Annotated in this window: 55 protein-coding genes and 1 pseudogene (1 of these 56 only partly in view); 6 read left to right on the forward strand and 50 right to left on the reverse strand. The window is 61.5% G+C overall.

Annotated features, from left to right (window positions below; translation table 11 throughout):
• From EJ067_RS10025 to ccoN, 7 genes are all read right to left on the reverse strand, one after another.
• Window positions 1-333 carry the 5' end (the start) of a cation-translocating P-type ATPase gene (locus tag EJ067_RS10025; protein WP_126078920.1) on the reverse strand. 1,953 nt of this gene lie to the left of the window's left edge, so only the first 333 of its 2,286 coding nucleotides appear in the window; it begins with the start codon at window positions 331-333; its stop codon lies beyond the left edge, outside the window.
• Window positions 330-827: a FixH family protein gene (locus EJ067_RS10030; protein ID WP_126078921.1), complete on the reverse strand. Its 498-nt coding sequence runs from the start codon at window positions 825-827 to the stop codon at window positions 330-332. Before EJ067_RS10030 ends, EJ067_RS10025 begins: the two co-directional genes overlap by 4 nt.
• The gene (gene ccoG, locus EJ067_RS10035; protein ID WP_126078922.1) at window positions 824-2,386 is read right to left on the reverse strand and encodes a cytochrome c oxidase accessory protein CcoG; all 1,563 of its coding nucleotides are present in this window, start codon (window positions 2,384-2,386) and stop codon (window positions 824-826) included. The genes EJ067_RS10030 and ccoG overlap by 4 nt, the downstream gene beginning before the upstream one ends.
• A 206-nt stretch (window positions 2,387-2,592) precedes the next feature.
• Window positions 2,593-3,456 (reverse strand): cytochrome-c oxidase, cbb3-type subunit III, encoded by an 864-nt coding sequence (gene ccoP, locus EJ067_RS10040; protein WP_126078923.1) that lies wholly within the window; start codon window positions 3,454-3,456, stop codon window positions 2,593-2,595.
• Window positions 3,453-3,608 (reverse strand): cbb3-type cytochrome c oxidase subunit 3, encoded by a 156-nt coding sequence (locus EJ067_RS10045; protein WP_095811725.1) that lies wholly within the window; start codon window positions 3,606-3,608, stop codon window positions 3,453-3,455. The genes ccoP and EJ067_RS10045 overlap by 4 nt, the downstream gene beginning before the upstream one ends.
• Window positions 3,609-3,618: 10 nt before the next feature.
• A complete protein-coding gene (gene ccoO / locus EJ067_RS10050; protein WP_095811635.1) occupies window positions 3,619-4,350 on the reverse strand; it encodes a cytochrome-c oxidase, cbb3-type subunit II in 732 nt (243 codons plus the stop codon).
• Window positions 4,351-4,361: 11 nt separating this feature from the next.
• Window positions 4,362-5,969, reverse strand: coding sequence for a cytochrome-c oxidase, cbb3-type subunit I (gene ccoN, locus EJ067_RS10055; RefSeq protein WP_126078924.1), 1,608 nt, complete (start codon window positions 5,967-5,969; stop codon window positions 4,362-4,364).
• A 304-nt stretch (window positions 5,970-6,273) separates the two neighbouring features.
• Here ccoN and EJ067_RS10060 point away from each other — a divergent pair, with 304 nt between their 5' ends.
• On the forward strand, window positions 6,274-6,630 hold the full coding sequence (locus tag EJ067_RS10060) for a hemerythrin domain-containing protein (RefSeq protein ID WP_348639545.1): 357 nt from the start codon (window positions 6,274-6,276) through the stop codon (window positions 6,628-6,630).
• Here the strand turns inward: EJ067_RS10060 and EJ067_RS10065 are convergent.
• From EJ067_RS10065 to hemN, 15 genes are all read right to left on the reverse strand, one after another.
• Window positions 6,627-7,385 (reverse strand): Crp/Fnr family transcriptional regulator, encoded by a 759-nt coding sequence (locus tag EJ067_RS10065; protein ID WP_095811632.1) that lies wholly within the window; start codon window positions 7,383-7,385, stop codon window positions 6,627-6,629. The genes EJ067_RS10060 and EJ067_RS10065 overlap by 4 nt on opposite strands.
• Window positions 7,386-7,771: 386 nt before the next feature.
• Complete coding sequence (locus EJ067_RS10070) at window positions 7,772-8,044, reverse strand: DUF2274 domain-containing protein (protein WP_095811631.1); 273 nt, start codon at window positions 8,042-8,044, stop codon at window positions 7,772-7,774.
• Window positions 8,045-8,057: 13 nt separating this feature from the next.
• Window positions 8,058-9,275 (reverse strand): TrbI/VirB10 family protein, encoded by a 1,218-nt coding sequence (locus tag EJ067_RS10075; RefSeq protein ID WP_126078925.1) that lies wholly within the window; start codon window positions 9,273-9,275, stop codon window positions 8,058-8,060.
• Window positions 9,276-9,286: 11 nt separating this feature from the next.
• Window positions 9,287-10,315: a P-type conjugative transfer protein TrbG gene (trbG, locus tag EJ067_RS10080; RefSeq protein ID WP_126078926.1), complete on the reverse strand. Its 1,029-nt coding sequence runs from the start codon at window positions 10,313-10,315 to the stop codon at window positions 9,287-9,289.
• Window positions 10,305-11,036 carry a conjugal transfer protein TrbF gene (trbF, locus tag EJ067_RS10085; RefSeq protein ID WP_126078927.1) on the reverse strand — a complete coding sequence of 244 codons (732 nt, stop codon included), beginning with the start codon at window positions 11,034-11,036 and terminating at the stop codon, window positions 10,305-10,307. The genes trbG and trbF overlap by 11 nt, the downstream gene beginning before the upstream one ends.
• Window positions 11,037-12,359 (reverse strand): P-type conjugative transfer protein TrbL, encoded by a 1,323-nt coding sequence (gene trbL, locus EJ067_RS10090; RefSeq protein ID WP_126078928.1) that lies wholly within the window; start codon window positions 12,357-12,359, stop codon window positions 11,037-11,039. It lies immediately after the preceding gene.
• A gap of 26 nt (window positions 12,360-12,385) precedes the next feature.
• Complete coding sequence (trbJ, locus tag EJ067_RS10095; protein WP_095811626.1) at window positions 12,386-13,117, reverse strand: P-type conjugative transfer protein TrbJ; 732 nt, start codon at window positions 13,115-13,117, stop codon at window positions 12,386-12,388.
• Entirely contained in the window at window positions 13,114-15,567 is a 2,454-nt protein-coding gene (trbE, locus tag EJ067_RS10100) for a conjugal transfer protein TrbE (protein WP_126078929.1), read from the reverse strand. Before trbE ends, trbJ begins: the two co-directional genes overlap by 4 nt.
• Window positions 15,561-15,833 (reverse strand): VirB3 family type IV secretion system protein, encoded by a 273-nt coding sequence (locus EJ067_RS10105; RefSeq protein ID WP_126078930.1) that lies wholly within the window; start codon window positions 15,831-15,833, stop codon window positions 15,561-15,563. Before EJ067_RS10105 ends, trbE begins: the two co-directional genes overlap by 7 nt.
• The gene (locus EJ067_RS10110; RefSeq protein ID WP_095776539.1) at window positions 15,833-16,141 is read right to left on the reverse strand and encodes a TrbC/VirB2 family protein; all 309 of its coding nucleotides are present in this window, start codon (window positions 16,139-16,141) and stop codon (window positions 15,833-15,835) included. The genes EJ067_RS10105 and EJ067_RS10110 overlap by 1 nt, the downstream gene beginning before the upstream one ends.
• Before the next feature lie 11 nt (window positions 16,142-16,152).
• Window positions 16,153-17,121 carry a P-type conjugative transfer ATPase TrbB gene (gene trbB / locus EJ067_RS10115; RefSeq protein ID WP_126078931.1) on the reverse strand — a complete coding sequence of 323 codons (969 nt, stop codon included), beginning with the start codon at window positions 17,119-17,121 and terminating at the stop codon, window positions 16,153-16,155.
• Window positions 17,118-17,531: a CopG family transcriptional regulator gene (locus EJ067_RS10120; RefSeq protein WP_126078932.1), complete on the reverse strand. Its 414-nt coding sequence runs from the start codon at window positions 17,529-17,531 to the stop codon at window positions 17,118-17,120. Before EJ067_RS10120 ends, trbB begins: the two co-directional genes overlap by 4 nt.
• A gap of 116 nt (window positions 17,532-17,647) precedes the next feature.
• On the reverse strand, window positions 17,648-19,678 hold the full coding sequence (locus EJ067_RS10125) for a conjugal transfer protein TraG (RefSeq protein ID WP_126078933.1): 2,031 nt from the start codon (window positions 19,676-19,678) through the stop codon (window positions 17,648-17,650).
• A 564-nt stretch (window positions 19,679-20,242) separates the two neighbouring features.
• The gene (locus EJ067_RS10135; RefSeq protein WP_126078934.1) at window positions 20,243-20,632 is read right to left on the reverse strand and encodes a hypothetical protein; all 390 of its coding nucleotides are present in this window, start codon (window positions 20,630-20,632) and stop codon (window positions 20,243-20,245) included.
• Between the two features lie 404 nt (window positions 20,633-21,036).
• The gene (gene hemN, locus EJ067_RS10140; protein ID WP_126078935.1) at window positions 21,037-22,380 is read right to left on the reverse strand and encodes an oxygen-independent coproporphyrinogen III oxidase; all 1,344 of its coding nucleotides are present in this window, start codon (window positions 22,378-22,380) and stop codon (window positions 21,037-21,039) included.
• A gap of 354 nt (window positions 22,381-22,734) precedes the next feature.
• Here hemN and EJ067_RS34530 point away from each other — a divergent pair, with 354 nt between their 5' ends.
• On the forward strand, window positions 22,735-22,899 hold the full coding sequence (locus tag EJ067_RS34530) for a hypothetical protein (protein ID WP_189343226.1): 165 nt from the start codon (window positions 22,735-22,737) through the stop codon (window positions 22,897-22,899).
• 111 nt (window positions 22,900-23,010) lie between these two features.
• Here the strand turns inward: EJ067_RS34530 and glmS are convergent, their stop codons facing one another.
• A complete protein-coding gene (gene glmS, locus EJ067_RS10145) occupies window positions 23,011-24,834 on the reverse strand; it encodes a glutamine--fructose-6-phosphate transaminase (isomerizing) (protein ID WP_126085768.1) in 1,824 nt (607 codons plus the stop codon).
• A gap of 742 nt (window positions 24,835-25,576) precedes the next feature.
• On the opposite strand from glmS, the gene EJ067_RS10150 reads away from it, so the two are divergent.
• Together EJ067_RS10150 and EJ067_RS10155 are read left to right on the forward strand one after the other, a co-directional pair.
• Complete coding sequence (locus tag EJ067_RS10150; RefSeq protein ID WP_126078936.1) at window positions 25,577-26,215, forward strand: LysE family translocator; 639 nt, start codon at window positions 25,577-25,579, stop codon at window positions 26,213-26,215.
• 18 nt (window positions 26,216-26,233) lie between these two features.
• Window positions 26,234-27,148 (forward strand): dihydrodipicolinate synthase family protein, encoded by a 915-nt coding sequence (locus EJ067_RS10155; RefSeq protein ID WP_126083515.1) that lies wholly within the window; start codon window positions 26,234-26,236, stop codon window positions 27,146-27,148.
• A gap of 108 nt (window positions 27,149-27,256) precedes the next feature.
• Here EJ067_RS10155 and fni read toward each other — a convergent pair whose 3' ends face one another.
• The 17 genes and pseudogenes from fni to EJ067_RS10240 form a co-directional block, all read right to left on the reverse strand.
• The gene (gene fni / locus EJ067_RS10160; protein ID WP_126089573.1) at window positions 27,257-28,303 is read right to left on the reverse strand and encodes a type 2 isopentenyl-diphosphate Delta-isomerase; all 1,047 of its coding nucleotides are present in this window, start codon (window positions 28,301-28,303) and stop codon (window positions 27,257-27,259) included.
• A gap of 138 nt (window positions 28,304-28,441) precedes the next feature.
• Window positions 28,442-29,311, reverse strand: a pseudogene (locus EJ067_RS10165) (hypothetical protein); the annotation flags it as partial.
• A complete protein-coding gene (locus EJ067_RS10170; protein WP_126078937.1) occupies window positions 29,308-30,858 on the reverse strand; it encodes a hypothetical protein in 1,551 nt (516 codons plus the stop codon). The pseudogene EJ067_RS10165 and the gene EJ067_RS10170, both read right to left, overlap by 4 nt.
• A gap of 304 nt (window positions 30,859-31,162) precedes the next feature.
• Entirely contained in the window at window positions 31,163-32,170 is a 1,008-nt protein-coding gene (locus tag EJ067_RS10175; protein WP_189343227.1) for a polyprenyl synthetase family protein, read from the reverse strand.
• A gap of 133 nt (window positions 32,171-32,303) precedes the next feature.
• On the reverse strand, window positions 32,304-33,647 hold the full coding sequence (locus EJ067_RS10180) for a cytochrome P450 (RefSeq protein ID WP_126078938.1): 1,344 nt from the start codon (window positions 33,645-33,647) through the stop codon (window positions 32,304-32,306).
• Window positions 33,647-34,492: an SDR family oxidoreductase gene (locus tag EJ067_RS10185; RefSeq protein ID WP_126078939.1), complete on the reverse strand. Its 846-nt coding sequence runs from the start codon at window positions 34,490-34,492 to the stop codon at window positions 33,647-33,649. The genes EJ067_RS10180 and EJ067_RS10185 overlap by 1 nt, the downstream gene beginning before the upstream one ends.
• Window positions 34,479-34,787 carry a ferredoxin gene (locus EJ067_RS10190; protein WP_095776552.1) on the reverse strand — a complete coding sequence of 103 codons (309 nt, stop codon included), beginning with the start codon at window positions 34,785-34,787 and terminating at the stop codon, window positions 34,479-34,481. The genes EJ067_RS10185 and EJ067_RS10190 overlap by 14 nt, the downstream gene beginning before the upstream one ends.
• 1 nt (window position 34,788) lies before the next feature.
• Window positions 34,789-36,078, reverse strand: coding sequence for a cytochrome P450 (locus EJ067_RS10195; protein WP_126078940.1), 1,290 nt, complete (start codon window positions 36,076-36,078; stop codon window positions 34,789-34,791).
• A gap of 87 nt (window positions 36,079-36,165) precedes the next feature.
• The gene (locus tag EJ067_RS10200; RefSeq protein ID WP_126078941.1) at window positions 36,166-37,368 is read right to left on the reverse strand and encodes a cytochrome P450; all 1,203 of its coding nucleotides are present in this window, start codon (window positions 37,366-37,368) and stop codon (window positions 36,166-36,168) included.
• A 971-nt stretch (window positions 37,369-38,339) separates the two neighbouring features.
• Window positions 38,340-39,179 (reverse strand): intradiol ring-cleavage dioxygenase, encoded by an 840-nt coding sequence (locus tag EJ067_RS10205; RefSeq protein ID WP_126078942.1) that lies wholly within the window; start codon window positions 39,177-39,179, stop codon window positions 38,340-38,342.
• 44 nt (window positions 39,180-39,223) lie between these two features.
• Window positions 39,224-40,003, reverse strand: a complete 780-nt coding sequence (locus EJ067_RS10210; protein ID WP_126078943.1) for an ATP-binding cassette domain-containing protein — start codon at window positions 40,001-40,003, stop codon at window positions 39,224-39,226.
• Window positions 40,003-41,142, reverse strand: coding sequence for an ABC transporter permease (locus EJ067_RS10215; protein WP_095811609.1), 1,140 nt, complete (start codon window positions 41,140-41,142; stop codon window positions 40,003-40,005). The genes EJ067_RS10210 and EJ067_RS10215 overlap by 1 nt, the downstream gene beginning before the upstream one ends.
• Before the next feature lie 67 nt (window positions 41,143-41,209).
• Window positions 41,210-42,160 carry a sugar ABC transporter substrate-binding protein gene (locus EJ067_RS10220; RefSeq protein WP_126078944.1) on the reverse strand — a complete coding sequence of 317 codons (951 nt, stop codon included), beginning with the start codon at window positions 42,158-42,160 and terminating at the stop codon, window positions 41,210-41,212.
• A gap of 324 nt (window positions 42,161-42,484) precedes the next feature.
• A complete protein-coding gene (locus EJ067_RS10225; RefSeq protein ID WP_095811607.1) occupies window positions 42,485-43,555 on the reverse strand; it encodes a zinc-binding dehydrogenase in 1,071 nt (356 codons plus the stop codon).
• A gap of 90 nt (window positions 43,556-43,645) precedes the next feature.
• Window positions 43,646-44,446, reverse strand: a complete 801-nt coding sequence (locus tag EJ067_RS10230) for an SDR family oxidoreductase (protein WP_095811606.1) — start codon at window positions 44,444-44,446, stop codon at window positions 43,646-43,648.
• A 23-nt stretch (window positions 44,447-44,469) separates the two neighbouring features.
• On the reverse strand, window positions 44,470-45,252 hold the full coding sequence (locus tag EJ067_RS10235) for an SDR family oxidoreductase (protein WP_126078945.1): 783 nt from the start codon (window positions 45,250-45,252) through the stop codon (window positions 44,470-44,472).
• Window positions 45,253-45,306: 54 nt separating this feature from the next.
• Window positions 45,307-45,717, reverse strand: a complete 411-nt coding sequence (locus EJ067_RS10240) for a Dabb family protein (protein ID WP_095811604.1) — start codon at window positions 45,715-45,717, stop codon at window positions 45,307-45,309.
• Window positions 45,718-45,825: 108 nt separating this feature from the next.
• On the opposite strand from EJ067_RS10240, the gene EJ067_RS10245 reads away from it, so the two are divergent.
• On the forward strand, window positions 45,826-46,740 hold the full coding sequence (locus tag EJ067_RS10245; RefSeq protein ID WP_095811603.1) for a LysR family transcriptional regulator: 915 nt from the start codon (window positions 45,826-45,828) through the stop codon (window positions 46,738-46,740).
• 52 nt (window positions 46,741-46,792) lie between these two features.
• Here EJ067_RS10245 and pcaF read toward each other — a convergent pair whose 3' ends face one another.
• The 10 genes from pcaF to EJ067_RS10295 form a co-directional block, all read right to left on the reverse strand.
• Window positions 46,793-47,992, reverse strand: a complete 1,200-nt coding sequence (gene pcaF / locus EJ067_RS10250; RefSeq protein WP_126078946.1) for a 3-oxoadipyl-CoA thiolase — start codon at window positions 47,990-47,992, stop codon at window positions 46,793-46,795.
• Window position 47,993: 1 nt separating this feature from the next.
• On the reverse strand, window positions 47,994-48,662 hold the full coding sequence (locus tag EJ067_RS10255) for a 3-oxoacid CoA-transferase subunit B (RefSeq protein WP_095811602.1): 669 nt from the start codon (window positions 48,660-48,662) through the stop codon (window positions 47,994-47,996).
• On the reverse strand, window positions 48,659-49,393 hold the full coding sequence (locus EJ067_RS10260; protein WP_095811601.1) for a 3-oxoacid CoA-transferase subunit A: 735 nt from the start codon (window positions 49,391-49,393) through the stop codon (window positions 48,659-48,661). The genes EJ067_RS10255 and EJ067_RS10260 overlap by 4 nt, the downstream gene beginning before the upstream one ends.
• A gap of 61 nt (window positions 49,394-49,454) precedes the next feature.
• Window positions 49,455-50,513 carry a maleylacetate reductase gene (locus EJ067_RS10265; RefSeq protein ID WP_095811720.1) on the reverse strand — a complete coding sequence of 353 codons (1,059 nt, stop codon included), beginning with the start codon at window positions 50,511-50,513 and terminating at the stop codon, window positions 49,455-49,457.
• A gap of 16 nt (window positions 50,514-50,529) precedes the next feature.
• On the reverse strand, window positions 50,530-50,817 hold the full coding sequence (locus tag EJ067_RS10270) for a YciI family protein (protein ID WP_095811600.1): 288 nt from the start codon (window positions 50,815-50,817) through the stop codon (window positions 50,530-50,532).
• Between the two features lie 27 nt (window positions 50,818-50,844).
• Window positions 50,845-51,567: an SDR family oxidoreductase gene (locus EJ067_RS10275; protein ID WP_126078947.1), complete on the reverse strand. Its 723-nt coding sequence runs from the start codon at window positions 51,565-51,567 to the stop codon at window positions 50,845-50,847.
• Between the two features lie 33 nt (window positions 51,568-51,600).
• Window positions 51,601-52,605, reverse strand: coding sequence for an ABC transporter permease (locus tag EJ067_RS10280; protein WP_095811598.1), 1,005 nt, complete (start codon window positions 52,603-52,605; stop codon window positions 51,601-51,603).
• The gene (locus EJ067_RS10285; protein ID WP_126085769.1) at window positions 52,602-53,330 is read right to left on the reverse strand and encodes an ATP-binding cassette domain-containing protein; all 729 of its coding nucleotides are present in this window, start codon (window positions 53,328-53,330) and stop codon (window positions 52,602-52,604) included. The genes EJ067_RS10280 and EJ067_RS10285 overlap by 4 nt, the downstream gene beginning before the upstream one ends.
• Window positions 53,330-54,154, reverse strand: a complete 825-nt coding sequence (locus tag EJ067_RS10290) for an ATP-binding cassette domain-containing protein (RefSeq protein WP_126085770.1) — start codon at window positions 54,152-54,154, stop codon at window positions 53,330-53,332. The genes EJ067_RS10285 and EJ067_RS10290 overlap by 1 nt, the downstream gene beginning before the upstream one ends.
• A gap of 2 nt (window positions 54,155-54,156) precedes the next feature.
• Complete coding sequence (locus EJ067_RS10295; RefSeq protein WP_126085771.1) at window positions 54,157-55,170, reverse strand: sugar ABC transporter substrate-binding protein; 1,014 nt, start codon at window positions 55,168-55,170, stop codon at window positions 54,157-54,159.
• Window positions 55,171-55,470: 300 nt separating this feature from the next.
• Here EJ067_RS10295 and EJ067_RS10300 point away from each other — a divergent pair, with 300 nt between their 5' ends.
• Window positions 55,471-56,331 (forward strand): sugar phosphate isomerase/epimerase, encoded by an 861-nt coding sequence (locus EJ067_RS10300; RefSeq protein ID WP_210201421.1) that lies wholly within the window; start codon window positions 55,471-55,473, stop codon window positions 56,329-56,331.
• Window positions 56,332-56,645 lie beyond the last annotated feature (314 nt).

Consider the following 56,645-nt stretch of genomic DNA (forward strand, 5'->3'; position numbering starts at 1 on the left):
GCCGCCGACCTCGGGGTCGAACAGATGCACCTGATAGCCTAGCCGTCCAAGCGCGCGGACGAACGGTGGCACCTCGTCACCACGCCACCTGACCGAGACCCGTTTCGTCGACAGGTTGACGCGGGCGCTCTCGACGCGATCGAGATTTCCCAACGCCTTCTCGATCGTCTGGATGCAGGCTGCGCAATGAACCGTCGGAACCGAAAGGTCGGTCTGGCGAAGACCATCGCCAACAAAGCGGCTCGCCAACCTGATCTCCTGGCCAGACGGCAGGACCGATGTGGTACCGGTCAAATCCAGCGCCAGTTCCGCGCCGGGTGCACAGCAGCTCATTGCAGCGCTCCTTGCGAAATCATGATCCGGCGAATGTCGCGATAGAGCTCGGCGAGACCGGCGTCGGCATCGACTTCGACGATCCAGACGCCATCCTTGGGCACGTCCCGTGCTGCAAACTCCTGAGCCGAAGCAAGGGCAAGAGTGATGCACTTGTCCTCGGCCTCATAAGCGGGATGACGAAACAGTATCTTCACGCCATGCAAGGTCACCGGCTTGCCGGTGGCATCACTCAAGCTGTAGCGGACCTCACTCCGAGCGATCGTCAGGTTGCCGGTCCAGCCGAGTGCCGCCTGCGCGCGCCCTTCCTTGGCCTTTTTGTTGAATTGCTGACTGGCCACATAGGTGTTCTCGACGACAAGGCCGGTCCAGCTTTTGCTGGCGAGCGTCGCCATGGTCAGGTTGACGGCGATGACCACGCCGAAAAAGCCGAGAATGGTGAGCAGCATGTGCCTGCCGGTGAACTCGCGCGTCTTTTGCGTATTGGTGCTCATCTGGCGATCTCCGGTGCGTTGAAGGTGGCCGTGTATTCGTCCGATTCGAAGTTCGCCTTGTCCTCGACCCGGAACTTGAAGGTTTGTGCAGGATGCCGCACCTCACCCGCTGGCTGGCGCACGAAAACTTTCAGCATCTTCAGCCGGTCGGGTTCGACCGCGATGCCGAAGAAGCGGTCTGGCGGCAGATCACTGCCGACGACGCTCATTTCGGCTCCCTGCAAGCCCTGCATCGCGACAATTATTGTCCTTGGCTCGGGGATCATGTTGAGCAGTTTGACGGTATAGCCGTTGCGGATCGAACCGTCGGACAGCGTGACGAACTGTGGATTGCGGTCATGCAGCACGTTCAGTTCGAGCCGATCGCGCGTCAGCAGCGAATAGAGCAGGCCCAGCCCGATCAGCGACCACAGGCCCATGTAGACGTAAGTGCGCGGCCGAAAGATCTTGCGAATGTGAAAATACACCACCTGATCGCAGAAGGTGCCGACAGCAGTCCTGACCAGCGACGGATTGATCGAACTGGAGCCGCCTGACGTCGCCAGCGTCATGTTGGCGTTGTAATCGAAGAGCGTCGCGTAGGAGATCAGCCCACGCTCCTTGCCGAGCTTGTCCATGACGCGGTCGCAGGCGTCGATACACAACGCGCAGGTAATGCATTCGAGCTGCTGGCCTTCGCGAATGTCGATCCCCATCGGGCACACCGCGACACAGGCGTTGCAATCGATGCAGTCGCCGACCCGCTGCCCCGCCGCGTGGGCCTTCTTGGCGTGCCTCGAACGAGGTTCGCCGCGCCAGTCATTGTAGGTTACTGTGAGCGAATTCTCGTCGAGCATGACAGCCTGGATGCGCGGCCACGGGCACATGTAGGTGCAGACTTGCTCGCGCATCAGCCCGCCGAACGTGTAGGTGGTCGTTGTCAGCACCGCTATGGTGACGTAGGCGACCGGTGCGGTGGTGCCGGTGAATACCTCGCTGATCAGCGTTGGCGCGTCGGCGAAATAGAGGATCCAAGCGCCGCCGGTGGCTGCCGCTATGACCAGCCAGATGGCGTGCTTCGCTAGGCGCAGTACCAGTTTGCGCACCGTCCATGGGCCGGCGTCGAGCTTTATGCGGGCGTTGCGATCGCCTTCGATTGCCCGCTCCACCACCACGAACAGATCGACCCATACAGTCTGCGGGCAGATATAGCCGCACCATGCGCGGCCGACGGTGGACGTGATCAGGAAGAGGCCGATGCCGGCCATCACCAGAAGGCCGGCGACATAGTAGAATTCCTGCGGCCATATCTCGACGAAGAAGAAGTAGAAGCGGCGGTTGGCAAGATCTATCAGCACGGCCTGATCAGGAGCGAACGGACCTCGATTCCAGCGCAGCCAGGGTGTCAGATAGTAGATGCCCAGCGTGATGGCCATCACCAGCCACTTGAAGCGGCGGAAGCTACCCGAGGCGCGCTTGGGGAAGATTTTCTTGCGCGGTGCATAGAGCGGCTGTCGTGTTGTCTTGGCGGAGTTAACCACCTTTGCCTCGAGCCGCTCCATCTGCGTTTTATCCGGCACCTGTATCTCCACTTGCCCGCGACCTATGACATCGTTGTGCGACGGACTTGTCTGCGTCGACAGGCGTCCGGTCTGCAGCGAGCCCTTCGCCGAATGGGGCCGCGCCACCTTGCAGGGTCAATCGCCCCATGCCGGAATGGTGTCGAGGCCCGGCAAAGCCGGGCCTCGTCGCTTGGCGGGGGAGGGCTGAGAATAGGCTTCCGTTCCTATTCTCCGCCGCCAAGCGAATGAACATAAACCGCAAGTTCCTTAACCTTGGTCTCGCCGAGACGCCCGATCCACGCCGGCATGACGCCGTGCTTCGGCGCACGGACCTGGACGGCGACGGCTGTCTCGCCGGACCCGTAGAGCCAGATCGCGTCCGTCAGGTCGGGTGCGCCGAGTTCCTTGTTGCCTTTCGCATTGTCGCCGTGACAGGCGACGCAGTTTTCGGCGAAGATCCTGGCGCCGGGTTCAATAAGGCTTGCATCGCGGACCTTGCCGGACAGGCTGGCAACGTAGGCGCTCACCTGTGCGATCTGATCGGCGGTGATGACGTCGCCGAAGGCCGGCATTTCCGACAGGCGCGTGTCCGGATCTGACGCGAAGCGGATGCCATGCGCGATCGTTTGCTGGATCTGCTCGGTCGTGCCGCCCCACAGCCAGTCATCGTCGTTCAGGTTTGGAAAACCTTTCGACCCTTCGGCGCCGGAGCCATGGCACTGCGTGCAGTTGACCTTGAATGCGGCGCCGCCGGCCGCGACCGCGAATTCGCGCAAGGCATAGTCCGAGGTAATTTCAGCGACGCTTTTCGACTCCACCGCCGCGGCGTATTTGCCTTTCGCCGCTTCCGCCGCCGCCAGTTCATTCTTGACATCGTTGCGGCTGGAATACCCAAGCACACCCTTGGTCGCAGAATACAGCATGGGCCAAGCCGGATACGCCATTGTATAAGCCACCGCCCAACCGACAGTGATGTAGAAGGTTATCACCCACCATCGGGGCAATGGGTGGTTGAGCTCCCTTATCCCGTCCCATTCATGACCGGTCGTTGAGATGCCCGAGACTTCGTCGATGTGCTCATCGCTCATGATCGGTCGCCCTTGAGTGGAATCTGGGCGGCTCGCTCGGCCTGTGTTTTGCCGCCTGGACGCAAGGCAAAGGCAATGCTGCCGACGAAGAAGAGCGCCATGGCAAGCAGACCCCAGCTGTCGGCGAATTCCCGCATCAAATCATAGCTCATCGCGTCCCCCTCAGCGGTAGCCGGCTGCATCGTCATAGGTCTTGAAATCGACCAGTGTTCCCAGCATTTGCAGATACGCGACGAGGGCATCCATCTCGGTCACCTGCTGCGGGTTACCGTCCAGGTCGCCGACCTTGGCTTTCGGATAGCGTTTCTCGAGGCCGGAGCTGTCGGCATTCGGGTCGGCCTGCGCCATCAGGTCGACATTGGCATTGGCGATCATGTCATCGGAGTAGGGGACGCCGACGCGCCGGTTGGCGATGAGATGCGTCGAGAAGTCCTTCACCTCTATCGGTTTGTCTTTCAGAAAGGCATAGTTGGGCATGATCGACTCCGGCACGACGGAGCGCGGGTCGCTGAGATGCTGGACATGCCAGCTGTTGGAGTAGCGGTCGCCGACGCGCGCGAGATCGGGTCCCGTCCGCTTGGACCCCCACTGGAACGGGTGGTCGTACATGGACTCTGCCGCCAGGCTGTAGTGGCCATAACGCTCGACTTCATCGCGGAATGGCCGGATCATCTGGCTATGGCAGAGATAGCAGCCCTCGCGCACGTAGATGTTGCGTCCGGCGAGTTCGAGCGGCGAGTAGGGCCGCATGCCATCGACCTTCTCGATTGTGTTGTCGAGATAGAAGAGCGGCGCTATCTCGACGATGCCGCCGACAGTCACCACGAGCAGCGAGCCAACGAGGAGAAGCGTGGCGTTCTTCTCGATGATCGCGTGTTTGTCGATCAAGCCCATTGTCTGGCTCCCTATTCGGCAGGCCGGAGGGCGGGCTCGGAACCCGGCAATGGCTGTTCTTCGCGCTGGTATCCGAGGATGGTCATGGTGATGTTCCAGGCCATGATCAGGGCACCGGAGAGGTACATCGCACCGCCGATGGCACGCATGACGTAGTAGGGATGCATGGCCGCGACGGTTTCGGCGAAGGAGTAGACGAGGAACCCCTGCTCGTCGTATTCGCGCCACATGAGGCCCTGCATTATGCCGGAAACCCACATCACCGCCGCGTAGACGACGATACCCAGCGTTGCCAGCCAGAAATGCCAGGTGACGAGCCGCAGCGAATAGAGTCGGTCACGGTTCCACAGTTTCGGCACCATGTAGTAGATCGCGCCGAACGAGATCATGCCGACCCAGCCGAGCGCGCCGGAGTGGACGTGCCCGATGGTCCAGTCCGTGTAGTGCGACAGCGAATTGACCGTCTTGATCGACATAATCGGACCCTCGAAGGTCGACATGCCGTAGAAGGCGACTGCCATCACCATCATGCGGATGATCGGATCAGTGCGCAGCTTGTCCCAGGCGCCCGACAGCGTCATCAGGCCGTTGATCATGCCGCCCCATGATGGCATCCACAGCATGATCGAGAACACCATCCCGAGCGTCTGCGCCCAGTCGGGTAAGGCGGTGTAATGCAGGTGGTGCGGGCCGGCCCAGATGTAGAGAAAAATGATCGCCCAGAAGTGGATGATCGACAGCCGGTAGGAATAGACCGGCCGGCTCGCCTGCTTGGGCACGAAATAATACATCATGCCGAGGAAGCCGGCCGTCAGGAAGAAGCCGACCGCATTGTGGCCATACCACCATTGCGTCAAGGCGTCCTGGACGCCGGAGAAGGCGGAGTAGCTCTTCGAGCCGAGGAAAGAGGCCGGCATCGACAGGTTGTTGACCACATGCAGCATCGCGATGGTCACGATGAAGGATAGATAGAACCAGTTGGCGACGTAGATATGCGGTTCCTTGCGCTTCAGGATGGTGCCGAGGAACACGATGAGATAGGCGACCCAGACGATGGTCAGCAAGAGGTCCACATACCATTCGGGTTCGGCATATTCCCGGCCCTCGGTGATGCCGAGCAGGTAGCCGGTCGCGGCCATGACGATAAACAGCTGGTAACCCCAGAACACAGACCAGGCCAGATTGCCGCCAAACAGCCGGGCGCGGCAGGTGCGCTGGACAACATACAGCGATGTGCAAAGCAGTGCGTTGCCGCCGAAGGCGAAGACGACTCCCGATGTGTGCAGCGGGCGCAAACGGCCGAAATTGAACCAGGGTGGGATGTTAAGGTCGGGGAAGGCGAGTTGAAGCGCGATAATGACGCCGACCAGCATGCCGACGATACCCCAAAACACCGTTGCGATGGCCCCATAGCGGAGCGGACCATCCATGTAGGCGGAGCGGTTCGGCGCCGCGGGCTTGAAATCCCAATTACGCAGCAAGATCGCGGTGAAGCCAGTCAGTGCGAAGAACAAAACCCACATGTGCTGGCGGAAGGGCCCTTCTACGCCGAAGCCGGCAGCCACCAGGGCCGCAAAGGCAAACAGGCTTAAAAGGATGATCTCCGTGCCGAATTTCATGACATGTCCCCGACCAGGATTCCAATGCGCGACGCTAAATCCGCGATGCATTAATTCCCTAGTTGCCGCCTGCTCGCCCTGATCCATGTCAGAGCCGCACGATTTTGCTTCGGGCAGCATCGAGTTCGGTGAATCAGAAGGTGGCGATTTGAACAAGGAGACGCAGCACGGGCCACCCCACTCATGGACAAGTGCAGCTTCCTCGCGTCGGGCCGGCACAGAGGCGATTCCGGGCGAGGTCATGAAGCGTGCCCATCGGGAGTAGCTGAATCTCTGCGACTCGCTGGAAAGCATTGCCGATGCACTGCCGAACGTCGACCGCCTCAAATGTCTTGGAACGGCCAAGAAAATCGTTCCGCTGCTCCGTGACATTCATGGGCTTCAGGAGACGGTGATTTTCCCTGCGTATGAGGCGCAGTTGACGCCGGCCGAGGCCAAACTTGCCTCCACCAGCCGGTTGCGCGTCGAGCACCTTGAGGATCAATGCTTCGCTAGCGAGGTGGCCGAAACGCTCCTAGCGATAGGTCATGGTAATCCGATAGAGAGTCCGGAAGCTGTCGGGTTCATGCTACGAGGCTTCTTCGAAGGCTTGCGGCGACACATCGCTTTCGAACGCGAGCACGTCCTGCCGCGGATCGCAATAAGCGACGTAGGCGCTTAGGTCTCAAAGGCCGGTTGCCGCGAGCCTCGGCCGCCGCAGCGCTGCTCCAGCCGGCTCATGCTGTCCACCGTTACATGGCGGTTGTTCTTGATCCGGATCACGCCGTCAGCCCGCAATCGCGTAAGCTGGCGGCTCACGGTCTCGTTCGTCAGTCCAAGGAAATCAGAGATGTCGGCACGTGTCAGGGGCAGGTCGAAGCATGAGGACCTAGCCGCCGGGTCGATACTGGAATCCATATTCTGGGCGATCATGAGGAGAAAGCTCGCCACCTTCTCAGGTGCGGTCTTGCGCCCGAGCGTCACCATCCATTCAAGTGCCTCGTCGAGTTCGTTCAGCGTCTGCTTGAGCAAGCGAAGCTGGAGTTCCGGTGATTCCTTCATTATCCGTTCAACGGCCGCCTTCGGAAACGAGCACAGCGAGACGGAGGTTGCCGCTTGCACATTGATCGTGCTTTTCACCTTGAAGGGCCGGCCCAGAAAATCCGGTGCGAACCGAAGACCGACAATCTGCTGGCGGCCGTCCGAAAGGCACTTCGTCAGCTTCACAACGCCTGAAAGCATGTTTGAATAGCTGTCGACAGCCGCGGCGTCGGCGATCAGTTCGACCCCCGGCTCGATTTTGTGCCGAGACGAAGTCTTGGCGAGCCCAACCAAATGGTTTCGATCGAGCGCACCACAGATCCCGCGATGCCGTGCGGCGCAAGACAGGCAAAGAACGGGAATGCCGGAACTGTGAATGTCCTGCTGTACTGTCATTACGCTCGCGCCATCGATCCCAAGTTCGGCAGGATAGCAAGCGATGGCAGAGAAATCCTTGCGGCAGTTTGTCCGTCCTGGAGGCTGACCGAAATCAGGGCTTTGACTCTTCGACCGAGTCCAGACTTCCGGGGAGGCAAAAACCACGGACCACCAAATGAGACCGGAATTAGCTGCCAGGCTTGGCGAGACATATGGCGCCACTTATGATCCTGTGACGAGCCGTGTATTTCCCAATAGGGGGTCGCATGGCAGAGGAGGCCCGCCGGAACCCGCAGGCAGGGCTCCAGTTTGTGTCCGCCCGGGAGCTTGGATTGTTCGGGCCATTCTTTCACTGAATGTCAGCGACGCACCCCTGATTGCGGCGTCCGCTACTCAGCCTTCGATTACTCGGAACCTGAACCTGACACGCGTCGCGATTTCTCTGACATGCCGGCGGCAGGCAAGCTTTCCTTTCTGGCCCTGGCAAACGCGCGATCGCCTTCCAAGAAGCCGGCCAGCATGAACGGAATGAGCTCAGCTACTGTCTCGGACTCATTGTAGGTCTGACGGTACAGCGCCGCGTAGTCCTTCAGTGCTTGGCTGAGGCCCGCGCTGACGGTAATGGTGATCTTGGAAGGCGTCCGGTCCGGAAGCTTTCCTAATTTCAGGTTCGCCATGAGCGGCTCCTATTCAATTTGTGTATGGTCGTAGCACGATGTCCTTGTGCACGATGACGCGCAGCGGCCAACCAGGACGGACGATAATGGTGGGTTGAATATTGAGGTTTTTTTCGGTGATGCGCTGGCCAGCTTGACTGACGTTCTGCTGAGTGGATTCGCGGATTGCCTTGAGCAGATCGCTTTCGTTGTCCCCAAAGCTCAACTCGGTGCCGACCCCCAACACCGTGGCTAGAGCAACTCCCTTGATCAGCTGCCAGGTGTGGAAATCCACCTGGTCCTCCAGCCCTGCATAGCCGGCAGTATCTGTCGCTGGCAGATTGTCGATTTCAATCGACGACCCGTCGGGCATCACGATGCGCTGCCAGACTAGCAACGCGCGCTTCTGTCCAAAAGCGACGACACTGTCATAGGTGCCGATGAGCCGCGAGCCCTGCGGGATGAGCAAGGTGTTGCCGGTGACTGTGTCGTCCACATTCTCGGTGACCTGTGCAACCACGAGGCCAGGCAGGTCGGAATTGATCCCGGTGATGAGGCTTGCGGCGATCACGCTGCCGGCCATCAGCTGGTGGGGCGAAGCCGGAGTCTGCAGCGCGTGCGGATTATAGATCCCATTTGTGCTCTGCTGGCTGACGAAGTCGAGCTTGCGCTGCTGATTGTTCTGATCACCCTCAGCCGGTGCAACGGAAGCCCTTGCGTCTTTCATATCGGGTTGCGCAAGTGGTGCTTCAAACGGCGGCCGCGCTCCCTGCGCATTGTCGGCGACCTTCGTGTCCCCGGGCCGGATCTCGATCCGGAACATCACTTGCGACTCACGTGCCTCGATCGCCTGCTGGGCAAGCCGCTGCTCCTCGGCGGAGGCCGCCTGCCCCGGGGCGGTGCCAAGCTGTCGCTGGCGTTCAAGAATGGGGCGGCCGAGATCGCCGGGCAGAGGTGGCCCAAGCACGGGAGGCTTCGGCTTCATTACGGAATAATCCTTGGGGAGCGTTTCAAGTCCCTCTGCGGTTGGCTTACGCTCGGTGTTGTAGAGGTCTTCCGCCCGCTCTTTGATACGCAACGCCGTCCCCTGAAGCGCTATCATCGTGACGCCCAGAATTGCGCCAGACCCAAGTGCAGCGATGGCGACGATCACGCCGCGCCTGAACCGCACCGCGCGGCGAGGAGAAGCCCGCAACTGCAGCTGCTCGGGATCGAGTTTCGGCGGTGCATCTGGTCGGAAACTGTCGGTCATGAGTGCTCCCCTCACCTGCTGGACCGCGCAAAGAGCGGTATTCGCCGCGGCGGTTGCCGGCCGTCGACCCTGATGATGCGGACCACTTGCTGCTGCTTGCTGCCCAGGCGCAGTTCGGCCGCGGCGAACAGACGGTCAACGATGTAGTAGTTGCCGCGCATGCGGTAGTTGACGAGCTGGTTGCTGCCGTCGGCTCCGACGATGAAGAGTGGCGGCGCCTCGCCCTGATCGATGCGACGCGGGAATTCGATGTAAACCTTGTTGCCGTCGTCGAAGGCACGCGTCGGCCGCCAAGGCGGCGTGTCACCGCTGATCGAGTAGCGGAAGCGAATGTTTTCGAGCGCCACATTTGAAGCTGCCGGCATGGCGGCGTCGGCCTGCGTATTCCGCTGGCGTAACGCGATGATCTGGTCTTCGCTGTAGGTCCAGGAGATCGCCGCCATGGCAGTCTTCTCGGTACTTTGAAGCTGCAAATGGTATGTGCGCCGTTCCGTGGTGATCACCAGATTGGTGCTAAGCGCCGGGGCGAACGGTTTGACCAGCACATGGGTGCGCTGATTGTCACCGGTGCCGCTGACGGTGTCGCCGATGACCCAGCGCACCGTGTCGCCGGCCGACACGGCTGTTAGCTTCTCGCCCGGTTGTAGGGCGATATCGGTGACACGCCCCGGCGCGGCATAGAGCTGATAGAGCGCGCCATCTGTGAAGGGATAGACCTGAACCGCATTGACATAGCCATACTTGGTGGGTTGCTGCGTTGCCGCCTGGTTGGCGTCGGCGACGCGTTCTTCGGGAGAGCGTTTGTCGTCGACAATCTTGCCAGGGTCAGGCTGCAACTGGCCTGGCAGCGGCAGGGGCTTTGGTACCTCGACGATCTTGACCGGCTTCTCCGGCGGTTTCTCGACCGCAGCCGGTTTGAAGTCGGCAGTGTCATAGGAAATCTGAGGCGGCGGCACCGGCTTCGACGCGCAGGCGGAGAGGACGACTGCTGACGCGGACAGGATCAGTGCTGCACGGAACGATGGTGCTCTATTTGTCATCGGCGGGCTCCTTCGGGGAAACGGGTGTCGGCGCGACGCTGTCGAGTTCGCGCGACCAGTCGATTGCGTTGATGAAGACGCCGAGCGGGTTGTTGCGCAGCTGGTCCGTATTGCTTGGCGGGCGGATCACGACGGTGAGGATCGCAGTCCAGCGCGTCGTGCTGGCGAGACTGCCGCGCTCAAAAACCTGCTCGGTCCATTTGACCTGGAACGAGCTGTCGGAAGCCCGGACCACGCTGGTCACCTGCACCGACACGCTGCGCATGCCGATCTGACCGAAGGGATCGTCCGCCTTGGCATACTCATTGAGGAAGCGTGCGGCGCGGTCGGTGGCAAAATCGTAAGCTGCCAGCCAGTTCTGGCGCACCAGCACCGGATCGGTGGAAACGGAACGGATATTCTGGATAAAGCGGCCAAGATGCCACGCGATCTGCGCGTCGGTGGGCTCGTAGTCCCGGATTGCCCGCGCAACGGCACGCGCCTCGCCGAAGCGGTCGACCTCGACGATGTAAGGCACAACGCGACTTTGCATCGACTGCCAAACGAGGCCGCCGGAGAGCCCAGTCGCCATGGCCAGACAGCCAAGAGCCATCAGGCGCCAGTTCCGGGCCTGCACCCGCGATGAGCCGATGCGCTCATCCCAGAGCTGGCCGGCCTTCTGATACGGCGTGACCGGCTCGGGCGTCTTGCCGTAACGTTGAACGGGTCGCTTGAAGAGCATCTAGTCGTCCTTGTCGTTGAGAGAGGGATTGGCGCTGCCTCCAGGCCTGTCACCGTCACGGACGGCTTGCACGGCGGCGTGGCGATGAGCACGAGCAGTCTGTTCAGAACGCAAGCGCTTTGCCCAATTGGGCGCGGTGCCAGCGGCCGTACTGGACGGGCCCCCGGTCATCGACGGGGTCGGCGCGCCGCCGGTGGCGGTCCATGCGGCTTCGCGTCCGGCATCAGCGCTGCGCCGGAAGCTTCCGCCAGCAGATCGTGCCGCTCGCATCGCGGTACCGCTGGCGGCACCCGCCACGCCCTGCATTCCAGCAGCCACGCCGGACAGGCCGGTCTCGGGCGAGGTTGCTCGTCCCAACTGCCACGCCGAGGAAACCGCCGAGCCCATGGTCGTACCGGCTCGGATGGCGGTAAGCCCGCCGCCAGTTGCCATGCGCGCGCCGGCGAATGCCGCACCTCCGGCCACCAGCGACGCACCGGCTGCCGCCGCGGTAGTCCCAAGTGCTGCGCCCGCGCCAAGTTGTGGCGCGCCGGAGACAAGACCCGAGGCGATCCCAGGCCCGAAAATGCCGAGCCCAAGCAGCGCCAGCGCGCCCAGCACCTGTGACATGGCCGCCGCCAGGTCGGGCTCCTTGCCCTGGAGCGCCGAAGCGAACTCGCCGAAGAGCGTGGAGCCGATACCGACAATGACGGCGAGCACCATCACCTTGATGCCCGACGAGATCACGTTGCCGAGCACGCGTTCAGCGAGAAACGACGAGCGGTTCCACAGCGCGAAGGGCACGAGAACGAAGCCTGCCAACGTCGTGAGTTTGAATTCCAGGATGGTGATGAAGAGCTGGATGGAGAGAATGAAAAAGGCGATGATGACCAGGAACCAGGCCAAGAGCAGCACGAAGATGGTGAGGGCGTTGCCAAAAATTTCGGGGAAGCCAAGAAGCTGGCTCGCCTGATCGAGAAGCGGCCACGCGCCCTCGAAGCCCGTCGCGGCAATGCGGCCTGGATGCAGCAGATTGTCGGCCGATAGATTGCCGGAAGAAGCATTGATGCCGAGACCGGCAAAAGACCGATAGATGATGTCGGCAAGGGTTTTGAAATTGTTCAGGATGAAGGCGAAGACGCCGACATAGAGCACCTTGCGGAGGAGGCGGCCGAGAATGTTGGGCTCGCCCCCGAATGCCCAGGCGAGGCCTGCCAGGGTGACGTCGATGCCAATTAGAATCGTAGTGAGGAAGGCGACGTCGACCGAAAGCAGACCGAACCCGCTATCGATATAGCGGATAAAAGTCTCCATGAAGCGATCGATGACGCCAAGGTCGTTCATGCCGCCGCCTTCCTCATGTTGAAGTGCTAGTGATCAGTTGCCGGATAGGCCGTGCCGGTGCCCAGGAAGCGCTTCGTCGTCTGGCGGGCTGCTTCCTCGGACTGCGCCTTGCGCGCGGCATCCTCGGCCTCGGCCCGGAACTGCGTCGCGAGCAGCGTCTGGATCTGCATCTGCTGCTTGGTCGAAAGCGCGATCAGCTGATTGGTGGCCTGGCTTGCCTCAAGCGCACCGGCCGCGCCTTGGCTGCGGCGGACGAGATCGGCAAGCAGGTCGCCGTCGCCGCGGACATTCTCGACGATCTGCGACTGCACACCCATGGTCTGGCGGAATGCCTGCATGGCGCTCTGCCAACGCTCACGTGCGGCGGTGGCCGCATCGCTCACTTTGATGGTGGCATCGTAGCTTTCCGGATACTGCTCTCGCCACTGGTCCTGGAGCTTGCCGAGATCAAAGCTCAGGCCGCTCGCCTGGTCCATCAAACCGTCGATCCGTTGGAGCGAACCGGTAAGTTGGCCGACCGAGGAAAAATCCAGCCTCTGAAGGTTGCGCGCCATGTTCTGCAGCATGGTGGCCTGGTTTTGCAGCGACTGGATCTGGTTGTTGATCTGCTCCAATGCGCGCGCCGCCGAGAGTACGTTCTGCGTATAGTTGGAGGGATCGAACACGATCAGGGCGTAAGCCGGCTGGACATAGTCAGCCATCGGCTTGGCGATCAGGGAAAGAGTGATCAGGCTGGATAGAAAGCGGCGTCGCATCATGACGATTGCTCCATGTCAGATTGAGGGAATTGCCGGAGAAGCTCGGCGGCCCAATCGAGGCCGCGTGCACCGAGGAATCGGGAGGCAAAGCTGTCCTGCCCGTGCTTGGACAGCACGCTATCGATGAGCGTCTGCGTGGCCGGATCGGACGCGCCGCAAAGCGCAAGCGTGATGGGACCGAGGCCAAGCTCGAAGAGGCGATTACCGCGGCGCGATTGCAAATAGTAGTGACGCTTTGGCGTAGCGCGGGCGACCAGTTCGATCTGCCGTTCGTTCAGACCAAAGCGTTCGTAGGCTGCCCTCGCCTGCGGTTCCACGGCACGATCGTTGGGGAGAAAGATCCGTTGTGGGCAGCTCTCGATGATTGCCGGCGCGATTGAAGAACCAGCGATATCGGCAAGCGACTGCGTGGCGAAGATGACCGACACGTTTTTTTTGCGCAGCACCTTCAGCCATTCGCGGATCCGCGCGGCGAAGAACGGATTGTCGAGATAGACCCACGCCTCGTCGAGCATGAGCAGTGTCGGCCGTCCGTCGAACCGCTCCTCAAGACGATGAAAGAGATAGGTGAGCACCGGCGTCGTGACGGCGCCCTGGCTGTGCATCAGTTGCTCGGTCTCGAAACACTGCACATCCGACAAGGCCAACAGATCGTCATCAGCATCGAGCAGCCGGCCGAAGGGACCGTCGAGTGTGTAAGGCATCAGCGCGGACTTTAGCGCGTTTGACTGAAGCAGGACCGATAAGCCCGTCAGTGTGCGTTCTTGCGCTGGCGCAGTGGCAAGGCTGCTGAGAGCCGACCAGACCGCCTCCTTCACTTCGGGCGTGAGAGTTACGTTCTCATGAGCAATGAGGCCGGCGATCCATTCGGCGGCCCAGCTGCGCGTGGCATGGTCGCCGATATTGCGAAGCGGCTGGAAGGCAAGAGAACCGTCCGCCCCCAATGCGTGGTGTTCTCCACCCATGGCGAGCGTTGCGGCACGAGCGGAATTGCCTTTGTCGAAGACATAGACCTGCGCGCCGGCATAGCGTCGGAACTGCAGAGCTACCAGCGCAAGCAGCACCGACTTGCCGGCGCCGGTCGGACCGACGATCAGCATGTGACCGACATCGTCGACATGGGTGGAAAGCCGGAACGGAGTTGACCCGCTCGTCTCGGCGAAGAGAAGCGGCGGGGCGTCGGTCTGGGTGACTTTCGCGACATGCTCGTTCGTCGCCGGGCCGGCCCACACCGACGACAGCGGCATGAGGTGGGCAAGGTTCAGGGTGTGAACGAGCGGCTGGCGAATATTGGCGTAGACATGACCGGGCAACGAGCCGAGCCAGGCCTCGACCGCATTGACGCTTTCGCGGATGGTGGTGAAGCCGAGTCCATTGATGACGCGCTCGACGGCGCGAAGTTTTTCCGCGGCGGCTTGGCGGTCCTCGTCCCACACCGTCACGGTAGTGGTGAGATAGCCGAAGCCGACGTGATCGCCACCCAACGCCTGAAGGGCTTCGTCGGCATCGTGCGCCTTGTTGTCAGCATCGCTGTCGACCAGCGGGACCGGCTCGTTGGTTACAACCTCGCGCAGGATGGCCGAGATTGACTTGCGCTTGGCAAACCACTGCCGCCGCAACCGTGTCAGCGTCTTCGTGGCGGCAGTCTTGTCGAGCGGAATGAACCGCGTCACCCAGCGATAGGCAAAATCCTGATTATTGAGGGCGTCGAGGATCCCGGGCCGGGTGAGGTTCGGGAAGCCGAGGATGGTGAGGGTACGCAGATGCTGATCGCCCAGCATCGGTTCCAGGCCGCCGGTAAGCGGCACGTCGACGAGGAAGCCGTCGAGATACATCGGCGTTTCCGGCACTGTGACCGGGTGGCGGCGGGTCGCGATTGTGCCGTGCAGGTAGGTTAGCGTCTCGGCATCCTCGAGCCCGCGCACTTCGGGCATGAAGCCGGAGAGAAGGTCCAGCACACGCGCGGTTTCATCACGGAACCGCGTCATCTCCTGGCGCCAGTCTCGTTCGCCTTCGGAATGATGCGAGTCGACGAGCGCGCTTTCCGCCCGCGCTTGGCTGTCGGGCGATGGCATGAACAGCAAGGTCAGGTGATAGCGGCTTTCGAAATGCGCCACCTTGCCCTCAAAGGCCGCGCGGCGTTCTTCGTCGACCAACCATGAGGCAGGGTCGGGAAAACGCGATTGAGGATAGCCCAACGCTTCGACGCGTTCGGCCTCGAAGAACAATGCCCAGCCGGAACCAAGTCGCCTCAACGCATTGTTTGCCCGCGCGCAAATGCCAACAAGTTCGGCTTCCGTCGCGCTTTCGAGATCGGGGCCGCGGAACCGCAGCGTCCGCTGAAAGCTGCCGTCCTTGTTGAGCACGATGCCCGGCGCGACGAGTGCGACCCAGGGCAGATGGTCGGCAAGCCGGTCGGCCTTCCCGCGATATTCCGAAAGGTTCAGCATGCCAGCCACCCCCTCAGACGAAGGTGCCGGACAAGCACGCTGGCAAAGTCCGGATCGCGGCGGGCGGCAAAGACCGCCAGCGTGTGGCCGGCAGTCCAGAGCACCAGCCCCGCTATCCATTGCTGAAGGCCGAGCCCGATGGCTGCGGCAACTGTGCCGTTGAGGATCGCTACCGCTCGCGGCGCCCCGCCCAGCAGGATCGGTTCGGTCAAAGCGCGGTGAACCGGCACCTCGAAGCCTTCGATATGCTGTTCTCCGGTGGCCATCAGACGAGTGCCCCGCCGCCGAAGGAGAAGAAGGAGAGGAAGAAACTCGATGCCGCGAATGCGATCGACAGCCCGAAGACGATCTGGATAAGCCGGCGAAAACCGCCTGCCGTGTCACCAAAGGCGAGCGTCAGGCCGGTGGTGATGATGATGATCACCGCGACGATCTTGGCGACCGGGCCCTGCACAGATTCCAAAATTTGCTGCAGCGGTTGTTCCCAGGGCATGCCGGAACCAGCCGCGTATGCCGGGGCGGTGACTAGAAGCGCGAGCGCGGTGGACGAAAGAAAGCGGAGCTTCTTGAGCATGAAGTGACCTTTCAAAGCTGCTGGAGTTGAGGAGGCGTGAGCTGGGTGACGGCGTAATCGCCGCTGCCGTCGAGACCGGTGACCTCAGCAATCGCGTCGACGCGGCGCGATGATCCGCGCCCGGCGATGAAGACGATCAGATCGATCGCATCGGCGATGAGGCGTCGAGGAACGGTGACGACGGCCTCCTGAGCGAGTTGCTCAATACGGTAAAGAGCGGAGCGCGCCGAATTGGCGTGAACCGTGGCGATGCCGCCGGGGTGGCCCGTGTTCCATGCCTTGAGCATATCGAGCGCTTCCGCGCCCCTCACTTCGCCGACAATGATGCGGTCGGGTCTGAGCCGGAGCGTGGAGCGCACGAGATCGGCAAGCGTCACAGAACCACGCCTCGTTCTCAAGGCAACGCAGTCCTTTGCTGCGCATTGCAGCTCGCGCGTATCCTCGATCAGGATCACCCGCTCGTCGCAGTCGGCGACTTCGGTGAGCAGCGCATTGGCAAGGGTCGTCTTGCCCGAGGACGTGCCGCCTGCGACCAGGATATTGCGCCGCTCGCGCACTGCCTTCCTCAGCGCATCGGCCTGCAGCGGCGATATGATGCGGTCGGCGACATAGTTGGCCAGCGTGTAGAGTTTTGCCGCTGGTTTGCGAATGGCGAAGCACGGCGCCAGCACCACAGGCGGCAGCAGTCCTTCGAATCGTTCGCCCGACGGCAGTTCCGCACTGACGATCGGGTTGTCGGCATGGGCCTCGGCGCGCATATGGGACGCGACCAGGCGGATAATGCGCTCCGCCTCCGAAGGATGCATGTGCACGCCGGTATCGACCCGGCCTTCGCCCAACCGGTCGAGCCGCAGCGCGCCGTCGGGATTGACCATCACCTCGATAACCAATGAATCGGAGAGCGCCTCGGTGATCGCAGGGCCCATGGCGGTGCGCAGCATCGCGCGGCGACGATGGTCGGCCTCCGGATGAGAGCTCATCGTTCCCCTCCCCTGCCGTTCTCCTTGCCGAGCGACCGTTTCCCGGAAGCAATCTGGCGACCGACCTGCTCGACGAATTTGTCGAAACGGTCCTGGGCAATGGCTTGCGTCGCCTTGTCTGGGACAGGCGTGTGCGCGTGAAGCGTGATCGAAAAGCGAATGAAGAGCGCCAGGCTCTCCAGGATCATTTCGGCATCGCGCCGGACTTGAACGAGGTCGCGTGAAAGACGATCGAGCCGCACACCGTAGCGCCGGTCGAGCTCGTTCTCGCCACGCCGCTCGATAAAAGCCTCAACCGCCTTGGCCACAATGGCTGATTTGGTCGTCGAGGGATCGCGACTGAGGTTCTCCAGCCTCTCGCTCAATTCGGGTTCGAGCAGAAACTGGTGACGAATGCGGGGGGTCTTCATGCGGCTTGTTCCGACGGGCCGGCGTTGCGTTGGCGACGGGAACAAGCATCGGCCAAACCCCCGAAATCGCTTATGGCCGTTATCTACGCTGAAGTACGCCGGCTACGCGCCGGCGTTCAGAAGCCGGGCACGATGTCCTTGTCGTCGCCCCTTCCCTCGTTGATGCCATAGGCACGCCCGACGGTGGAGATCCGGTCCATGACGCGCTTGTCGGCCATCGCCTCGCTATCATCATCTGCGGGTGGGGACAGATCGTCCTGGTCCGGTTCCCGGGTGACGGCGGTATGTTCTTCGGGCAGGCCGGGATGGCGCTGCTGCTGAACACCTCCCTCGTCGGCAAGCGCGGCGCCAGCGTTTTCGTCGTCGGAGGCAAGACGACGGTCGACTCGGCGTACTTGGCCAGTCCAGTCGTCTTGGCGCGGCGCAGGGGAGTCTGCGTAGAGAGTGTCATGCAGCACCGGCGCAGGCAGCATCCGTTCGGTGAAATTCTGATCCTCGTAGTAGCGCAGCTTTTTGGCGCGGATGGGGGGCAATCCCGAAACGAGCACCAGTTCGTCCGAAGGCGGCAATTGCATCACCTCGCCAGGTGTCAGCAGCTGCCGGGCGGTTTCCTGGCGGCTCACCATGACATGCGAGAGCCAGGGCGCCAGCCGGTGGCCCGCATAGTTGCGCATCGATCTCAATTCCGTGGCCGTGCCAAGCGCGTCCGAGATTCGCTTGGCCGTGCGCTCATCGTTGGAGGAAAAGGCAATTCGCACATGGCAATTGTCCAGAATGGCGTTGTTCTCGCCATACGCTTTGGAGATCTGGTTCAACGATTGCGCGATCAAGTAGGCGCGAATTCCGTAACCGGCCATAAAGGCGAGCGCGGTCTCAAAGAAGTCGAGGCGACCGAGCGCCGGAAACTCATCCAGCATCATGAGCAGTTGATGCTTGCGACCCTTCTTTGGGTCACCCTCGAGGCGCTCCGTGAGCCGTCTGCCGATCTGGTTCAGGATCAGCCGCACCAAAGGCTTGGTGCGCGAAATGTCAGATGGCGGCACGACCAGATAGAGCGATGTAGGCCGCGCGGCATCCATCAAGTCGGCGATCCGCCAGTCACAAGACGAAGTGGCTGCAGCCACGGTCGGATCATGGTAGAGCCCGAGAAAAGACATGGCGGTCGAGAGGACGCCTGAACGCTCGTTCTCCGACTTGTTCAGCACCTCGCGCGCCGCAGAAGCCACAACGGGGTGTACTTGAGGCCTTTCCGCCGCGCCCAGATGGTTGGTCGTCATCATCCGCTGTAGCGTTGCAACAAATGAGCGCTGCGGGTCCGACAAGAACGTGGCGACCCGAGCGAGTGTCTTTTCCTCCTCGGCATAGAGGACGTGCAGGATGGCGCCGACCAAGAGTGAATGGCTGGTCTTCTCCCAATGATTACGCCGCTCCAGCGCGCCCTCAGGATCGACCAAGATGTCGGCGATGTTCTGAACGTCGCGGACCTCGTTCGGACCTTTGCGCACTTCCAAGAGTGGGTTGTAGCGGGCCGATCGCGGATCAGTCGGATTGAACAATAGGCAATACGAGAACTTCGACCGCCAGCCGGAGGTCAGCTGCCAGTTCTCGCCTTTGATGTCGTGAATGACGGCCGATCCGGACCAGGAGAGAAGAGTTGGGACAACCAGTCCGACGCCCTTGCCCGAACGTGTCGGCGCAAACGCCATGACGTGCTCCGGCCCGTCATGACGCAGATACCGATCCTGCAGTTTGCCAAGGAAGACGCCGGCCGGCTGAAACAGCCCTGCTTTGTCGATCTCCCGCGTCGCCGCCCATCGAGAGGAGCCATAGGTAGTAACCAACCCGCGCTGGCGCGCGCGCCACAGGGAACCAGCGATTGCAGCGGCAAAGCCCATCAATCCACTGGTGCCCGCAAGCATGCCCGCCTTGTCGAATACCTCGGGCGCATAGGCATCGAATTGGAACCACCATTCCAACAGTTTCCACGGCTCGTAGATCGGCCAGCCAGCCGCGACAAACCATGGCGCGCCGAGTTGTTCCTGAAAGGCCAGCATTTGAGCGCACCATTGCGTGGCAGCCCACACGCCGATCAGAACGATGGCGAACACAATGGCGATCTGCCCAATCAGAAGCTTTGTGGGCGTCATTGGATTGCTCCGCTGTTCTGGAGAGGTGGATCGAGCATCGCCCGGGGCGGGCGGAAGAGGAATGCACTCTATGTACGACTTGGTGCGATGAGAGGGTTTGGCGCGCCGTTGCTCTCCTTCGAGGTGGGTATCGATATTCGGGCATTCCCGAGCAAGTCTTGACTGCTGTGTCAGAGGGGGGCCGGTATCGTTCGTGCTCTCGTGAGCACGTCGGATATTTGGTCGGGGAGCTGGCGGTAGCGTGCGGGCAAGCCGCTGAGGAAATCCTGAACATCGAACCCGATCTGAGGTACAACAGGCCTATCGAGGTCGGCTCGCGAGGTCGGCTGCCCGCCACGGGAATTTCTCAGGCGAGCTGGGACATATTGGGCGCTGAGTGTATCTTGGGCGATCTTATCGGACGCCGAATTGACGACATTCATTGTGTGGCAAGGTTCGCCGGCGATGCTGTCGAACAGAGGCCGCGATCACTCCCCGGCCGTGGCACATCGGCGCGCTGCAGAATCTCGATGGGCCACCGTTTCAACGCCCACGCGGATGTCCACAGACGCGTTCCGCCAAGCGCTAGTTGCAAAGCATATGACCCGCATTTCGCAACGCCTCTAGGAACAGGCTAGCTAGGTGAGTGACATCGATTTTGGCCTGCATTGACACCGGCATGCTGGCCCAAGTTTCCAACGGCACAATGAAGCGGGAAAAGGTACCATTTACGACGCAGTAGCGGCTAACAAGGCCTTGTCTGTCCAACGCCACCACACCCATCTGGTCGTCTCGATATCGGATGGCCGCGATCCGCTGGATGTCGGCGTCATCGTCGACCCGCGCGTCGAAAAGCAGGGTTCCGCGGCTCCTCGCTGCTATTTCCGCCGCTTTGTCATTGAAGCTCAAGCAGAGTGAGCGGACGCTTTCCACTGCCATCTGGAAAACCAACAAATCCAGTTCATTCACGGCCATGTGGGCAGTTGAGCCATTAGATGGATTATTGCAATGTCGCACACGGCTTGTTCACAGGTGTCGACCAACTCCACACGCCGATCGTTTTAGTCGACCGCCGACAGACGGCTGCTCCTTGGCTGCCGCTCCTGAGGGGCGCTCACGGGCGTTAACGAGGCCCGGCTTCTGCACCACTCTTGAGAAACTTTTGCTTCCGCGCCGCTTCGCCAATCTGCGCCTCGCCTCTGCAGCCGTCCGCTTATCGGACGCAGATCTCGAGGCTCGTTGGGCCCTTACCGTGGCCTTCTTCGAGGGCGGGAAGCCGCTTGAGCCCCGCTACGCCGGCGACGGCTAAGAAATCCTGACCTACAAGAAGGCAAACCGCATGTGCTTCGACTTTCCCTTCGGCGTCGCCTTGGCCTCCCTCACACTCGTTGGTTGACTCGCGGGGCACCCCGGTCGAGAAAAGCATCGAATGCGGCAGCAACAGAGCGAATCGCAAAGCGATGCTGCCGCGATACGCGGACAAAACCCTTTTCGATGTCCACAATTCCGTCCTTAGTAAGCATCGCCAAGCGTTCAGCTGATTCGAGAAAATGGATCGGATCAGACCCGTGGGCGGCACAGATTGCCGGCACATCGGCCTCGAGATCGCACATTAATCGCTCGATGATTGCGGCTCGCGCGCGGTCTTCGTCGGTAAGACGGTAGCCCTTTGACGTCGCCAGACGGCCAGCTGCGATGTGCCGGCTGTAGGAATCCCGTGTAACCTCGTTCTGGACGTAACCCTCGCCGACACGCCCGATAGCCGACGCGCCGAAACCGATCACGGTTTTGCAGGTGTCGGCCGAGTAACCCAGCGAGTTGCGCCGCAGGCGACCGGTTTTCTGTGCCAGGGCGAGATCGTCGTCCGGCAAGGCGAAATGGTCGAGCCCGATCTCTCGGTAGCCGGCGGCAATCAGCGTCACAGCAATGGCCGCATCCTGTTCGGCGCGGGCAGCGCTGCCTGGAAGAGATGCCTCCTCGATGAGGCGCTGATTCCTAATAAAGGACGGGATGTGGGAGTAGCCGAACGCCGCAAGCCGGTTGGGGCGCATGGCGACCGCCGCTCTCGTGGTCTCGACGCAAGATTGCACCGTTTGATGCGGGAGACCAAAGATGAGGTCGAAGTTGATGCTTCTCACTCCATGCCGACGCAGCATTTCGACGGCAGCCGCGGTTTGCGCCTCAGTTTGGACCCGGTTGATCGCTTTTTGAACAATGGGATCGAAGCTCTGCACGCCGAGGCTCGCGCGGTTCACGCCTGCTGCTTCCAAGGCTTCGGCCATGTCGGCCGTGAACGTGCGTGGGTCGATCTCGACGGCGATCGTAGCCGTTTTTTCGAGCGCAAAGCGGCGGCGCAGCAACTCCATCAGGGCGAGGAACTCTACTGGCCCCATGAGAGTTGGCGTTCCCCCGCCAAAATGCACATCGCTGACGGGCAGCGCCTGCGGCGCGTGCTCCGAGACCAAACGTATCTCGTCATGCAGCGCCGCCAGATAATTGAAGATCGGCGCATCATGGCGAGTGATTGCGGTGGGAAAGCCGCAAAACCAGCACTTTGATCGGCAGAACGGAACGTGCAAGTAAAGTGACGCCGGATCGTCAGTCGGTAGGTTCCTGAGCCATTCCTCATAAGCCTCGGCGCCGACCGCCCCAGAGAACTCCGAGACAGTCGGATAGATGGTGTACCAAGGCAGGCGGACCTCGCGATCTTTTGTGGTCTGCAATAGTTACCGTCCCATGTTGATGCCTTCCATCCTTACCACTGCGCTCTCCTGTGTCTTTGCGCTATATCAGGCCGTTCCGCTTTCGGTCTGATTCGCAGCGATAAGCGCTGTTCAGCCTTGGCTGGACAGCGACGGTATGAGGACGCGCTGGTCAGCGACAAGCGCCATGGGTTTCCCGTCGAGAGGATCGTGCACACGTTTGGGGCTACTATCTTATCCCCTTCCCTTCAGCGTCCGCCTGGGCGAGGAGACGCTGCTGGAAGGCGGCATGCCGCATCTGACTAGTCGGATGCGGGCTCGGCCAGTATCCCAGCTTCGATATCGACCGGATCGGGCGGCGACTCCAATGCAACCTTGGCGTCCAAAGACCTCGACGCGCTGACCGCCGCCGGCGTGACCGCGCTCGCCGCGCAGGATCCTTCGGACAAGCAGATCACTTACGTCAAGGCGCCGTTCACGTCGCTGGCGGGGTTGCCCGTAGGCACAGCCAAGCAGCGTGAGGGGCGGCCAAAGGGATAACCAATCGTTGCTAACCGGCATGCTCCACCAAGGCGGTGCGCGCTTGCGCCGGTTGAAGGGCTTGGAGTTTTCCCAACGGTGCGAGCGTTGCGACCTATGAAAGGCTCCCAATCATTCGACTGTGACTGATTTCGCCAGGTTGCGTGGCTGGTCGAGATCTGTGCCCACGCAGACGGCCGTGTGATACGCAAGAAGCTGTATCGGCAGCGAGAAGATCATCGGCGCGACAATCTCGTCGGTGGCCGGCAGCACGATCGTGTGCATCGTATCGAGTTTCGATGCGGCTGCCCCTTTGCCATCGGTGATGAGGATAATGCGCCCTCCGCGGGCGGCCACTTCCTGCATGTTTGAGAGGGTCTTGTCGAAAAAGCGATCATGTGGCGCGATGACGATCACTGGCATGTTCGAGTCTATCAATGCGATAGGACCGTGCTTCAATTCACCTGCCGCATAGCCCTCGGCGTGGATGTAGGAAATTTCCTTGAGCTTCAGCGCACCTTCCATCGCGAGTGGGAAATTTGTGCCACGGCCGAGGTACAGGACATGATGACACTTTGACAGTTCGCGCGACAGAAGCTCAATCTGCGGCTGGATGCTGTTCAGCACCTGCCTCATGAGGCGCGGCATTTCCGTGAAGCTCCCGACGAACGCCTGCGCCTCATCTTCGGTCACGGTTCCGCGGACCTTGGCTGCGTGGATGGCGAGTGCTGCAAGTACGGCAAGCTGGCAGGTGAAGGCCTTGGTGGAGGCGACACCGATCTCCGGGCCGGCAAGGATCGGGAAGACCACATCGGCCTCCCGAGCGATGGTCGATTCGCGCGCATTGACGACGGCGCCAATTTTCAGCCCAAGCTGCTTGCAGTACCTCAGCGATGCCAGCGTATCGGCGGTTTCGCCCGACTGTGAAATGAAAAGAGCCGCAGACTGCGCAGACAGCGGGATCTCGCGATAGCGGAATTCGGATGCAACATCTATTTCGACGGGCAGGCGCGCATAGCGCTCGAACCAGTATTTTCCGATCAGTCCCGCGAGATACGCGGTGCCGCAGGCAGAGATCGCCAAGCTCGGGATCCTGGCGAAGTCGATGCCAAATGCCGCATCGGCGCCATTTTCTATGAGATTGGTATACTGACCGAGCGCATCGGCGATGACCTCGGGCTGCTCGAGGATTTCCTTCTCCATGAAGTGGCGATGGTTGCCCTTGTTGGCCAGAGTGGCCGCAGCCATCGAGGTCTGGCGCGGACGCGCGACGGGGAGGCCGTCGTTATCAAAGATGTCGGCGCCCGTCCTGCTGACAACGGCCCAGTCGCCGTCGACGAGATAGGTGATTTCATTCGTGAATGGAGCAAGCGCGATCGCGTCGGAGCCCAGGAACATCTCGCCGTCGCCATGACCGATCGCCAGCGGTGGTCCATTGCGCGCCGCAATGATGGTCGACGGATCATCTTCAAAGAGGATGGCAAGCGCGTAGGCACCCCTGACGCTTTTCAGCATGGCATGCACCGCCTCACCGCGCCCCATGCCCGCCCGGCGGTGTCCTGCCAAGAGATGCGCAAGGACCTCAGTGTCGGTGTCGGTCTGGAACTCGGTTCCCGTCGCCGCCAATTCGTCCTTCAGTTCGGCGAAATTCTCGATGATGCCGTTATGGACGACGGCCACACCGTCCGTGAAGTGCGGGTGTGCATTGCGTTCCGTCGGTGGCCCATGGGTTGCCCAGCGGGTGTGGGCGATGCCGATGGTGCCACTCAGCGGCTCTTCCTTCAGTCTCGTCTCGAGATTGACGAGCTTGCCCTCGGCGCGCCGGCGGTGCAAGGTGCCCTCGGTGATCGTCGCAATGCCGGCCGAATCATAGCCGCGATATTCCAGACGCTTCAACGCGTCGACCAGGCGCTCCGACACCGGCTGTTGCCCAACGATGCCAACAATCCCGCACATGTTCTTCTCCGAATTCTTCCCGGCAGCCGACGCAGACGAGGACGAACACGCGCCCGGCGTGCTCAGTTAGAATCTTCTAATGAAATCCAGTGAGATCAGTAAAATTGATTGTTAGGATGGCTATCATCCACGCTATGGATGAATAAACCCCGGCCGCTGCGGGTGATGGCGCTGTCCACCTGCGACCGCTCTTGCGGCGCATTCTTGAGCAGGGATTGCTAATTGGACCGGTCGCTCCCGTACTGCGAGAAACCTCCTATACTGGACCGCTGAAAATCTCAGAAAGTGGCAGTTTATCTTGAACCAGTGAACTGCGATTTTGGCTTGTAGTCATGGAAGCGATCGGGACCGGGTCGCGTCGTTCTTGGATGCTTTGCGCTTGAATTGATGGAGTTGCCTGGATGTTTGAGGGTCCCATCATCGACGTCGAATCGAGAATATTGCGCCGGGATTAAGAGCCGTGAGCGTCCACGTCGATGCCACTTCTGACGGGAGTGGAATGCCCGACACAATGATGAACGGAGAGGCAGTCAACGATGGCGCGACGACATTTGCGTCACCTGCGTTGGTGACCGTGCCGGACGACGCATTGGCGGAGGCGACGAATGCCCTGGTCGGAGATTGAATGCTTGATGCAATGCGAGCCAAGAAATTGCCCCCGGATGACGTTTCCGGTCGAGGGATCCATGGTCGTGGCAATCCGGTGCGATCGATCCGATCGAGATTATGAAGGGCTGAGAGAATGAATGTCGATCTCCATCAGTTACTCATCGTCTTTGCTGCATATGTCATTGCCGCAGGGAGCCCCGGCCCGAGCAACATGCGCATCATGGGGGTTGCCATGTCGCGCGGCAGGGGTGCCGCGCTCATACTCGCGTCTGGCGTCGTCAGCGGCTCGATCTTCTGGGGTTTTATGGCCTCGACCGGCATCTCCGCCCTCTTGGCCAGGTACGCCCAGGCACTACTCGTCCTGCAGGTTTTCGGGGGCCTTTACTTGCTATTACTCGCCTTCAGGGCGGGACGGTCGGCGCTTACGTCGAACGAGAAGCTGGCGGTGCGCGCCTCGACCGACGAAGTCGCTTTTTCACGGGGTAAGCTCTATGGAAGGGGCCTCCTGATGCATTTGGCGAACCCAAAATCCGTGCTGGCATGGATCGCGCTCGTCACACTGGGAATCGGCCCGAATTCGTCGTGGCAGACCATGGCGGCCATATTGGGTGGCTGCGCCGTCTTAAGTGTCACGATATTCTGCGGCTACGCCATTGTCTTCTCCACACCGCCGATGGTGGCTCTGTATCGCCGCTGTCGCCGTTGGATCGAAAGTCTGCTGGCAATGTTCTTCGTATTCGCCGGGCTGCGCATGCTGCTTTCCCCTATGTAGTTTCGAAAGGAATGGATGATGACTTTGTTTCGCGGCATGTCGGCGTTCCCCCTCACGCCAACCGATGCGAAAGGGCATGTCGACACCGAGGCATTGGCTCGTTTTCTCGAGCGTATTCAACGAGCGGGAGCAGACTCCATCGGCCTTTTGGGGAGCACGGGCGGCTATGCTTACCTCACGAGGGAAGAACGCAAGCGCGCCGTTCAGGCTGCCGTGGAATGCATTGGCGGCAAAACGCCTCTTTTCGTGGGGGTGGGTGCATTGCGTACCGACGAAGCTCAGGCTCTGGCGCGCGATGCAAAATCCGCTGGCGCTGACGGCCTGCTCCTGGCACCCATGTCCTACGTTCCCCTGAATGAGGATGAAGTCTTCCAGCACTTCGTCGCGGTTGCCGAGGCGGGGGAACTGCCTTTGTGCATATACAACAATCCAAGCACCACGCGCTTCACATTCAGCGACGCATTGATCGCCCGGCTGTCAGAGGTGTCCAACATCGTCGCCGTGAAAATGCCTCTGGCGGCGAATGAGGATTACACGGGAGAACTGGCACGCTTGCGGTCGATGACGCCTGACACGTTCACAATCGGATACAGCGGCGATTGGGGCGCGGCGGATGCCCTGCTCGCCGGATGTGACACCTGGTACAGCGTTGCGGCAGGTTTGCTGGCGGTCCCGGCGCTTGCGCTGACGCGTGCGGCGCAGTCCGGCGACGTGGCGGAGTCCGCTCGGTTGAACCGCGCTTTCGAGCCGCTCTGGACCTTGTTCAAGCACTACGGCAGCTTCCGCGTTATGTTCATCATCGCCGAATACCTCGGTCTGGCGCACGTCGAGCCACCGCGCCCTATTTTGCCGTTGCCGGACAACGCCGGAGATGACATTAGGCAGGCACTGGAGAAGCTCCACACAGCATGCGCAGTGCAACTGCTACACTAAGCAGCCCGCGCGCTGGCGTTCCCCGCACCGTTCGAGATGGAAGTCAGGCGGCGCAGAATTGGATAGCTGCTCAACACCGCCTTTAACCACGTGCGGACTACGCCGGCATTAACCGGCGGGCAGATGCGCCGAGGGCAACAAGCGCGCCTGACGCAACGCCGCCAGATCAGCCGAGCCGGTGCAGAAGCAGGCGACTGCCAGCTGGCGGATGACGATCTCGAAATGCGCGACAACCGCCTCGGTGGACACCATCGCCGCGGGCAGCACGCCGGCCGCCTGGCCGGCGAAGTCCGCGCCCAGGCGGATGGCCTTGGCCACGTCGCCGCCGTCTCGGATACCGCCCGACGCGATTAACTTCACCGTTGGCAGCGCCCGACGCACCGCCTGCACGCCGGCCGGGGTCGGAATCCCCCAGTCGGCGAACGACATCGCCACTGCACGGTCGGCGGCATCGCGGGCCCGCTCGCCCTCCACCGCGGCCCAACTGGTGCCGCCGGCGCCGGCGACATCGATCATCGCCACGCCCGCCTCGACGAGCGCAGAGGCCACCGAGGCGGACAGGCCCGACCCCACTTCCTTGGCCACGATCGGCACGCCCACGCTGCGCGCGGCACGAGCGATCTGCGCCAGGACGCCGCGCCAGTCGCGGTCGCCCTCCGGCTGTACCGATTCCTGCAGCGGATTGAGATGGACGATCAGTCCATCGGCCTCCAGCGCATCAACCGCCCGGCGCGCCAAGTCCAGGCCGTCGGCCTCGCGCAGTTGCGCGGCGCCGATATTGGCCAGGGGGATGTCTGGGGCCAGGTGTCGCAGCGCGCGCGTCAGCCCTTGGGAGTTGCGGGATTGCAGGCTAACGCGCTGGGAACCGACGCACATCGCAATCCCCAAGGCTTGAGCTGCCTCGCTCAGATGCCGGTTGATGGCCTCGGCGCGCGGCGTGCCGCCGGTCATGGAGCTGATCAGCAGCGGCGCGCGCATGGTCTTGCCTAGCAGCGAGGCGCGCAGGTCGATCTGCGTCAGGTCCAACTCGGGCAATGCGCAGTGTTCGAAACGGATATACTCCCAGCCGGCGGCGACCGTGGCCGGCGCCGTTCGCCGATCCAGCACGATGCCAAGATGGTCGTCCTTGCGGCGGCTCAGGGTGGTGTCGTTCATGCTCGCTCCATCGGTCGCATCGGGCGACGGCGTTGCGTCGGATCGGACTGACGGCAGCGCGCGCACGTCGCCGCCTCCCGCGCCTTCAGGCCGGCCCACGCTGGCCTCCCCCGCAGTGTCCCTGGCCTCCCCCGCAGTGTCCGTGCGGTAGCGGCTTGCCGATGTCTGGTAGTACTGCGTGCGGATGGCTGCCATGGCCTCGATCAACGGTCCCCACGGCGCGGGAAAGCCTGCTTCCGCCATCACTCGGTGCAGCATGCGCGTATGGCCGGCCAGCTCGTCGTTGAGGAACTTCACCACAGGCATAGCCGGATAGCGCTGCAGCAGCAGAATCGCCGCGTTGTCGGCCTCGCCGGCCGACCTGTCCTTGTCGCGTCCATGCAGATCGTTCTGCAGGCGCCCTATCGCGGAGATGAGCCGCAGGACCTGGCGAAACGCCGGACGCGCGCGCAAAGTAGCCATGTCCAGCCCCCACAACAACGACAGGCAACACAACACGTTCCTGTAGGCGATCGAATCGACGCCGTTGTGCAGGTACTCGGCGTAGGACCAGCGCTCCGCCCCTGCTGCCTGCGCCTCTCCGGCGCGCAGCGCCGCGCAGTAGCACCGGGTATCGTCGAGAAGCTGAGCATAGTCGCGACGATCGTAGGCGAGCGCGGCCAGCGAAGCGCTTAGCACAGCGCAGCCCTCGAATCCTGGGAGTGCGCACGGTACGCCCTGCCCCAGCGCCTGCTCCACCGCGGCGAGCTGCTCCGGCGCGATCAGCCCAAGGTCATTGCAATCGTCGAGCCAAAACAGCAGCGCCAGTTCGCGATAGAACGTCACGATCAGCGTTTCATCCTGCGGATCGCGGCCAGTGCGGGCGCTGGTTTCGCGCAGGCTCTGGTCGATGCGCTGCAGGATGTACCGGCCGCCCCTGACCGCTTCCACGGCATGCTCCTCGGCGAACCCGGTCAGGGAACGCCCCCACTCCAGCACCTGCTGCAGCGCGCGTTCGGTCTGGGTCATGGCGCCGCTCCTGCTCCCTCGGCCAGCACGCGCTGCCCCCAACCAAGCGCCAGCCACAACCCGGCGAGTTCGGCCACGCGCACCACCCGGGTTGGGCAATACAGTTCTTTGCCGATCCACAGCGGCATCTGCCGCAATGCATGCGCCCTATAGCGGGCGAGCATCCACTCCAGCGCACGCGCCACGGCCTGCGCGATGCGTCGGCGCCCTATCGGCTCTTCGCTTCCGTCCATCACGTGCAACGCGAACAGCGCATAGGCGGTTTCCTCGAATGTGGACGCGCGACCGGCGCCCCAGCCGCCGTCGTCGCGCTGCGCCTGCAGCAGCGCCGCCACCGCGCGCTCGTCGCGCCAGTGGGGCTTGCCTTGCGCCAGCGCAGCGACCGCATGCGCGGTGGGATACAGCCAAGAAACATGCCATTTTTCGTTGTCCCATAGACCGTGCGGGTTGCGATTGGCCTCGACGTAGGCGCTGGCGCCGGCGGCGGGCTTGCCCGACAGTCGCAACGCATGCAGGGCATGGATGTTGGTCGAGACCGAAGCATTACGCTCGCCGGGGAAGGTCACGAATAGCTCGCCGATTTCGAAATGGCGCAACGTGTCGACCGCCGGGTCGCGGCCTGCAAGGCGCAGGACGCACAACGCAACGGCGGTGTCGTCCGCATCGGCCGCGAACTGCAGGGCCGGGCCCAGACCGCGCTCGCCCAGGCGGGCCTCGAGCTGCGCGACGATCACGCGCACCATCTCGGCGAGCGCGGGATGCGCGAACAGCCCGGCCAGATGCAGGGTGTACAGCGACCAGCATGGCTCGAACACATTGATCGGCCAGACGTTGGGAACGACACCTTCGATGCCGCTGCGTGTCGCCCGCGATGCCGTTTGCAGATACGCGTCGGCGCGCCCGACTTGCGGCGTGCTCCCTTGTCTCACGGCCTGCGCACGCCACGCGGCGGTGGCCGCCGGACTGATGCCGATGCTGCCGTCGGCATCCGGGCATGCGGTGGTCGGCGACGTCCCCCAGGCTTCCCAGGAGTGCAGCAACGGATGGCCGCTCGGCAACGTCGCCACCGCCCCCAGCTTGACCAGGCACGCTTGCCGCAACGGCAACAGCGCCGCGTGGCGCGGAAACGCCACGCCGCCCAGCAGGGATGAAGCCTCGCCGGATAACTGCGGCAGAATCAGCTCCGCCCCGATCGGCGCGTCTTCCGGCACCGCATCCGCGTAGGGATCGGGCTGGCGCTCGAGGAATCGGGTTGCAGCCTGGACTGCGTCGGCAGCGTCGGGAATAGAATCGGCACGTTGCAGTGCCAGCAACGCCGCCCACGTGGGCGCATGGCGGAACAGCGGGAAGTCCGCGTTTCCCCATCCGCCATCGGCCTGTTGCTGCGCGATGAGCCACGCGTAGGCCTCCTGCCGACCGGTGACGTTGCCGTGGAAATGCAGAGCTCGCGCCGTGTCGTATACGGACGGACCGACGGCGCCGCCGTCGCTCATCTCGCTCAGCAGCTGGCGCAGTTCGGAAAGGACCTGTTCGGACAGCGCGTTCACGCGGGATGTTCCTTCGGCAGACGGTTACCGAGAATCAAGATCGGGCAGACGCCGCGCGCCTCGCCGCAGGCCCGTCGCGGCCCGGCGCATGTGCAACGCCGTGCGGCCGCCCTGCTGCGGCGCGGCGACGCGCCCCGATGCTGGCGCCGGTGCGCTGCATAGGCTTGCGCGCAGAGCGCCGGTGTGCCGCGACCGTGCTGGGCAAGCGCTGACCATCGCCGCGGACGCGGACGCAGCGCAGCATGCACCGGTGGCCCCGGCCGATCGCAGCGGCACAGGGGCGACTTTATGCGGACGGGCGCGCTCATGCGCATGACGCGTGCTTGAAGAGATACGCTTTGGCCCGCTGCAGCATCTGCGCCAACGGTTCCGCACGCGGCCCCAGCGGGGCGATGGCCTCCCCGGCGTCGCGCAACAGATCCAGCGCGAACTGGCGCGCTGCCGGCAGCCCCATGATCGACGCGCAGGTCGGCTTCTGCGCCGCCGCGTCCTTGCCAGGGGTCTTGCCCAGCGTCGCGGCATCCGCTGTCGCGTCGAGAATGTCGTCGACCACCTGCAAGGCGAGTCCGAAACAGGCGCTATAGCGATCGAGCGCACAGTACAGCGCAGCGTGCAGGGTATCCTCCGCAATGGCACAGAGCGCGCCCATGCGAACGGACGCGCGTACTAGCGCTCCGCTCTTCATCCGGTGCATCGCCACGATCCTGTCCAGCTCGACGTGCTTTCCGACTAGCGACAGATCCAAGGCTTGCCCCCCTGCGGCACCTTGGGCGGACACCGCCTGCGCCAGTTCGCGCACGATCGCTATACGGTTGTTACCTGGCGCATCCAGCCTCGCCAAGGTCAGGAAGGCGTGCGCCTGCAGCGCATCTCCGACCAGGATCGCAGTGGCTTCGCCGAACTTGACGTGCACGGTCGGAAGGCCGCGGCGAAGCACGTCGTTGTCCATCGCGGGCAGGTCATCGTGGACCAGGGTACAGGCGTGCATCATCTCGATGGCGGCTCCGACGTCGTCGAGCATGTGCGCCGGCGTATCGGCCAGTGCGCCGGCAGCCAGACAGAGCAAGGCGCGGGTGCGCTTGCCGCCGTGCAAGGTGGCGTAGCGCATGGCCGCCATCAGCTCGGTCTCACCGTCATCTTCGGCGCAGAGAAGACGCGCAAGCGCCTGTTCGACGCGCTTTGCGCCGTCCTGCATCCAGATCTCCGGCGGTAGCGCGCCGGATGCGCCGCGCGACTGCGCGCCCAATCCGCCGAGCGCGGAAACGCCAGTTCGGTCGTCGTGTAGCGTGGAACCGGTCTGCATGCTGTTCATAGTCCTTGTACCTGACACGGCCACTGCGAGCGCCGAGCCGCAGTGTCGCCGGCGCCGAGCGGTTGCGCCGAGTGCTGCAATGCTGCCCGTCGCCGGCGCCGCTGCCTCGCCACACGGGGCATGCCATGCCAGCTCATGAGAAACCGATGCGGACTGTCATGGACGGATGTGCGGTCGGGTAATAGCGCCGGCCTTTTTCGACGCCGCTCAGCAAACGCGGCCGCACTCCGGCCTCGTGCATGGTCAGCGCCAAGGCGATGCAGAACTGCACCATTTCCAGCCATACCAAGTGGTAGCCGATGCAGACGTGTGGGCCGGTACCGAACTGCAGCATGTCCACCGGACGGATCGGATCCGTGCGTTGCAGCCACCGTGCCAGGCGGAACTGATCAGGCGCCTCGTGCAGCAGCGCCGAGGTCGAGAAATGCAGCAGTGGGATGCACAGATGGGTGCCCGCGGGAATGCGCCGTTGGCCGAGCTGCAGTTCCTGCAGCGCGCGACGCGGCAGGAGCGTGGTCGCCGGATGCACTCGCAGCGTCTCGCGGAACAGCGCCTCGGCGACCGGACACTGCGCCAGGTCCGCGTGCCGGGTCGGCACCGCGCCTACGCGTTGCGCTTCCTCGACCAGGGCGTCCCACAGCATAGGCTGCCGCGCCAGCTCGATCACCATCCAGGCCATTGTCGAGGCGGTGGTGTCGTGACCGGCGAGCAGCAGCAAGCGGATGTTGGCGACCAGTACGTCATCGGAGAGCGCATCGTCGCTGCGATCGAAGGCGCTCACCATGTCGTTGATCAACCCGGTGCGCGCGGCATTCGCGCGCGCGTCGCGGACGAACTGGTGCAACTGCGCGTCGATCCAGTCGCGGGCGGCGCGGCCGCGCCGCAAGGGCAGTCCGGGGAGATCGAGGGGGGGCGCGACGATCAACTGCAGCAGTTGCCGGTACTTGCGATGCCATCTCGGCAGGTCCTGCGCGGGGATTCCCATGAGGCTGAAGATTAGCTTGAGCATCAAGTCGCCGGTTTCGCGCAGGATGGTTACGTCGCCGCGGTCGCGCCACGCCTGCACCCGCGCTCGGATGACGGGCGCGAACAGGTCGCCGATCCCGGCCTGGGTCAGCCCCTTCGGCAGGAACGCCGCCTTGATCGCATCGCGCGCCTGCCGGTGCGCGCCGCCGTCCTGGGCGACCAACGTTCCGCCAAGCAATTCGGGCGCGATCTCTTCGATCAGCGCCGAGGACACGTCCTTGTGTCGGAGCAGTGCGAACGCATCCGGATCCATGCAGGTCATCAGGTGGCCGGCGGGGCCGAAATCCAGCCAGAAGTGGCTGCCCAGCGTCAGTTCCGCGCGCCGCAGCAGGCGCGGCAGGTCGCAGATGATGGCGGGAAGATGCCCGATCAGCGGGAAAGCGCCGGGCATGACCGGGATGTTTTGCCGCAACCGGCGCCGACGGTTCAGGGGGTTGAGGAGCATGTCCATCAGCAGTGCTGCTCCTCGGCCGCTTCGGCGATGCCGCCGGGAGGCCGCGCGGCGGCGCTGTTGCCTCCGTCAGCGTATGTCGGCACATGCGCCAGCATGCCGCCGTCGATGCACACGACCTGCCCGGTAATGAATGCAGCATCATCGGAGAGCAGGAACGCCACCAGCGCGGCCACGTCCTCGGGGCGGCCGACACGCGGCAGGAGCTGGTGCCGGCGCAGATGCCGTTGCATGCATTCGTCAAGCTTGGCGAGGAGACGCTCGGTCATGATGAGACCCGGCGCAACGGCGTTGCAGCGGATGTGCGCATGACCGTACTGCGTGGCGAGCGAGGCCGACAACATGTTCAGCGCCGCCTTCGACGCGGCGTAGGACGTCTGCGCGGTGTCACCGCTGAGCCCCTGGCACGACGACATGTTGACGATCGCACCACCGCCGCGGGCGATCATCAATGGGATGGCCTGTCGGCAGCAGAGCAGCGTGCCGCGCAGATTGGTCGCCATGGTCTGATCCCAGACCGCCAGGTCCAGGTCGAGGATCGCGCAGTCGCGCGGGGTCAGATGCATGGCGCTCGCGTTGTTCACCAGCAGGTCGACCCCACCGAAGTGCCGCTGCGCCGTCTCGAACAGCGCTGCCACCGCCTGCGCATCGGCGATGTCCATGGCCAGGGCCAGCGTGTGGTCTGCTTCGGCCCCGATCTGCGTGGTGCAGGCGATGGCCGCCGAGGCATCAATGTCGGCCACCACCACTCTGCCGCCCTCGCGCGCGATGGCGAGGGCGCATGCCTTGCCGATGCCGGCGCCGGCGCCGGTCACCACCGCCACCTTGCCCTCAAACCGTCCCATCGTGTCCTCCTGGATTGCGTTGGTCTTTCGCGGCATGCCGCTCGACCTCCACCGGAGAAGGCGCAGGGTCGGCGCTGGCGAGCTCCTCATCGCCAGCGTCGCTTTCGATGACCAGAATGGCGGCGACTGGGCACTGGCTGGCTGCGAGTCGCACGGCGGCGTGCAGCGCCTGCGGAATCGTTGCCACGCAAAGTTCGGCCACTCCGTCCGGTTCGCGCTGGCGAAAGGTGCCCGGCAGCGTCAGCGCGCACTGCCCGGTGGTTCCGCACAGGTCCTGGTCGACCACGACGCGCATCTCAGCCCCCCTGCGCTTGCAGCCGCACCGGCAGCGCGCGGAACGTCCTAAGGAACGCGGAGGGCTCCCGGGTCGGCTGCTCGGCCAATGCCAGCGTGGGGAAGCGCGCCTGGATCCGCGGCAGGCTCTCGGCCAACTGCACCCGGGCGAGTTGCGCACCGAGGCAGAAGTGGATGCCGTGGCCGAAGCTCAGCATGATCTTCCCATCGCTCGACATGCCAGGACTGGTGCCGTAGAACCGCGCGGGATCGAAGCGGTCGGGATCGGCGAAGGCGTCCGGGTCGCGATTGCCGGCCGCGATCAGCACGCGCACGTCCGCGTTCTTTGGGATTACCACGCCGCCCAGTTCGATGTCGCGCTGGGCGATACGCGGAATGGAGCTGAACATGGCGGGCGCGTCGCAGCGCAGGACTTCTTCGACGAATGCCTTCACTCCCACGGCGTCCCCCTGCAGCCAGTGCCGCTGTTCGGGAAACGCCAGCATCGCCAAGACCGCATGGTCGATACTCGAAGCAGTGGTGGCGAAGCCGCCCAGCAGCATGCCCCACAGCATGCTGATCAACTCCGCATCCGACAGCGTGTCGGCATCGTCGTCGTGTGCGCCGACCAGCATCGACACGATGTCGTGGCGGGGATCGGTGCGTTTGCGCTGTATGAGGTCGCCAAAGTAGGCATGCACCTTGGTGCTGGCCGCGTCCGCCGCGGCGAGTTGGGGATCGCTGGCGTGCGGGCTCAAGCCTTCCAGAATGGCGCCGATGCCGGCGGCGAGCCCGAACATGTCGTCCTGGGGCATGCCGAACAGTTCGGCGAAGACCAGCATGGGCAAGGCCAGAGCGAATTCCCGATGCAGGTCCACCGCCTCCCCGCGCTCCAGCGCGGGCGCCATGGCGTCCAGGCGCGCTGCGACGATGCGCGCGATGGTCGGCCGCAGGTTGTCGATCTCGCGCATGGTGAAATCGCGCGAGATCAGCCGGCGCAGACGCGTATGCGTCGGTGGTTCCTTCATCGCCAGCGTTGACGCCAGCAGACTGAGCGAGAGGCTGGTCGCCGCGCGCGGGAAATAGCGCGCCAGTTCGCCCGGAGCCGGTCCCCGAAACGCATCGCCCGTGGCCTTGAGCACCCAGTAGATGTCGGCGTGGCGGCTCAACAGAAAGAGGCCCGACGCCGCGCGATGCACCGGATCGTGCTCGCGCAACCACCGCATGAATGGATACGGGTCGTTGATGCACGCTGGAGATGCCAGTTCGGCAAAGGCGTCCCGGCATGCTGCCATGGTTTCTTGCACGTCCATCTTGGTTACCTGTTGGCTGGAGATCTGACCGGCGCGCGCCAGGGGCGCCGGCAAGTTAAGATCGCGGTTCCCGGCGGCGTCGGTGAATCACCAGAGCACCGGGAACTCCTCGAACCCGCCGGTGATGATCTCCTTGCGCAACTTTAGCGCTTCGGGCGCCACGGCCAGGCGCAGCGCGGGAAAGCGCTGGAAGATCGAACCGAACACCACCTTGAGTTCTAGCCTGGCCAGCGCCATGCCGATGCAGTAGTGCGGCCCGTGCGAGAACGTCAGGTGCGGATTTTCGTCGCGTCCAATATCGAAGATTTCCGGGTCGTCGAAATGGCGCGGGTCGAACGACGTCGCCGGCAGGCCGACGAGCACCTTGCTCTCCGCGGGGATATGCACGCCCGCGATAGTCACGTCGGTCCTCGGATAGCGCATGATGCCGTCCCAGCCCGCGCCCGGCGGGTACATGCGCAGGATTTCCTCCACGGCCTTGTCCACCAGGGATGGATCGCCGACCAGGCGTTCGCGCTGTTGCGGATGGCGGAACATGGCCAGCAGGCCGAATTCGATCTGCGCGACGGTGCTCTCGTGCCCAGCCACCAGCATGCCCGCCGCCAGGCCGATCGCCTCTTCCTCGGTCGCCTTGCCCTGGTCGACCGCCGAGAGCAGATCCGTCAGCAGGTTGTCGCCCGGATCCTGGCGCTTGTCCCACATCTTGCCGCGAATGTAGGCGCGCAGTTCTTCCCAGGCCAGGCGAGACGCGCTGCGCGGACCGCTTTCATGCTGATGCGTCATCACCTCGTCGGACAGCCCGGCGAAAAAGGCGTGATCCTCATAGAGCACCCCAATCAGCGCGCTGATGACCATGGCCGGAAGCGGAAAGGAGAAGTGGCGCCTCAGGTCGGCGGGCTGGGGCTGGACAGCTAACGTCTCGAACAACTTCGCGGCGATCGCCTCGACCTGCTGCGCGAGCAGCTTCACCCTGCGGTTGCTGAAGGCCGGCGCCACGATCGTACGTAACCGATCGTGCTCGGCCCCCTCGTGGGAGACCAGCCACCCCGGCGAACCGAGAATCACCGAATCCGGGGTGAATGCCGCCGGCGGCATTCCCCCGGGTCGGAACGCCGCGTCGGAAAGCGTCGCCTTGGCCTCGTCGTAGCCTGTCACCAACCAGCCTTCGTGCCCGGACGGGAAGCGCACGCGGTGGATCGGACCGTTGGCGCGTAGCGCCAACATCTCGGGCGAGGGCTCGATGTGATCGACGCGCCACATCGGCAGCGTCGGCAAGGAGTGTTCGGACATGGTGGCACTTCACTTCTCTAAGCGATGGAAGGGCGGAAGGCGCTGCGGGCAGCGAATGACGTAAGACGGCATGTAGACGTCCTCCGCGGCGTAGCCGGCGCGATTATCAAGATTGGCCAAGGTATAACTGTGCAGGCACCGCGCGGGGCGAGATGCAGAACTCATCCTGCGCCTTTGATGTCAGGATAAAGCGAGTGTGGTAGGCCGGCCTTTGAGTGGCAGCCGGCCATCAAGATTTCGTGCGCAAGGGTCGGCAAGGGCGGCGCCTGTTTGGGTACGGGGCGGTCTCGCCGAGGCCGCCCTGCCATAGAATGCTATCTGATGGGGATTTGACATTTGCTTTTCTTTCTTCGTTCCACCGATCGCGGTGTCATCCACGAATGAAGGTCGGTCGGCGGCCCCCGGCTCCCAACGAAGGAGTTTCAAAACTCGTGCCAATTTGGCCGACCCGACAGAAGAAAAAACATTGTGATTGTTTTCAGCCGATTAGCGTGAGGCCAGACAAGAGCTCCGCGAAAAAGACCGGTGGCAGGGACCCGACAAAAGCGACAGAACAGTGTCGGATAGTATACGATCGTCCCGCGCCAGACCGGCGACACACCCCCGCGAACGCGCCGTCCTCCCACTTCCTCGTTATTGAAGCCTGACCGGCACATCAGGGCACCAGCGCTTGCTGATGTTGGCGCTCATGTGGGGCGGCGCGGAAGAACCACACATCGGGCGGTGTTTCCAGAATACTTGGGGGGAGCGGCTTTGGCCTTGAGATAACGCAATTTGAAAGGCGCAGACCGACCGCAGTCATACCCCCGCCTGAAGAAAATTATCGGTCGTAGTCTGAACTCGACATTGTTCAAGACACCCGCACCGAGCGCTGCGAGCGGACAACACCGAGCACCTTTCTGCCTTCTTTATCGAAGGGCCGAGTTCGAGCGAGGGGGAGATATCCTCGCGATCGGCTTCCGCTGGGCGGGTCACTGCTTCTTCAGCACGAAATCGAACTGCGCTTTCCATTTGACGTCCCCCTCATCGACCTTGACGAAATCCACGATCAGCGAATCCTTTACGCCGAACACCGCATCCGACTCGATATAGCGGTCGCCCGCGACGAAGATATGCGTGCAAACGCGATCATACCCAGGCGCGCCGCATAGGAAATGCACGTGTGCCGGCCGGTAGGGATGGCGGCCCAGCTTCTCCAGCATCTGGCCGACTGGTCCGTCGTCGGGGATCGGATAGGAGACAGGCTTGATGCCGCGGAAGAAATAGCGACCGTCCGCTCCGGTCCTAAAGATGCCACGGTTGTTAAAGGGCGGCTGGATGTCCGGCTGCTGGACATCGTAAAAGCCCTCTTCATTGTCAGACCATACGTCAATGCAGGCGTTTTCAATGGGCGTTCCGTCTAGGTCGATAACACGCCCCTCATAGAGGCAAAGCTCCCCCAAGCCATCTAGGTTGATACTGTCGCCCATCTGCCTTTCGGGGGCGCCATCAACATGGAATGGGCCATACACAGTGCTTTCCGTCGCGCCGCTCGGTCTCCGGTGATTGATCGCGTCAACCAGCATTGAAACGCCGAGCACATCGGAGAGCAGGATGAACTCTTGCCGCGATTGACTGCAGATTTGCCCGGTCCGTGTGAGGAATTCGATGGCAAGGCCCCATTCCTCTTCCGTTGGTTCGATGTCTTTGACGAAAGCGTGCAGATGGGCAACGAGGGAGCCCATAACCTGGCGGAGGCGCGGGTTGGCGTTGTTGCCCATACGCGCGTTGACCGTTTCGGCTGAGTTGTGTTCGTTCAGATACTTCGCCATGTTCCACTCTTCCCATTTGCGCGCTTGCTCGTTGGTCGACCAAGTCAGACCGTTCCCCCCAGTGATGCTTCCAACTGGGCAAGCTCTTGTCCGCCGGCCATCAAATTTTGCAGCTCTTCGGCGCTGATATGACCCCGGTCAGCTGTCCCCAGGGTCTTGCCCCGATTGAGGACCGTGAAGCGGTCTCCGACTGCAAGTGCGTGCCGAACATTATGCGTGATGAACACGACACCGATGCCCTTTTTTCGGACATGATCGATGGTGGTGAGGACATTGGCCGTCTGCCGGACCCCAAGGGCTGATGTGGGCTCGTCCAAAATGAGAACCTTCGCACCGAAGTAAACCGCGCGCGCGATGGCAACGGTTTGGCGCTCGCCGCCAGAAAGGGTTCCCACTGCCTGGCCAGGCTCGCGCAGACTGATGCCCATATGCCGCATTTCCTGCATAGTTATGGTGTCGGCCGTTTCAAGGTCGAAGCAACGGAAAGGCCAAAAACCCTTCTGGGGCTCCCTGCCCATCCAGAAGTTTCGCGCGACGCTCATCAGAGGGATCATCGCGAGGTCCTGATAGACCGTTGCGATGCCCGCCGCCATTGCGTCTCGAGGGGTGGTGAAGTGGGCGACCTGCCCTCCGACTCTTATCTCCCCTTGGGAAGGCACATGCACGCCGGACATAGTTTTGATCAAAGTCGACTTGCCTGCGCCGTTGTCTCCGAGGAGGCAATGGCACTCGCCAGCCTGCACGCCGAAAGACACTCCAGACAAGGCTATGATGTGGCCAAACTGCTTGCGAATGTCGACCATTTCGAGGATCGGGGCAGCCATCACTTCTCTCCCGTGATCAGGCGGCGGACATACGTATTGGCCAGGACCGCGGCAAGCAGGATGCTCCCTAGGAACACTCGGAAAAGCGAGCTCTCCACGTTGGTGAAAAACAGGCCTTGCTGGACGACACCGAAAATAATCGCGCCCAGCGCGGCGCCGACCACAGAGCCGTAGCCACCGGTCAGAAGTGCGCCGCCGATCACCACGCAGATGATGGCCTCGAACTCCTTCATGATTCCCCGATCAGAGGCTGCCGAACCGAATTCGATGACTTGCTCGATGCCGAGGAACGCGGCACAAAGGGCCGCAACCATAAACATGAGTATCTTCACGCGAGCAACTGGAACACCAACGTATCGGGCAGCTTCCGGATCACCGCCTGCAGCAAAAATCCAGTTTCCGAAGCGGGTCCGGGTGAGAACCCATTGCCCGACAAGCACGAAAACGATGGCCCAGACCATCAACATGGGGATGCCGCTCACGACTGGCTGCCCCATGCGGGTGCCCTTGGTGAAGGTCGCGATGACGCCTTGCTGGCCAAGCCACTGGAATAGTCCTGTGAACGCCTCGCCTCCAAAGAGCCAGGCGATCGGATCTCCGGCCGCGACTTCGCCAACGCCCGAAACAACGGGCTGACGGTTGAATGTAATGGCGCTCCAGATCGTGGCGCCGCGAAGAATGAAAAGAAAAGCGAGTGTGACGATGAACGATGGCAGCCCGGTTCGGATGACAAGCCAGCCGTTGATCATGCCTAGGCTAGCGCAGAGCATCATCGTCAGCAGGATTCCTCCCCAAACGGGAATGCCGAGCTTCATGACAAGAAGTGCAAATATCATCCCAGAGAAGCCGACCATCGAGCCTAGCGAGAGGTCGAATTCACCCGCAATCATCAAAAGACATACACCTACTGCAAGCACGACGAACTGAGCCGAAACCGTGCCCCAATTCATCACTCCCTCGAGGGCGAACATTTGCGTGCCGCCAGCAAGGATCATGAAGAATACAAAGACCGCGATCGTGCCACAGATTGCCCCGAGCTCCGGGCGGATGAGCGCCTTGTGGAGGCGATGCAGCTCTTTGACGCGCTCGTCTTTAGGGAGCGTAGGCCGTGGGGCCTCGTTGGTCTGGACGTTCGTCATGATTCCAACTCCTGCCGCAAAGCTGCGGCGGAAGCACATGCCTCCGCCGTGCTCGATGGTGATTGCCCTAGCGGTACTGACCCGCGAGGGATTCAACCAACTTGATGTTGTCCTTGGTCACGAAGCCGGGTCCGGAGAGGACCGAGTTCGCCGGAACGACGCCGTAACGGAGGTAGTTGGTCAGAGTGATCACCGGCAGGTAGCCCTGCAGGAAGGGCTGCTGGTCAATGGCGAAATTGATGACGCCATCCTTGATGGCCTTGGAGATGTCGGGGTTCAAGTCAAAGGTCGCGAAGAAGATCTGTCCCGCCATTCCGTTGTCCTTCAGGGCCTGGATGGTCGGGAGCGCAGTCATCGGGCCGAGCGCCAGGACGGCGCCGGTATCAGGGTTGGCAGAGAGATAGGCCTTCACCCTGTTGGCGATCTCCGCGGCATCGGTGCCAGAGTCAATCATCTGCTTACCGAGTTCTACGCCAAGACCCTTCGCGAAGCCCTGGCAGCGCTGCTCGCCGGCGACATTCGGAAACAGGCTGTTCACGCAGAGGAACGATTTGATGCCTGCAGCCTTCGCTCGTTCACCGGCGCCCTCGCCCGCGTCGAACTCTGGTTGCCCCACATGCAGAAGCGCTCCGAGCTTCTTCGACTGTTCGGCCGTTCCGGTGTTCATCGTCACCACCGGAATGCCCTTGGCGACCGCATCAGCGATGGGGCCGCCGACGAGGTCGGCATCGGGAATCGTTACGATGATCCCACTCGGCGCTTCTGCAGTGGTCTGTTGAATGATGCGAACCATGTCGGCAAGATCGCCGGTCGGCGGATTGCGGAACGTAACCTCCGCTCCCACTTCCTTAGCCGCCAAGCTGGCGCCGTTCTTCACGGTGTTCCAGAAGGTCTCGCTATCGGGCGAATGCTCGATGAGGACGTATTTCTCGCCATCCGCATGAGCGGATACATTCCAACCGACGGTGGCGACGGTGAATACGGCCGAAAGCAGTGCGTTCTTGAATGAAGATTTCATTGGATCCTCCCTGGTGGAATCTTGCTGTCGCTCTGCCCAACGTTGCTTGAAGCGACCTCCCCGCTGTCCGGGCAGCCCGGCTGCCAGGTCCAACGTATGTTCATTTATGCAGATAGCGGCAATCGGGATAAACGGGGCAATCAAGGAAACAGTCTTGCACTACTTGCAAAAAGCTTTTCCTGACTTGATCTTTCGTGCGAGCTGCAAAGCAAGGGCATCGCGCAAGCGAAGCCCGGCCGACCACCACCGTGATCGACGGCTATTGCACCGTTGCTTCTAAGGTCAGGTCGTCAGAGCGCCCGGCGTAGAACGCCTCGTTCGGGATTAGGCGTTGAGGTCTACAAGAATTTTCATTTTCGTTCCACTCGGGTCCAACAGTGGTTGGAAACCCTTGTCCACAAGCTCGTCGAGCGAGATGACCTCATCAACCAGTTGATCGACTGGAAGCCGCCCGCTTTCTATCATCGAGAATACCCGTGGCCACATCGAGGTCGGGTAACACAGTGAGCCCTGCAGCCGGATATCCCGCACAATGAGGTCGAATGGTGAGACCTCGACCTTGCCATTCGTGAGGCCGATCAACACCACTGTTCCCTGCGGTCGGACGGCCGATAGACAATCGGAGATCGCGCGTGGGTTGCCGGCGCATTCGATCGCGGCGTCGCAACCGAGCCCTTCGAACGTTTGTCTGCTGATCGACGAGGCCAGAGAGGATTGCGTCGGGTCGATCGTCGTAACCGGAACCCCGAGGTTTTCTATGCGGCGACGCCTTGATGCATTGGGTTCACTAAGGAAGATCTTCGCTGCTCCGGCGGCGTGGGCCGCCAAGACAGTCAGCGCTCCGATTGGGCCGCCCCCAGTGATTAGAACCGACCCCCCAGGCTGTAGTCCACTTCGATCAACCGCGGTCACCGCGACAGCCGCGGGTTCGACCAGGGCGCCCTGGCGAAACGTCAGCTTCTCGGGCATTTTCACGGTGGCGTAACCCTTCATCACCGCATATTGCGCGAAGCCGCCCCAAGGCCAGGTTAGTCCGGTGGCGGCCCCGCGCGTGCCCAGGAAATGCAATCCGCGAACGCCAAAATAGCCATCAAGCGGTCCCATGTGGGGCTGGATCGAAACGCGATCGCCGGGTTTCAGGTGGGTGATTTCACCGCCTACCTTCTCGACGATCGCGCTGAACTCATGTCCCAGGATTTGCGGAATAGAGGCGCCAGAAAATGCATTCGGTTGAGGCGAGATGAAAATCGGACCGGCAGCGAACTCATGAAGGTCGGTCCCGCAGATTCCGCAGAGTTGGTTTCGAACGAGAACTTCGTCGGGAGCGAGCTGTGCTGGCAATTCTACTTCCTCGACGCGAACATCGCCCTTCGCGTGAAACCGAGCTGCTTTCATGTCAGGTATCCTCCACGAATTCGCCGAAGGAGATGCGGAGCCTCCGTTCCAGCAACCGGCGGCGCATTGTTGCTCGGCCGGCTCTAGTCGTTAAACAATCGACCGGATCGATCCACCATCGACACCCCAGACGGCCGAAGTGACGAAACTCGCAAGGTCGGAAGCGAGGAAGACGAGGACATTTGCGACCTCGTCGGGATCGCCAAGTCGCTGGAGTGGCAGCTGGCGGAGCTTCATCTCATGCTCCACGGCGGCTTGCGGCTCCATCTTGTGATACTTGCCCATCGTCTCGGCGAATCCACCAGGCTTTGTCCAGAACGGCGTCCAGATGGGACCGGGTGCCACTGCGTTAACGCGGATCTTAGGGCCTTCGGCGCGAGCAAGGGCTTTGGTCAGGGAGAGCACAGCAGCCTTCGACACCGAATAGTCGATCGGCACCGGTTCAGGTTGCCTGGCAAGATCGGATGCGTTGTTGACGATCACGCCGCCCTTTTCGCGAAGGATTGGCAACACTTTGCGGATGGCCCGCACGTAGCTCATGAAGTTCAGGGCCAGGGTAGCATCCCAAGCAGCATCATCGACGTCGTCGAAGGAGCGGATGGCCCCCGACCCGACATTGTTCACCAGAATATCAATGCGATTGCCGAAGGCGGCGAGTAACGTGTCCATACCATCGGATACGCCGCGCGCGGTCGAAAGATCTCCGGCCGCGGTGTGCACCGTGACTCCGAGAGCCTTGGCAGCCTCGGCTACCTTTTGCATTTCGGCCTCATCGATATCCAGGATGCCGACGTGCGCACCCTCTTTCGCGAACGCTATAGCCGTGGACCGACCAATTCCGTTCGCACCGCCAGTGATAAACGCGACTTTACCTTTGAGACCAGTTTCCATTGTCTTCCTCCATATGGTCCCGCTTAGATTGAAGCCCCTTCGGCCCCGGTGCGGAAGTCAAAGCCAGCAGTCAGGCCGCCGTCTGCGACGAGGTCTGCACCCAAGATCGCGTGGGCGCCGTCAGACAAAAGGAACAGCGCTGCTCGAGCGACTTCGACCGCCTCCAGGATCTTTCCCTCCGGCTGCCTGTTGGAGCGCGTCGCCAGGAATTTGTCGCCGTCGGTCGCGGATTCGAGGTGGCGCTTGAACAGTCCAGCCATCATAGGGCCGGGGCTGAGGACGTTGATGCGAACACCGGCGCGAGCATGGTCCAGGGCTGCAGTTCGTGCAAGTTGCCTTACCGCAGCTTTGGTTGCGTTGTAGACAGCCAATTGCTGCTCGGCCAAACCTGCATTTACCGATGCTACTGCAACGACTGAGCCCCCTCTCCTCTCCATCAGCGGGATCAACGCGGCCATTGCAAGCGCAGTGCCCGTGACGTTCACGTCCATCGCACGCGCGATAATCTCGGGGGTTGTGTCCGGTATGAAACCTGTGTCGAGGATCGCTGCGGAGGTAACCAGACCTAGCTTCCCGGAGCTCGTGGAATTGATGGCGTCTTTCACCTTTGTCCAGGTGCTCCGGTCGGAAACAGAACCTAGAACCTGGGTGTAGCCTTCACGTTCAGACAATCGGGAGGACGTCAGATCCACTCCGACGACCTTCGATCCACAATCCAGCAGCAAAGTCGCGATCTCGCTCCCAAGCCCGGACGCGGTGCCGGTAACGACGATTAGGTCGGGCAATCCGAAGGTGAGCGTTGGCATTGATGTATATCCTCCAACTTCGAACGGCGATCGGCAAGGCTAAGCGATTCAAGCCTATTCGACGGCGTTGTGCGATCGACCAGTGCTTGAGAGCGCGCTCCTGGAAGAGGAGGCGACTGCCTCTACGTCCTGGACGTAGTCAACTTGGTGCCTCGCTATGCGCATACCCTCCAACTCATCTCGGACTTTCAAATGAGCTGGGTGGGTCGCGTATGCAGCAAGTGCTTCCTTACTGCTGAACTCGGAATACAGGACCACATCGCAGGCATAGGATACCCGGCTGAAATCCACACCGATTTCCAGATGGAGGAGCCCGGGAATGAGGCCCCTGAGGCCCTCGAACCTCAATTTTATTATAGCGGCAGCCTGATCCTTCTCGGTCTCGTTCGCGCCAGCAACGTTCCACATGACGATGTGCTTTATACAGTCGCCAACAGTTCGGTTTTCAATGCTGGGGAGACCCATCCGACCCTCTCAGGCGTGTGACAACTGATTATCGTCAGCAGGAATTGCATTTGCCGTAGAGACGATAAAGACTGCCAACGAGAAAACACCTTCCCGCTGGGCGCAAAAATGGATCGCTGGACCGAACTGGACGTGTTTGTAAGGATCGCGGAGGAAGCGAGCCTAACTCGAGCAGGCGAGACGCTCGGAATGTCTATTTCGAGCGTAAGCCGCAACCTGATGAACTTGGAGACACGCCTCGGCGTTCGCTTGGTCCAGCGATCCACCCGCCAATTGAGCCTCACCAGCGAGGGTGAGCAGTTTTATGAACAGGCACGGGAAATCATCCACAACCTTCTCGATGCTGAAGCAAACGTGTCAGCCAAAGCGGCTAGCCCGAATGGTCGACTGCGGGTCGGAGCCTCTCTTTCATTCTCCTTGCTGCATCTGATGCCTGTCGTACAACAGTTTCGCGATCGATACCCCAACGTCATTATCGATATCGTGTCGTCCAACCGATACTATGACATCGTCGAGAATGGCCTCGATCTCGCAATCAGAACGCGCCGTGTAGAAGCGGACAGTTCCATCACAATCAGACGCCTAGCCGAGACGCGGCGTCTTTTGGCGGCGTCTCCAGCCTACCTGGAGCGTCGTGGCACGCCCCAGCATCCCAGTGATCTGGCCGATCATGATCTCATTCTCTACACACTCGCCGACAACTGGAACCAGTTCAATTTCCGCAAGGGCGCCGACCAACTAAGGATCGACGTGGACGGCATCATCAATGCAAATGATGGCCAGTTGATCTGCGTGGCTGCGCGAAACGGGTTGGGAATTCTGGCCCAGCCAGCCTACATCATACAGGCCGATCTGGACGCCGGGCGTCTCGTCAGGGTTTTGGACGACTGGGACTTGCCCCGCCTTACCATGAACATCGCGTTTCCTACCAAGGTCATGCTTCCAACACGAACCCGCCTGTTCATAGATTTCCTGGTCGAACGCTTCCGCGTCGGCGAATACGAAAAAATTTGGACGAGTTAAGCGTGTGTTGGTGCCTCGGGTCGCACGAACGCCCGGCATTGGCGGCAACTGCCTATGTTCTCTCCAATGCCACCGCGATCCCCTGTCCGACACCGACGCACATGGTAGCAAGGGCTCGCCTGCCGCCCGACAGAGACATCTCGATTGCTGCCGTGCCGGCAATGCGGGCGCCCGACATGCCCAAGGGATGACCCAGTGCGATCGCACCGCCATTGCGGTTAACCCGATCATCATTCAGAGCTACCCCTAGCTCACGAAGCGTCGCCAGACCTTGCGAGGCAAAAGCCTCGTTGAGTTCGATGACGTCGAAATCGTCCGCCACTAACCCCAAACGGCTCATCAACTTCTGAGATGCTGGCGCGGGGCCGATGCCCATGATCCGCGGTGGAACGCCCGCGGTAGCGCCGGCCACGATGCGCGCGATTGGTGCCAGTCCATTCTTTTTGGCGGCGGTCTCGGTTGCGATGATCAAGGCCGCGGCCCCGTCATTTACTCCTGACGAGTTGCCAGCTGTCACGCTGCCACCATTGAAGAGCGGCTTCAGTTTGGAAAGGGTTTCGAAGGTAGTGGCGCGAGGATGTTCGTCGCGGTCGACCATCACAGGGTCGCCCTTGCGCTGGGGAATAACGACAGGCGTGATTTCTCGCGCCAGGCGCCCATTCGACTGAGCATTTGCCGCCTTGTTCTGCGAAGCTACCGCAAACAGGTCTTGATCCTCCCGGCTGATCCCGAAATCGTCCGCAACGTTTTGGCCAGTCTGCGGCATCGAATCGACACCGTAGCGCCCCGCCATCGCTGGATTGACGAAGCGCCAGCCGATCGTCGTGTCGTGGACCTCTGCATGTCGAGAGAATGCCGTTTCTGCTTTGGGCAATACGAACGGCGCCCGCGACATGGACTCAACGCCCCCTGCGATCACAAGGTCTGCTTCACCTGCCTTGATAGCGCGGGCCGCGGTGATCAGAGCATCCATGCCTGAGCCGCATAGGCGGTTCATCGTCGTTCCGGGCACCGTTTCAGGTAGTCCGGCTAGCAGCAACGACATTCTTGCCACGTTGCGATTGTCTTCGCCTGCTTGGTTCGCGCAGCCGAATATCACCTCATCCACCGCTTGCCAGTCGAGGGACCCGTGTCGCTTCATCAGTTCCTTCAGCGGAACAGCTCCGAGGTCGTCAGCTCGCACCGACGAAAGCACGCCGCCGAAGCGGCCGATCGGCGTGCGAATGTAGTCGCAGATAAACGCTTCGCTCATGTCAAACATCCGCAACGATAAGGTCGGCGACCCCGCCGACAACGTGCAATTCAGCGCCGGTCAGCGCCTGCAATTCGTCGATTGAAATGGAGGACAGTTTTTCACGAAGCACGAAGTGCTCGTCCTCGACGTCGATCAATGCCAGGCTGGTGTAGATGCGTGTCACGCACTGGACACCGGTAAGCGGCAGACTGCATCGCTTGACGAGTTTGGCCTTACCATCCTTGGTGATGTGGTCGGTTATCACCGCTACCCGTTTGGCGCCATGGACCAGGTCCATGGCCCCACCGACGGCGGGGACACCTCTTGGCCCGGTCGACCAATTTGCCAGATCGCCATTTTCAGCCACTTCGTAGGCACCGAGAATAGCGACATCCAGATGGCCGCCACGAACCATCGCGAAGCTGTCGGCATGATGGAAGAAGGCGGTCCCTGGGTTCAGTGTCACTGCCTTCTTACCTGCATTGATCAAATCCCAGTCCTCTTGTCCTGCTGCAGGAGCTTCGCCGAAACCCAGGATTCCATTTTCGGTATGAAAGATCGCTTGGCGTCCGGGCGGCTGAAAGCGCGCGACGAGCTCAGGGAGCCCTATGCCGAGGTTCACGTATGCGCCATCAGCTATGTCCTGGGCAGCCCGCCACGCGATCTGGGTGGGGTTCAACTTGTTCATTGGACGGCCTCCGGGTAGACGGCATTTGCCCGGTTAAGCGTCTCCTCCTGCGCCGGCTCCGCAACCTCCACGAGGCCTTGCACAAAAATGCCGGGAGTAACGACGGTCTCCGGATCGATGTCTCCCGGGCGAACAATGCTGGAGACCTGGGCTATTGTGGTCTGGGCTGCCATACACATCAGCGGATTGAAATTTCGCGCGGCTTTGTTGAAGGTGAGGTTGCCAAACGTGTCGCCAAGATGCGCCTTCACCAATGCGAAGTCCGCCTTCAGCCAACGCTCCCTGATGTAGCCGCGTCCCTCGAACTCCTCGACCGGCTTGCCCTTTGCAAGGTCCGTTCCGTATCCTGTTGGCGTGTAGAAGGCCGGGATGCCGGCGCCTCCCGCACGAATACGTTCGGCGAGTGTGCCCTGCGGAACGAGTTCGAGTTCGATCTTGCCGGCCAAATAGAGGTCAGTGAAAACCCGCGGATCGGCCGACCTCGGGAACGAGCAGATCAGTTTAGACACCATTCCCTGTTCGATGAGGGCTGCGAGCCCGACATGCCCGTTGCCAGCGTTGTTGTTCACAACCGTCAAGTTCGTCGGATGGCCGGTTTGCACAAAACGGTCGATCAAAGCGTGGATCAGCTCGATCGGTGCCCCGGACCCTCCGAAGCCGCCGATCATCACCGTCATGCCGTCTTCGATGCCCCTCACCGCTTCGCGCAGAGACGCGATAGTTTTGTCCATACCATCTCCTCTTGGACCGGGCTTGCTCTCGCGAAGGCGAGGGAGGATCGGCCCACACTTTTCAAGCCTGTGGTGGTTCTCCGGCATAGGCCCGGGCGATCAGTTCCCTGATTGGACCGCGCTCCAAGGTGCGCGGATTCCAATACGGATTTGCGAGCGCACGGTCGGTTGCGATATCGATTCCGCTCTGCGGCATGCCGATGTCCGAAAGTGCACGTTTGGCCCCAATCTGTCCGGCGAGGTCATAGAGCGCCATCGCAGGATCGGCCTTCAGGATCGCACGCAAATTGTCGACGACCGTCGGAATGGCAGGAGCGTTGTAGGCTAGCGCATGCGGCAACACGATCGTGTGGGTCTCCGCATGTGGCAGGTCGAAGGTGCCTCCCAAAGTGTGGCAGAGCTTGTGATGCAACGCCATTCCAACCGAGCCAAGACATATGCCACAGAGCCAGGCGCCATACAGCGCTTTCCACCGCGCCTCTGGGTCTTGCGGCCGTAGCGCAATGACCGGCAAAGCGTCAGCGAGAGCACCAATCGCTTCTTTCGCCATCAAGCTGATTACCGGATTGCTTTCCCGGGCATAGAGGGCCTCAACCGCGTGTGCAATCGCGTTCATGCCGCTTGTTCCAGACATAGCGGCGGGAAGTGTCATCGTGAGCTCCACGTCATAGATGACAACCTCTGGCAGGACCTTCGGGCTCGATTGGGTAATCTTCGCACCGTCTTTGGTCTCACCAAGGATCGGGGTCATCTCCGAGCCAGCATAGGTTGTTGGGGCTACGATCTGCGGCAAGTCGGTGCGCAGCGCGATTGCTTTGGCGAGTCCCGTGGTTGAGCCACCTCCAACTGCAACCAACCCGTCGATATTGAGATCGGCCACCGTGCGCATCGCCTCTTCCGTGACCGAAACTGGCGTATGCATTGTTGCTTTTGCATAGACACCAGCAGCCCGTTCCCCGATTGACTCTGAAAGACGTAAGGCATCGGCCTCCTGCGGCGGGGTCGCCAGCACGAGAACGCGTTGCAGGCCCATCCGCTGGACCTCTTCCGGCAGGGTCGAGATCGTGCCGGAGCCGAAGATCACTCGAGCAGGTTGGCCGTTATAGACGAACGTCTTCATTGTCATTCCTTTCGCGTCAGAGGCGGTTGTCCACACGCATCAGAAAGGGATGGATGTTCACGCTCTGCCAGACATTGGCCGAAGCGAATGGATCTGCAGCGTTAAAGGCCTTTACGTCGTCGATAGCGTTGGCCGAGAAAACGAAGAGCGATCCAATCATGGTCACACCGTCCTGCGCGACCAACGGCCCGGAAATCACGGTCGCGACGGAACCGCTCGCAAGGTACGCCTTGTGCGCGTCGTAATTTGCAAGACGCCGCGGAAGTGCATCTGCATGGTCAAGGCAGTGAACGGCAAAGAGCAACTTGTATCTCCCGAGTTTTCGATCGGTCTATGGCGCAGTGTAGCCGCCATCAATGACGAGCTCGGCGCCAGTCATGAAGCTGGATTCGTCACTGGCCAGGAACAATGCGCCGTAGGCGATCTCTTCTGGTCTCCCGAGCCGCTTCATGGGTGTGATATTGACGATGGCCGCCGTGATGCTCGAATCCTGGGCGTCGATCATCGGCGTGCTGATAATCCCCGGGTGGATTGAATTGACGCGTATACCGTCGCCCACATAGGTCAGAGCCGCGTTCTTACTCATATGCCGGACAGCGGCCTTGGACGCGGTATAGGCGGACACGCCTGCCGCTCCGGCAATTCCCCAGATCGACGACGTGTTGATAATTGACCCGCCGCCATTTGCCTTCATGTGAGGGATGACGACCTTCATTCCGTAGAATGGGCCAGTTTGATTGATGGCAATGACTTTGTTCCAGTCCTCGATCGCGATCTCTGCGATCCCCTCGTAGGACAGAACCGTCCCCGCATTGTTGAAAAGGATGTCGATCCTGCCGTCTTCAGCGATGATGGCTTCCACGACGGCAGTCCAATTCTCAAACTCTGTAACGTCGAGCTTGTGTCGAACCACGCTCTTGCCGGTGGGTTCGTCATCGAAACTGAGATCGCATGCGTGGACCTTCGCGCCTTCCCTCTCAAACAGCTCCACAGTAGCCTTGCCTATACCTCGTGCTCCGCCGGTTATGAGTGCCACCTTGTCCCTAAGACGCATCGTCTTTTCTCCCGTGTCGTGCCGTGGACCGTTTCAATTGGCCTTGTCGGCTCCGCTTATTTTGCTGATGAAGAGCGCAACGAGGATGATCCCGCCTGTCGTGGCATTGATCCAATATGCGGGGACTTGGGACAGGACCAACACGTCCTGGATCAGAACAAGGAGAAGCACACCCCCACACGCGCCAGCGATGGTACCGCGCCCGCCGTTCAAACTTACTCCGCCCAAGACAGCGGCTGCGAAGGCATTGAAGATCAGGTTCTGTCCGAGAGATGACGGGATTGACGCAATTCGTCCTGCCTGCAGCAACCCTGCCAGCGCCGCGAGGACGCCGGCTACCACGAATACGCCCATCAGAATTCGCTCCACCGGGATACCTGCGACCCGAGCTGCCTGTGGGTTGCCGCCAACCGCGTAGAGCATCCTCCCGATCCTGTGCCGGGACATGAATACGGTGAGAATGATCAGCAAGCCGACGGCGACCAAGAAGGAGACCGGCGCTCCCAGAGCAGTCGCTTCTCCGGGATATGTCAGAAGCGGAGGCAAATCAGAAAGAGTTTCGCCACGTGTCAGCCCGAGGCTGATGCCGCGCAGCAGGATCAGGGTGGCCAAGGTGGCGATGAAGGCGTTGAACTTGAGATAGACCACCAAGATGCCGTTGAATGCACCGATCACTGCGCCCGTTAGGAAAATTGCGATAAGCGCCAGGAACGGAGAGCCTGCGAGGTTCAGGCCACTACCGCCTGCATCGAGAAGGCAATAGACGCCGACCATAGGCGCTAGCCCAAAAGTGGATTCAAGCGACAAGTCGAACTTGCCGGCGATGAGAACCACGGTCAGGCCCATGGTGAGAATCCCAAGCTCACTGGCCTGCTGCACCACGCCATAAAAATTGTCGTAAGACAGGAAAGACGAGTTCAGCGCGGCGCCGACGATCATGACGACGACCAGGACCGGCAAGATTGCCCATTCCGGCTGGAGCAGATCGCTCAGAACCCTTTTTGGCGCGACCGCGCCTGCGATTGGGTTGTGTGTCATGGTAACTCCGGAGACAGATGGAACCCTTCCATTGCGGACACGAGCTCTTCCTCGCTCATCCCGCTTTTTTCGATGACTTTTCGCCCGCGAACCCAGACTTGGACACGATCGCAGAACGCAAGTTCCTCGGGTTCGTCGCTGACGAGGACAACGGCCAATCCCTCCCGACGGTGCCGTTCGACAATCTCGAGGATGGTGGCCTTCGAGGCGATGTCGACGCCGGCGGTTGGGTGGAAGAGGATCAGCACGGATGGGTTGCTGCTGAGCGCCGACCCCAGCAACACCTTTTGCTGGTTGCCACCACTCAATTCTCCGACGCCTTGCTTGATCGAATGACAGACAATTCCGAGATCTGCGCGATTGTCTTCCGCAAATTTTTTGCGAGCCCGCCGGTCAATGAGAACGCGTTTCGAAAATGCTTTGAGGGACGGTAGAGTGATGTTGTCCTCGATGGACATTGAGCCGACGAGGCCGGTTTTGATGCGATCCTCCGGCAAAAGCGCCATGCCTCGCGCGACCGCTGTCCCAGGATTCCAAGGCTTGGGAACGGTTTTACCGTTCAGCACAATCTCGCCCGACCACCTCGAAACGTGTCCCGCCAATGCGAGCGCCATATGGCGAGAACCTGAGCCAGAATGTCCGGCCAATCCGACGACCTCTCCAGCGCGGAGCGAGAGATCAAGGGCATCCTGGCAAGCGCCCACCTTAACTTGCGCCTTGAGCACTACAGGGGTCTTGGGGGGAGCGCCGGCCGCGCTACGTGCTCGCTGGCCGTTAAAGCGATGCCGGTCGCCTCATCCCCTACCATGGCTGACACGATCTGGCCAGTAGAGAGCTTTTGCGCGTCTCCATGCAAAACATCGCGACCGTTGCGGAGCACAGTCACGGCGTCACAGACGCGCGGCACCTCATCCAAGTGGTGCGAGATAAAAAGGAAGGTCACCCCTCGCTCTCGAAGTTCATTAACCCGCGTTATAAGCTGATCGATCTCGCTTGTGATAAGCTGAGCAGTCGGTTCATCGAGGATAACGAACCGCGACCCCTGGCTGAGGGCGCGCGCTATCTCCACCATTTGCGCTTCCCCGACGCCGAGGTCTCTGACCTGCGTAGTGGGGAGGATGGGAATGTTCCAGCTCTCCAGGGCCGCTGCAGCTTCCCGGTTCAAGGCGCGCCAGGAAATCATCCGTTTGCCTTGGTAGCGCCCAAGGTAGAGATTCTCGGCGACGCTGAGGTCTGGAACGAGAGTTCGATGCTGATAGACGCAGGCTACCGCCTCGCGCCACGCATTTCGATCGCTCAGCGCCGGCGGCGCTGAGCCATTCAGCAAGAAGGTCCCGGAATCGATCGCCCTCAGGCCCGTGAGGACTGATACGAGGGTAGACTTGCCCGCGCCATTGCGGCCGATCAGGCCATGCGACTCGCCCCGTCTAATCTCGATGGACAACCCATTGAGAGCGGTGGTCCCGCCGAAGCGTTTGACGGCGCCGTCGATCTTGACGATCTGCTCGGACGCCGCCGACGCATTCGAATATTCGGGGCGGGCGGCCATGACTACTTCGCGTTGCCCCAGAGGGTTTTGTCGTCGACATTTGCTTTGGTGATAATCGGCGAGGGCAGTTCGTCGACGAAATACGCGCCGTCCCTCACGACCGTGCTGCCGTGATCGGTCGGGCCTTCTTTCATCGGCTTTCCCTCGAGTGCAGCATTGAGATACTCGACGCCGTGCTTGGCGTAGTCCACGACAGGCTGAGAAATGGTGGCGTCCAGGAAACCCGCGCGAATTGCCTTCAGGGCACCCGAGCCGCCGTCGATGGCAACCATGGCGATGTGTCCCGACTCGCCAGCCGGAACGAGGCGGCCACGGGACTTCAGCGCCGAAGAAACCGGATCATAGTAGAGGGTGTCCGTTGCCAGATAGATGCCGGCGATGTCAGGATTGCCGCTCATGACGGTGAGCGCAACGTTCGCGCTTGTCGGACCGTCCCAGTTGGCGGTCTGTTCAATGATTTTTGCGTCGGAGGCTTTTTTGAACGCCTTGTCGAAGCCGTCCTTGCGATTGCGGCCGTTGGTGGTCGTCAGCGCTCCGGTGATTTGTAGAACAGTGCCTTTCTTGTCGCCCATGGCGGCTTTGAGAGCTTCAGCTGCGCGCGCTCCCATCTCGAGATTGTCGGCACGCACAACGGCGTAAACCTCGCCGGCGGCAGGCTTATCGTCGACGATGACCACCGGAACCTTGCGGCTCTTTGCGTAGTCGAGCGCTGGCTTGATGGCGGCGCGATCCACGACGCCGGCCAGGATCACGTTTGCGCCAGCACTGATCAGGTTGCGGAAATCCGTTACCTGCTGGCTCGCGTCCCTGTTTGCGTTCGTCGTTTGCACGACCTCTCCACCGACCGACGTGGCCCCATCGGTGGCTGCGTTCACCAGAACGGTGAAGAACGGAGTGTTGAGCGTAGGCATTGAGAGGCCGAGCTTCATTTTCTCGGCCGCATAACATTGCGACGCGAATGCAGCCGCTGAGACGAGCAGCGTCGTGGTGAGCATTGATCTGTGCAGCTTATTCACAATCTACCTCCCTTGATGGCTCTAGATTCATGCCATTCCCATCAGGTGGGATAAAGGCGATGGATAGGGAAACAGTGTTGCTCCCAACGCAAAAAGCCCACAGAAAGGCCTGAGGAGTAGGCGGTTAGTGTCGGGCGGCCACTGGCGTCGGCAGTCCCCGGCCACCCCCCGCCACACCGCTTATTGCGAAAACTGCAAAAGTGTTTCTTAAACGCTTCCCTTTCTTTCTAAATTCGGCATGATATTCCCTTGGGCAGGCGGGACGGGGCTGCCAAAATTTCAATGATAGGATGCAACATCGTGGCTCAAGACGTTGAACTCCTGATCTCGTATTTTGCCCTTTCGGGCGACGTTTATCCTCTCGGCCCTGTCGAGATCAGCCCGTTTCCATTCAAGGACAGGGTAGAGGCAGCAGCGCGAGCCGGCTTCAAAGGCTTCGGACTTCACTATGAGGACACGATAGCCACGCAGAGCAAAATTGGCTTTGCCGAGATGAAGCGCATCCTCAACGCAAACGGGATGAAATATCTCGAAATCGAGTTCTTGTTGAACTGGTATCGTAACGACGAGAAGCGGAAGGAGTCGGATAAATTCCGCCGCCAGTTGTTCGATGTCGCCGCAGAGCTCGGTATGCGCGATATCAAGATCGGCCCCGGTTTTCACGAACAGACTGCGGATGTCCCGCTTATGGCGGCTGAGTTCGCAAAACTGTGCCAAGAGGCGGCGGTCTATGGCGCAGATATCGTGTTGGAGATCATGCCTTGGTCGAACGTTCGCACGATCGAGACTGGCCTTGCCATTGTAAGCGAGGCAGACCAACCGAACGGCGGCCTGCTTGTCGACATCTGGCATCTGGCACGCGGGGGGATTCCGTTCAGCGATATCCGCAAGATCCCGACCCGCTTTATCAAAGCGGTAGAAGTTGACGACGCCATGAAAGTGCCGCCGGTTGACGACCTTTGGGAAGACACCATCCATCATCGCGAACTCTGCGGTGAGGGAGAGCTCGATGTCCCGGCGTTCTTGCGAGAAATTCGGGCCGCTGGTTACAAAGGCGTCTACGGGACAGAAATCCTGTCGGCACGCCACCGCAAACTGGGCCTCGATGAAATGGCAAAGCGCGTGTTCGACAGCACGATGGCACAATTCGCGGAGCTGTAAATTGCCGGCCTGCGTGATCAACGGGCAGGTTGAAGGTCGTGATGACCTGGGCATGCCCGAGACAGCGTTTCGGCAGCAAGCCAGGCGCGCGCATCACGTGCAAGCATAACTGGACCACGTCGATAGCTTCTGACTGGCTGTTTTCAGCAGGCCGAGCTTGCCGGTATGTGACTGGTAACGCAAGGAGTTTCGCGATGTAGACCCTACCGCTTTCCGCGACGAGCACAAGGTGCCTTCGCGACCAACGGCGCAGGGCTGCCTTCGTGGCTAGCGGCATTCAAGAGGGTGCGGCAGCGCGTCCCGGGTTGATCCGC

The organism is Mesorhizobium sp. M1D.F.Ca.ET.043.01.1.1, assembly GCF_003952385.1.
Lineage (GTDB): Bacteria > Pseudomonadota > Alphaproteobacteria > Rhizobiales > Rhizobiaceae > Mesorhizobium.

Excerpts from the sequence above, each read along its gene's own strand:
- pcaF (WP_126078946.1), bottom strand. The coding sequence starts at position 47,992 with ATGAGCGAAGCGTTTATCTGCGACTACATTCGCACGCCGATCGGCCGC.
- EJ067_RS10215 (WP_095811609.1), bottom strand. The coding sequence starts at position 41,142 with ATGACGAACGTCCAGACCAACGAGGCCCCACGGCCTACGCTCCCTAAA.
- trbJ (WP_095811626.1), bottom strand. The coding sequence starts at position 13,117 with ATGATGCGACGCCGCTTTCTATCCAGCCTGATCACTCTTTCCCTGATC.
- EJ067_RS10205 (WP_126078942.1), bottom strand. The coding sequence starts at position 39,179 with ATGGCGAAGTATCTGAACGAACACAACTCAGCCGAAACGGTCAACGCG.
- EJ067_RS10135 (WP_126078934.1), bottom strand. The coding sequence starts at position 20,632 with ATGGCCGTGAATGAACTGGATTTGTTGGTTTTCCAGATGGCAGTGGAA.
- EJ067_RS10045 (WP_095811725.1), bottom strand. The coding sequence starts at position 3,608 with ATGAGCTATGATTTGATGCGGGAATTCGCCGACAGCTGGGGTCTGCTT.
- EJ067_RS10230 (WP_095811606.1), bottom strand. The coding sequence starts at position 44,446 with ATGGAAACTGGTCTCAAAGGTAAAGTCGCGTTTATCACTGGCGGTGCG.
- trbE (WP_126078929.1), bottom strand. The coding sequence starts at position 15,567 with ATGCTGAACCTTTCGGAATATCGCGGGAAGGCCGACCGGCTTGCCGAC.
- EJ067_RS10290 (WP_126085770.1), bottom strand. The coding sequence starts at position 54,154 with ATGGCCGCCCGCCCCGAATATTCGAATGCGTCGGCGGCGTCCGAGCAG.
- EJ067_RS10220 (WP_126078944.1), bottom strand. The coding sequence starts at position 42,160 with ATGAAATCTTCATTCAAGAACGCACTGCTTTCGGCCGTATTCACCGTC.
- glmS (WP_126085768.1), bottom strand. The coding sequence starts at position 24,834 with ATGTGCGGGATTGTTGGCATCGTTGGGCAACAGCCGGTGTCGGAGCGC.
- ccoP (WP_126078923.1), bottom strand. The coding sequence starts at position 3,456 with ATGAGCGATGAGCACATCGACGAAGTCTCGGGCATCTCAACGACCGGT.
- EJ067_RS10125 (WP_126078933.1), bottom strand. The coding sequence starts at position 19,678 with ATGACGCCCACAAAGCTTCTGATTGGGCAGATCGCCATTGTGTTCGCC.
- trbB (WP_126078931.1), bottom strand. The coding sequence starts at position 17,121 with ATGAGCTCTCATCCGGAGGCCGACCATCGTCGCCGCGCGATGCTGCGC.
- EJ067_RS10235 (WP_126078945.1), bottom strand. The coding sequence starts at position 45,252 with ATGCCAACGCTCACCTTCGGATTGCCCGACCTAATCGTCGTTACCGGC.
- EJ067_RS10110 (WP_095776539.1), bottom strand. The coding sequence starts at position 16,141 with ATGCTCAAGAAGCTCCGCTTTCTTTCGTCCACCGCGCTCGCGCTTCTA.
- EJ067_RS10155 (WP_126083515.1), top strand. The coding sequence starts at position 26,234 with ATGACTTTGTTTCGCGGCATGTCGGCGTTCCCCCTCACGCCAACCGAT.
- EJ067_RS10075 (WP_126078925.1), bottom strand. The coding sequence starts at position 9,275 with ATGACCGACAGTTTCCGACCAGATGCACCGCCGAAACTCGATCCCGAG.
- EJ067_RS10120 (WP_126078932.1), bottom strand. The coding sequence starts at position 17,531 with ATGAAGACCCCCCGCATTCGTCACCAGTTTCTGCTCGAACCCGAATTG.
- EJ067_RS10200 (WP_126078941.1), bottom strand. The coding sequence starts at position 37,368 with ATGTCCGAACACTCCTTGCCGACGCTGCCGATGTGGCGCGTCGATCAC.
- EJ067_RS10180 (WP_126078938.1), bottom strand. The coding sequence starts at position 33,647 with ATGGACATGCTCCTCAACCCCCTGAACCGTCGGCGCCGGTTGCGGCAA.
- EJ067_RS10190 (WP_095776552.1), bottom strand. The coding sequence starts at position 34,787 with ATGCGCGTCGTGGTCGACCAGGACCTGTGCGGAACCACCGGGCAGTGC.
- EJ067_RS10185 (WP_126078939.1), bottom strand. The coding sequence starts at position 34,492 with ATGGGACGGTTTGAGGGCAAGGTGGCGGTGGTGACCGGCGCCGGCGCC.
- EJ067_RS10275 (WP_126078947.1), bottom strand. The coding sequence starts at position 51,567 with ATGCGTCTTAGGGACAAGGTGGCACTCATAACCGGCGGAGCACGAGGT.
- EJ067_RS10175 (WP_189343227.1), bottom strand. The coding sequence starts at position 32,170 with ATGAACAGCATGCAGACCGGTTCCACGCTACACGACGACCGAACTGGC.
- EJ067_RS10255 (WP_095811602.1), bottom strand. The coding sequence starts at position 48,662 with ATGAACAAGTTGAACCCCACCCAGATCGCGTGGCGGGCTGCCCAGGAC.
- EJ067_RS10030 (WP_126078921.1), bottom strand. The coding sequence starts at position 827 with ATGAGCACCAATACGCAAAAGACGCGCGAGTTCACCGGCAGGCACATG.
- EJ067_RS10265 (WP_095811720.1), bottom strand. The coding sequence starts at position 50,513 with ATGAAGACGTTCGTCTATAACGGCCAACCTGCTCGAGTGATCTTCGGC.
- trbG (WP_126078926.1), bottom strand. The coding sequence starts at position 10,315 with ATGACAAATAGAGCACCATCGTTCCGTGCAGCACTGATCCTGTCCGCG.
- ccoN (WP_126078924.1), bottom strand. The coding sequence starts at position 5,969 with ATGAAATTCGGCACGGAGATCATCCTTTTAAGCCTGTTTGCCTTTGCG.
- EJ067_RS10150 (WP_126078936.1), top strand. The coding sequence starts at position 25,577 with ATGAATGTCGATCTCCATCAGTTACTCATCGTCTTTGCTGCATATGTC.
- EJ067_RS10195 (WP_126078940.1), bottom strand. The coding sequence starts at position 36,078 with ATGGACGTGCAAGAAACCATGGCAGCATGCCGGGACGCCTTTGCCGAA.
- ccoO (WP_095811635.1), bottom strand. The coding sequence starts at position 4,350 with ATGGGCTTGATCGACAAACACGCGATCATCGAGAAGAACGCCACGCTT.
- EJ067_RS10280 (WP_095811598.1), bottom strand. The coding sequence starts at position 52,605 with ATGACACACAACCCAATCGCAGGCGCGGTCGCGCCAAAAAGGGTTCTG.
- EJ067_RS10225 (WP_095811607.1), bottom strand. The coding sequence starts at position 43,555 with ATGAAAGCAGCTCGGTTTCACGCGAAGGGCGATGTTCGCGTCGAGGAA.
- EJ067_RS10070 (WP_095811631.1), bottom strand. The coding sequence starts at position 8,044 with ATGGCGAACCTGAAATTAGGAAAGCTTCCGGACCGGACGCCTTCCAAG.
- trbF (WP_126078927.1), bottom strand. The coding sequence starts at position 11,036 with ATGCTCTTCAAGCGACCCGTTCAACGTTACGGCAAGACGCCCGAGCCG.
- trbL (WP_126078928.1), bottom strand. The coding sequence starts at position 12,359 with ATGAACGACCTTGGCGTCATCGATCGCTTCATGGAGACTTTTATCCGC.
- EJ067_RS10240 (WP_095811604.1), bottom strand. The coding sequence starts at position 45,717 with ATGGGTCTCCCCAGCATTGAAAACCGAACTGTTGGCGACTGTATAAAG.
- EJ067_RS10065 (WP_095811632.1), bottom strand. The coding sequence starts at position 7,385 with ATGACAGTACAGCAGGACATTCACAGTTCCGGCATTCCCGTTCTTTGC.
- EJ067_RS10260 (WP_095811601.1), bottom strand. The coding sequence starts at position 49,393 with ATGGACAAAACTATCGCGTCTCTGCGCGAAGCGGTGAGGGGCATCGAA.
- EJ067_RS10245 (WP_095811603.1), top strand. The coding sequence starts at position 45,826 with ATGGATCGCTGGACCGAACTGGACGTGTTTGTAAGGATCGCGGAGGAA.
- fni (WP_126089573.1), bottom strand. The coding sequence starts at position 28,303 with ATGAACGACACCACCCTGAGCCGCCGCAAGGACGACCATCTTGGCATC.
- EJ067_RS10105 (WP_126078930.1), bottom strand. The coding sequence starts at position 15,833 with ATGGCCACCGGAGAACAGCATATCGAAGGCTTCGAGGTGCCGGTTCAC.
- EJ067_RS10210 (WP_126078943.1), bottom strand. The coding sequence starts at position 40,003 with ATGGCTGCCCCGATCCTCGAAATGGTCGACATTCGCAAGCAGTTTGGC.